Origin of the sequence: Actinokineospora cianjurensis, assembly GCF_003663795.1 — a bacterium.
GTDB classification, from domain to species: domain Bacteria; phylum Actinomycetota; class Actinomycetes; order Mycobacteriales; family Pseudonocardiaceae; genus Actinokineospora; species Actinokineospora terrae.
Genome location: NZ_RCDD01000001.1, coordinates 2,810,556 through 2,867,168 on the forward strand (window position 1 = coordinate 2,810,556; position 56,613 = coordinate 2,867,168).

The window sequence follows — 56,613 nt, forward strand, 5'->3', positions numbered from 1 at the left end:
TCGGCCTGGCCGCGCAGCGCCTCGGCCGATCCGGTGAGGTCCGCCGCGGTGTCCACCACTGCCTGCACCGAGGTGGTGAGCCCGCGCTGCATCTGCACGAGCGCGGTGCCGAGTTCGTCGTCGACACCGGCGGGCTCGATCGGGGCGGTCAGGTCACCGGAGGCGATCCGGCGCAGGTGGTCGGCGGTGCGGCGCAGGGTCGCCACCATCTCGCCGAAGGCCCCGGCCAGCTCACCCAGTTCATCGCGCCCGGAGCGGGGCAGGGTGACGTCGAGGCGACCGCGGGCGATGTCGAGCGCGGCGGTGCGCAGGACGGGCATCCGGGCGGTCAGGCGGCGGGTGGTGAACCAGACGGTCGCGAGCAGGACGAGGGCGATGACGAGCGCGAAGCCGATCAGCTTGGTCCGCAGCGCGCCGACCGGGGCGAGGACGTCGCTCATCGGGGTCACCGTCGCCAGCGTCCAGCCCGTCCCCTCGACCGGCGCCCAGGTCACCGAGGTCATCAGCGCCTTGAGGTTGGCGTCGTAGTACGGCTCGACGACGCCCTCCGCGCCGGTGCGCTTCGGCTCGGTGTACCAGGCGTAGGTGATGGCGTCGGCGTTCGCCGCGTCGTCGAGGTCCTGCCGCACGGGCTTGCCGGTCTCGTCCTTGATCCAGCGGTACTGGTGGCCGCGGGTCGCCGGGGGCGTCGAAGCACAGGTACATGTCGTAGATCTCGGGCGTGGCGGCGCGGGTCCCGCGGACCACCTCGTCGAGCAGCGGCCGGTTCGCCGTCGGCATGGCACCATCCGCGGCGACGATGGTGCGGATGCTCCCCCTGCGCGTACCGGCGGCCGATCCCCAGTCGCCGTCGCATCGGCGGGCCTGCCCCGGTTCTGAGGTCCGTCACCCGGGCGGGCGGGTCAGCGGCGCTGGCGTGGGTTCACCCGCATGATTGCGGCCGCGGCTTCGGGTCGGGTCAGGGGCGGCGGAAGAACTCGATCTCGCCGAGGGCTATGTGGGTGGTGGGGGTCTGGGGGGTGGCGGAGCGGATGGTCAGGCGGGCCTGGGTGACGTCGGAGGTGCCGAGGTCGGTGCGCTGGGGGCCGGGTTCGTCGGCGAGGGTGATGGTGGTGGTGCGGGTGGTGCCGTCGGTGCTGGTGGTGGTGAGGTCGACGGTGGTGGGGCGGGCCTGGTCGGTGAAGTGGTCCCGGTCGGTGGTGGGGCCGGTGTGGATCACCACCGACAGCAGGCGGATGGGCTCGGCGAAGGTGAAGGTGGCCTGGGCGCCTGGCGTGGGGGTGCCCCAGTAGCGGTTGGACAGGCCGTCGGCGGCGGCGCGGGCGGGGTGGTCGGGGAGTTCGGCGGTGGCGGTGACCGTTCGGGGGGCGATGGCGGCGGGGGTGGACAGGCGGTCGCGGATGTCCTGGACGGCGGGGTCGAGGTGGGGGTAGAGGGCCACGCCGAGGACGACGAGGGCGGCGACGACCAGGAGGGCGACGACCGCGCGTAGCCAGCGGGAACGGTCGCCGTGCCAGGACCACCGTCGGCGGGCGGTGGCGGCCGCCGTGGCCGTGGGGTCGAGGGGAGTGGCGCAGCGGCGGCAGAACTTCCGGCCGGGCGGGTTCGACGTCCCGCACACCGGACACGGCGGGCCCTCGACGGTGTCGGCTTGGGCAGCGGACGCGACCGGGCGTTGGGCGACCGGCCTTCCCGGGAGTACGGGAGCGGTGTCCAGCTCGGGGGGTGGTGGCGTGGCGGGATCGCGAGCAACGCGGGCAGGAGCGGGCGTGGGTTCGGCGAAGAGGGAAGCCGCCGGGTTGGTGGCGGGCTCGTCGCCCGGATGCACGGCGCCAGTGGCCTGCGTGGCAGGTTCGGTCGCGCCCGTGGTGGGGACGGTTGCCGAACCATCTGTCCGGCGGGTCGAGGCACCGGTCGTCGGGTTGTCGGCCGGTCGCGCGGTGGACCCTCCGGACCGCGGGGGAGGACCCGCGGTGGTGTGTTGGGCGGGCTTGTTCGTGCCCGTGACGGGGTCGTCGATGGTCGCGGAGTCGTCTGCGCGGTGGGCCTCGGTACCGGCGTCGACCGGTTGTGAGACGGATTTCTCGGGCTGCTGCACGGAATCCGCGCCTGGTGCAGGGGCGGCCGGGTCTGTGGTGGACCAGCCGAGGTAGGTGGCGCAGTTGCCGCAGAAGTCGTCCGTGGTCTGGACCTGGGTGCCGCAGACGGGGCAGGGGCGGGTCATGTGGGGTCCTCGGGTGGGGCTGGGAGTACCTCGATCCGCGGGGTGAGGTGCAGGGGGCAATGGGCGGCCACGACGGCGGTGACCTGGTCGTGGTCTGCCGGGGATCGGTCGGGCCAGACGCGGATCACGAGTTCCGGGGGTGTGCCGGGGAGCTCGGCGCCCGCGGCGGGGGACCAGGCCACGCCGGGGCCGTCGGTGATGGTGACGCCGACGCCCAGGGTCAGGCGGAGGCGGGTGGCCAGGCCGCGGGGGGTGCCGCGGTCCCGGTGCAGGGCGGTCGCGCGGCGGACGAGGTCGCGGCGGACCTCTGCGGGCCAGCGGGGGTCTGGGGACTCGGCGACCCAGGAGGCCAGCCAGGCCAGGAAGTCCTCGGGGGTCAGGGCGGGGTCGAGGTAGGCGGTCAGGTTGTCCAAAGTGGACAGGATGACCGAGAGCACGTCGTCGAGGCCCGCGGTGAAGCGTGCGGCGAAGTCATCGGCGGCGTACAGCGCGGGCAGCAGTTCCCCGATGGGGTGCGTGCTCGGCAGCCCGGGCACCGCGGCGCGGGTCACTGGGCACCCACCACGGTCACCTGGTGCTGGTGGGAGAACACCAGCGCGTCCGGCGTCAGCTCCAGCCGGTCCACCCGTCCACCACGGGCGCCGGTCAGCGGGTTGGCCGGGAACAACAAGATCTCCTCCACCATGCCAACCCCCGGAACCCGTTGCAGCACAGCGAAGATCTCGCCGTACTGCACCGCCCGGCCGAACGCCCACCCCGTGCCGTCCGCGCCCCCGGTCATCGGGTCGAGATACCCGTGCAGCGCGTCCTGCGCCCCTGCCCGCACCCCGTCGACGTCGGCGTCCGGCGCCACCAACCGCGCCACCACCGTGATCCCCTGGTACCGCGGCGGACTCACGATGGCCCGCGTCCCCAACAGCCGTCGCGCGTCGAGGTGCCCCGCCACGGTCGCCAGCACCTCGTCGGACGGCACCAACTGCTCGATCCGCAGCCGTTCGCCGTGGCCGACCGTCGCCGAGGGCACCACCAGCACCCGCGCGGCACCGGGCTCATCCGCCGAGGGGAGACACCGCACCCGCGCCAGCGAAGGTGCCGCCTGGTGCGCCAGGCGTTCGTAGTCGGACGCGGTCACGGCCCGGTCCTGCACGCGCAATTCCTGCGGCGCACGGGTTCGAGCCTCCGCCACCGTCTCGCCGTCGACCCCGCCGCGAGCCGCCTCCCGGTTCTCCACCGCCGAGATGTACGGGACCGAGCTGCGCAGCACCGAGATCGCCCCACGAGCGACATTCCCCGCGCGGCCGCCCCCGGTCCGGTACTGCTCCACCAGAACCGCCGACCCCTTCGGCGGAACCGCGCCGTAGTAACGCAAATCGCCGTCAGCCGTGCGCACCGCGGGCGGGAACCGCACCTCGCCGAGCGTTGCGTCCAGCACCACGTGCCGGTCGCCAGGCCCTGACTCGCCGAAGTGCTCGACCGCGGTCCACCGCTGCCACCCGTCGCCGTCGGACACCAGCACGGTGATCGGGTCGCCATCGGTCAGCACCGGCGTCCTGGGCAGGGTGAACCGTTGCCCGGGAACACCTTGCGACAACCCCAGCGGCACATCCGGCACGGCCTCGGCGTGCTCGACGGCGACCGTGCCGCCGATGGTGAACGCCTCGGCGACGCGGATCGTCGGCGACTCGGAGTAGAACGGCTGACCGGCCTCGGGTTCGCTCACCCGAGCGCGCACCCACCCAGCCCGCCTGCCCGCGATCACCGACTCCACATGCGACGCGGGCAGGTGCACGACGACCTCGCCCGGGCGGTTGAGCCCACCCGTGCTGTCCTCGTCGGTCTCGCACACGGTCCACCCACGCCCGTCCCACGCCTCCCACACCAGCGGCGGCTGACGCGGGTCGACACCGATGCCCTCCACCCGACTGTCCAGGCGCAGCACCACCACGCACTGCGGCGCCGCGGCGGACAGGCCGAACAACGTCGAGTCGTCCACGGCCGGAGTCGCTTGGAAGCACCGCACGTCCTGGCCTGCCGCGAGGTCCTTGGTGCGGTCGACGTGCTCACCGGCCGCGCTCCTGGTGACCAGCGCGTCGAGCTCGCACGGCACGATCGGCAGCGGCGAGGTCGTGGCGAACACGACCGCCTCCGTGGTCTCCGCGCGGACCGTCGCGACCTCGGTCCCCGGTGGCAGCAGCACCACCTCCACCTGCGGCGCCGAGAGCCAGAACGTGACCCGCGCCCGCGCCGCCGTCGGCGGGAACAGCCGCACACCCAGCAGGTCCAGGAACGCCAGGTAGTTGCGCTCGGGCACCCGGTTGAGCCGGTAGACGAGCTGGTCGACCATCTGCGCGAAGGTCTCGATCAGCGTGACACCGGGGTCGGAGACGTTGTGGTCGGTCCACTCGGGACACCGGTCGCGCACGTACCGCTTCGCCTCGTCGACGAGCTGCTGGAACCGGCGGTCGTCCAGGTCGGGTGCGGGCAGGGCCATCAGTCCGGCTCACCTTCGGAGGGGATGGTGTAGAAGGGGAACACCAGGTTGCGCTGGTCGTTGGTCGCGCGGATGGTGTAGTGGATCGAGATGTGCAGCGTGCCCACCTCGACCGGGTCGAAGTCGACATCGACGGCGACGGTGTCCACCCGCGGCTCCCACCGGTCCAGCGCGGTGCGCACCTCGCGCGCCAGGTGGCCCGCGGTCGCCCCGTCGGTCGCGGCGAACACGTGGTCGTGGATGCCGCAGCCGAACTCCGGCCGCATCGGCCGTTCCCCGGGCGCGGTGCCCAGGATCAGCCAGATGGCCTCCTCGATCTCCTGGTCGCGCTCGACCATGCCGATGCCGCCGGTCGGTCCGACGCGCAGCGGGAAGCCCCAGCCCCTGCCGATGAAGTCCGCCGCCACGCTCACCCTCCTATTCGGACTGTCAGCGCGCCGGTCACGACCGTGGCGCCGCAGGTGGACTTGTCGCCGACCCTGGCCGCGACCAGCCCGCCGATGAGCACCCGGCCGATGCGCGGTTGGAGCACGTTGCCGGGGCCGAGCGCGGCGTGCGGCGGGATGACGCACACGTGCGTGCTGCCGATGACCGCGGCCGGTTTGCCCTCGATCAGCACGGTCGCCACCTTGGCCGCCACGACGGGCGGTGGCGGGCCGACCGCGCCACCGTGGCTGGTCTTGTCGCCCAGGCGTGCGGCGGGGAACATCGCGGCCTCCTCTCAGTTGATCCGGACCGTCAGGCCCTTGACGACCGCTTCCGTGCCGCCGCTGACCGACGCCGAGGTCGCGGCCTCGACCGACACCGTCCGTCCCTTGAGGACGAGGGCACCGCGCTTGGCGTCGACGGTGATGCCGCGGGAATCCATGCGCATCGAGCTGAGCACCCGACCGCCGCCGCGACCACGCACCCGCACGTCGATGCGCCCGGTCTTCTCGTCCAGGACGACCTCCAGGCGCTTGTCGCCGCTGGCGATCCGCACCCCGGACTTGGCGGTCCCGTCGAGCAGCTCCAGCCGGTTGCCGGTGCGCGAGACCAGCGACCGCCGGTTGAGCTTGCCGGTCTTGCGGTCGACGAGCGGAACGTCGTGCGTGGACGGTTTGTCGACCCCGTTGTAGAGCCCGCCGAGCACGTACGGTCGGTCGAGGCTGCCCTGCTCGAACCCGACCAGCACCTCGTCGTTGACCTCCGGGCTGAACACGCCGCCGCCGCGGATGCCGCCCCACTGCACGGTTCGGACCCAGTCGGTGACGTAGTTGTCGTCCAGCCAGGGGAACCTCAACCGCACGCCGCCGCGCTCGGTCGGGTCCTTGATGTCGGTCACCACGGCGATCGCAAGCCCCGGCATCCTCGGCGAGCGGACTGGGGCGTTCGCCCCGGCCACCAGCCCCGCCAACGACCGGTCGGCCGAGGCGCTGACCGTGACCACGGTGCGGTAGCCCAACCCCGGCTCCAGGACGTGGCGCACCGCCGTCGCGGTGTACTTGCCGGAGAACGCCGCGCCCACCTTGGCCAGCGCCACCGGAACACCAGCCCGCAGCTTGGGGTTGCCGTTGGCGACCGCCTCGATCTCGCCGAACCCCGCGGCAGCCGAGGCGGCGACCCCGCGCGCCACGGCGGCCGTCTCCGCCTGCGTCCCGTATGGAGTGTCGGTCACCAGCATCCGCGCCCTGGGGCCGAACACCGCCGACGGGGTCATCCCCGGCGCGACGGTCCTGCTCTTGAGCGCGGGCTCCACGGCCACGTGCGCCTTCTTCGTCTTGACGTCCCACGACCGGACCTCCACCGCGCTGACCTGCTCGGCGCTGGTCAACGTCGCGTGCAGGGCCGTCACGTTCTCGCCGTGTTCGAGCACCAGCGGGTCGACCGCGGAGGACGTGCTCGGTGATGGCGCCTTGCTCGCCGGTTCGGGCTTCGTCAGGTGCAGGACGCCCTTGTCGTCGACCTGCAGCACGACGCCGTGGTCGTGGGCGAGCTGGGCCAGGAAGTCCCAATCGGACACACCGGCCTGGCTGAGCTGGGTGTAGGTGACCGGTGCCAGCTCGACCCTGCCGACGGTGACGCCCGCGCCCTTGGCGACCTTGCGCACGATGTCGGCCGCGGTCATGTTGCGGAACGCCTCCACCTTGCGGCCGCGGAAGAGCCGGTGCGCCCTGCTCATCGCGTGCACCACGGTGAACGTGCCGGTTGTGTCCGCGTCGAGCTCCAGCGCGGTGACCTCGCCGATGAACAGCAGTTCCTGCGCCGTGCCGCTCACCGTGGACACCGACACCCGCAGCGGTGTGCCGATGGTGATGCCGGTCGCGGCGAGCAGCTCGTGGTCGCCGTCGCGGTAGGTCAGCACCGCGGCGTCCGGCAGTCCGACGCTCTCGTCGACCACGCAGCTCACCAACTGCTTGTCCCACGGGGCGGGCAGCGGCCCCGGCGCGGCGACGATCGGATCGGCGGCGAAGGCCCGCCCGCCCTGGGTCCTCATGCGGCTCCGTCCTGCTCGGTGACCTCCGCCGCGCCGGGCAGCAGCAGCTCCCGGCCGACCGGGAGCACCATCGGGTCGTCGATGTCGTTGGCCTCGGCGATCGGCCGCCACAGCGTCGCGTCCCCGTACTCCTGCCAGGCCAGTTGCGGCAGGCTGTCCCCGGCGACGACCCGGTGCGTGCGGCGCGCCCCCGGCGACCCGGACGTCGGGTTCTGGCCGGGTGTGTCCGCCCCGGCTTCCTCAATGGACAGTGCGCAGGTGGCGCGCAGCGGCTTTCCGTCCACATCGAACAGTGCGTAGTCGACGGACAGGTTCGCCAGGATCCCGTCGAACGACGTGGTCCGCGCGGTACCCCACTCGAACCGCACCCACGGGCTGGCTGGCTTCTTGCGCGCCAGGCTCCGCTTGGTCGGCACGCACGCCACCATCAGCTTCTCGACCCGCTCCTCCACCGAGTTGTCGTGCGTGGCGGTGGCGTCGAGGAAGACCTCCACCGACAGCGTCCGCGGTCCGCTGCCGACGAACTCCGGCAACGCCGCCTGACCCGCCATCCGCGACGGTTTGCGCCGCCACTCGACGCTCTTGGCCAGCGCGAGGGTGTTGGGGTTGAACTGGAACGGCACGCTCGCCAGCCGCGCGCCCGGCTTCGCGCCCACCTTCGCGGGCGGTTCCATGATCACCAACCGGGCCCTGGCCAGGCTCTGTGCTGCCATCTCGTCCGTCCTCGTCAGCTCGGTCAGGAAGCGAGCAGGCCCTCGTGCGCGAACTCCAGGGTCTCCACCGCGGCCTGCGAGTCCGCCGGGTCGAACGACGGCCCGGTCCAGCGCACCGGCACGATCCCCTGCACCTGCCACCGGGTGATCGGCGTCAGGTCCGGCGCCAGCGCCACGATCTCGCCGCTCTTGCGCTCCACCCGCCGCACCACCTCGGTGAGCCAGCGCACCACCTTCGCCGAGTCCGCCGTCACCGGCCGGGTCATGGTGATGTTCGTCCAGGTGATCCGCGAGGGCAGTTGCCAGGTGAACCCGTTGTTGCCGCCCTCGGTGAACTGCTCCACCTCCATCTGCGCGCCGAGCCCCTGGCAGGTGTGGAACGCGCCGAGGTCGTTGCCGCCGATGGTCAACTGGAAGAACACGGTGGTGGCGAAAACGGTGCTGGTCATGGGATCCCTCTCAGCGGCGGTGGTCGTTGCGGTGCCCGGCGCGCTCCCGGCCGTGGCGCAACTCGGCGCGCAGCAGGCGCGTCAGCGGGTCGAGCAGACCACGCGCCAGGTCGTCCAGGTCCTGGTCGGCGGTCGGGTCGGTGCGGGACCGCTTCCTCGGTGCGGCCCTGCGCTGGACGGGCGCGGGGCGCGGGGGAGGAGGCGGTGGCGCCGCGCGCGGAGTGGGGGGAGTAGGTGGGGGGCTCCGCTTCGCGACCACGGTGCTCGGGCCGGATGGCTTGTCAGCCGGGGTGAGGCGCTGGACCGCGGGTGGCGTGGTGACGCCCTGGTGGGGATCCGCGCCGGGGCGATCCACGTGGAGGGCGAGTTGGAGGGGGTGGTCCCGGCCGAGCGTCGGCTTCGCGGGAGCGGGCGTCGAGCGCTGGACGTGCTGGACCCGGGGGACTCGTCCGGGTGGGGCGATCGGAGTCGGGGGTCTGTTGTCGGCGGGGGTGTCCGGCTGGGCTCGGCGCGTGAGAACCGGGCCTGCCGGACCTGCGTCGGTCTTCTTGGCGGCGTGGCGGATGCTCGACTGTCCGGAGTCGACTTGGGTCGTGTCTGACTCGGTGCCGAGGGTGGGGCGTGTTGGCTCGCTTGGCCTGGTCCCGTCGACGTGCTTCAGGGCGACCGGCGCCGGTGGGCTGGGAGGCGCCGAGGCCGACCGGCTCGGCGCTCCGACCTCCCGCACCGGAGGCCCGACCCGTCCCCGGGGTACGCCCTGACCGGACCTCGCACTGACGACCGGTGACCGGAGCGGCTCTCGCGCTGCACCGAGCCGTGGTGCGCTCGGACCATCTGAGGGGGCTGCTGGACCGGCAGGCCCACGGCCAGTGGTCTCGACCGCGGCCCGCTGGACCGCTGCGTCGGTCCGCCTGACCAGTGGCGTGCTCGGACCGGCTGAGGTGGGCGCGGGCCGCCGCGATGCGTCGCTACGACCCTGGTGAACGACGGTGTCGATCTGCCTGACCACTGGCGTGCCGGGACCGACTGAGGTGGGCCGGTCCGGTGCCTCATCGGGGCCTAGGGGCTCGCTCTGGCGAACGACCGTGTCGATCTGCCTGGCCAGAGGTGCGCCAGGACCGACTGGGGCGGGTGATCCGGTGGGCCGCTCCGGTGCCTCATTGGGGCCAAAGGGCCTGGTCTGGTGTACGACCGTGTCGATCTGCCTGACCAGAGGTGCGCCGGGGCCCGTTGAGGTGGGCTGCTGCGGTGCGTGAGTGGGGCCGAGGGGCTTGGTCTGGTGGACGACGGTGTCGATCCGCTCGGCTAGCGCCTTCGGAGCTTCGGCAGGGGGCTGTATCAAGGCGTGGTGAGCGCTGTCGGCCGTGGTCCGGTGAGTGGTCGTGTCGGCCCGTCTGACCGGCGGCGCGCTCGGATCGGCTGAGGTGGTTGGCGGTCCGGCGGGCTGTCGCGGCGCGTTGCCAGGGCCAGTGGTCTTGGTCTGGTGAACCGCGTTGACCCGCTTGACCGGTGGCGTGCTTGGACTGGCCGAGGCGGCCTGGGATCCGGCAGGCCGCTGCGGTGCGACAGCGGGGCTAGGGGGGTTGGTCTGGTGAACGACCGTGTCGACCCGCCCGGCCACAGGCGTGTCCGGACTGGTTGAGGTGGACGGGGGTCCGGCGGGCCGGTGTGGTGCTGCGCTGGGGGAAGTGGTCTTGGTCTGGTTGATCCGCTTGACCGGTGGCGTGCCTGGACCGGCTGAGGTGGGCGTCGGTTCGGCGGGCTCGGGGCCAAGGGGCTCGGGCCGGTGGATGACCGAGTCGATCGGGCCGATCAGCGGCGCGCTCGGGACTGCCGATGAGGGCGCGGGTTGTCCCGGTGTGTCGCGGGGGGCGGTTGTCCCGACTACGGCCCGCTGGACCGTTGTGTCGACTGGTCCGACCAGAGGTGCGGAAGGGGGCGGGGGTTGTTTCGGAGCAGCGGTGTCGACCGCGGCTCGGTGAATCACCGTGTCGACCCGCGTGCTCGGATCCGCGGGAGCGGGCCGTTTGTGACTGGCCTCCGAGACCGCGGACCGCTGGACGACCGGGCCGACCAGCGGTGCACCCGGGGACGCGCTGGGATGGAGCACCGAGCCGACCGGTATGCCGCCGCGGCCCGTTCTCTCTCCCGACGACACCCCGCGCTGGGCCACCGCGGTGTCGCCACCGGCCACTGACTCGTGGCGGCGAATGGGCGGTCCGAGGGCCCGAGCGCTGCGCGTCGGCATGGATTGCCGGGCCACTGCGCCGACAGGCTTGGCCGGAGCACGTGGGGGGATCTGTGGTCCACCAGGCTGAGCGGGTGTGCCGCCATGGTCGACCGTCGGCGGCGCGGCCTGCTGGACCACCGGGTCGACGAGCCTGACCAGCGGTGCGGCAAGGGCGTTGCCCTGGTCCGGTGCCGCTGCGGTGTCCGGACTGGCGCCGGGCGTCAGCGGTCGAGCAGCCGGTCCCGCGCCGTCCACGCTCGCCGTCTCCCGCCGCGACGTGGCTCGCTGAACCCTGACCCCGGCCGAGGGCACGGCCCGTTGGGCCGCGGTCCCAACCGGTGCGCGATGCGGGCCGGAGCTCACCGAGGCCCGGTGAACGACGGGCGGGCTAGGCGCCTGCTCGACCACCGGTACCGAGGGCGGTGCCTGGACCGCGCGCAGCAGCGGACCGGGCTGGGTGGCGGCCGCCGGGGCGCGGACGACGCCGTGGGCCACGCCGGACGGGGCGGTGGCCGAGATCGAGTGGGACATCTCGCCCACCAGCGACGGGTCGTGCCAGGACGCGAGGGTCGAGCGGAAGGCGAGTCCGTCCGACACCGAGACTCCGTCGCGCACCGATACCGGGGCGAGTGGCCGCACCGCGCGCCAGCCCCCGTCCCACGCTGGTCGGTCCGGTGTGGACCTCGGCTTGCGAAATCGGTCCAATATGGACATCGACGCTCACCCCCCTCCGTTGACCCTGGTGTTGATCCGGCTGATCTCGCGCACCCACCCGGCGCGTTCCCCGTGCGTCAGGTCGAGGATCTCCGCGCGCGGCCAGTGGAAGTGGTACGCCACGTAAGCGACCTCCTCGGCCAGCCGGTCGGGCGGGTACGTCACGATTCCCCCAGGCGCCCACCCGCCAGGTCGACGTCGAAGGTGGACCCGCAGGACGGGCACGCCACGGCCGCCCTCGTGTGGCCCTCGCTGTTGATCCGCCGGTAGAAGTCCTGCAGGAACGCGATGTCGGTGGCGTACATCTGCTCCACCACGCCCGCGTGCACGTCGGACACCTCACCGAGCTCGGTGATCACCTGGCTGAGCAGCACCACGCTCAGGTACGCCGGGTTCTCCTTGACCCGCACGTCGATCAGCGGCCGCAGCTCGTCGCGCGCGGTGGCCAGGCGCATCCGGCCCGCGCGGTGCTTGGTGCCGTTCTGGTCCACGTAGCCGCGCGGCAGCTCGAACTCGAACTCGGTGTGCGACGACTGCTCCGACTGCCGCTTGCTCTTCTTGGTGACCTCGACCAGCTCGTCGAGGTCACCGAGGCTGACCGTCCGGCGCCTCATTCGACCTCGATGTCCTCGAAGGTGATGGTGACCTTCTCCGTCGCCGCGGAGGACTCGCCCGCCTTGAGCGAGGGGCCCTCCCACTTGCTGGCCCACCCGTTCATCAGCTGCATCCGGCGCACCGTGGTGCCCTCGCTGTCCTTGACCTCGATGGTGATGTTCTGCCGCGCCGAGGCCACCGCGCCCTTGTTCAGGGTCTCCTTGAGCCACTTGGTGAACTCACTGCTCTGGTCGAGCCCGCGGGTCAGCACGATCTCGCCGCCCTTGCGCGCGCCGGGTTGCTTGCGCAGCAGGGGTTTGCCCTGCGGGGTCACCTGGGACACCTCCACGACGTCCTCCTCGACGACCAGGCCGCTCACCTCCTGCAGCGACTCGACCTCGTACCCGCCCAGCTGCACCCCGAAGACGTGGGTGGACAGCGCGTCGCCCTCTGCCATGGTCTACCTCCCTCTACTCGCGACTGCCTTACTCACTGACCAGGCTGGTGCTGTCGGAGAACTGCGCCAGCCGGAACACCACGAACTCGGCGGGCTTCACCGGTGCCACACCGATCTCGCACACGACCTGACCGAGGTCGATGGACTCCTGCGGGTTGTTGTCCCGGTCGCACTTGACGTAGAACGCCTCCTGCGCGGTGCGCCCGAACAGCGCGCCCCTGCGCCACTGCTCGGTGAGGAACGCGGTGATGTTGCGCCGGATGCTCGACCACAGCCGGTCGTCGTTGGGCTCGAACACCACCCACTGGGTGCCCAGCAGGATCGACTCCTCCAGGTAGTTGAACAGTCTGCGCACGTTCAGGTAGCGCCACGCCGGATCCGACGACAGCGTGCGCGCGCCCCAGATCCGGATGCCGCGGCCGGGGAAGGCCCGCACGCAGTTGACGCCCACCGGGTTGAGCAGGTCCTGCTCGCCCTTGCTCAGCGTCAGCTCCAGGTCGACCGCGCCGCGGATGACCTCGTTGGCCGGTGCTTTGTGGACACCGCGCTCGACGTCGTTGCGCGCCCACACACCCGCGACGTGACCGGACGGCGGCACGATGGAGTTGCGGCCGACGGACGGGTCGAACACCTTGATCCACGGGTAGTACAGCGTCGCGTGCTTGGAGTCGTAGCCCGCCGTGTCCTGCCGCCAGCCGCGGACCTGCTGCGCGGACAGCCCGGGCGGGGAGTCGAGCACGGCGACCCGGTCGCCCATCTGCTCGCAGTGCGAGATCACCGCGAGCTGCACCGTCTTGACGCCCTCCAGGTCGATCGCGCCGCGCTGGTAGGCGCCCATCAGATCAGGGACCGCGACCATGGTGACCTCGTCGATCGACTCCAGGCCACCGAATCCGGTCCGCTCCTCGGCGTCGCCGATGTACTCGGCGGCATCGACTGAAGTGGACTCCCTTGGCCGCTCCGCCGCGGCGAGGGTCACCGACTGCCGTTCCGGCTTGCTCAGCGCGGTCCCCGGCCGCTCGGTCACGGTGACCAATTTGGACCGTTCGCCGACCTGGGTGACGACGTAGTTCTTGACGTTCTTGCGGGTCGACACGTCGAACGTCTCGACGACCTTGGTCCCTTGCCGCACCAGCAGCTTGAACCGGTCGTCAGGCGGGTTCTCGCCGTCCGCGTCGGCGATCTCCACGGACAGGTCGGGCCCGGCATCCGGGCGGGGCGCCACCAGCAGCCCGCCCACGGTGACCGGCTCCGGTGCGGGGGCGGCGGCGTCAGCGGCCGGACCGCCCACCCGCACCACGTAGGCCGAGCCGCCGCCGTTGCTGAAGTAGCCGTAGATGGCGTGCGGCAGGTACGCGCCCTCGGTGAACCCGCCGAACAGCTGCGCGTACTGGTTCCAACTGGTCACCAGGGTCGGCCGGTGGAACGGGCCCTGCTCGGCGAACCCGACGAAGGCGGCGACCGCCGTGCCGACCCCCTCGATCGGTCGCGCCCCGGTCTGGACCTCCTCCACGTACACACCTGGGGAGAGGTACTGCGGCATGGTCGCTCCTCATCTCGGATCTCGTGCCTGGTAACAGGGTTCCGCGGATCGCCGCCCCGGCGGGAGGTCCGCTCGACTCCCCCTCGGGGCACCGCCGTTGCCCTACCGGTCAGCCGCGCGAGAGGTCGCCCGCCGCGCGGATGCCGAACGTGCGCCACAGGGCCGCCAGGACCCGTTCCAGCGCCTCGGCCTCGGTCAGTTGCTGCTGGCCGTTGGGCAAGTGGGCGTTGACGAAGTCGCGCAGCCCCTGGCGGGTGCGCGGTGTCGCGGGCAAGGTGAACGAGAACGGTCCGTTGCCGCCCTGGGTGTTGTCGCGCACCGGGGGGATGCCCCCGTGGTGCATGTAGGAGCCGCCGGGGTAGTTGGTGTCGGGTCCGAAAGCGACATTCGAGCTGACCACGCCGACCGCCCGGCCACCGGCTTCCTGGGACACGAACCCCGCCGCTGGTGGGGATCCGGACAGCAGGTAGGTGTAGGCCGTGTCCGGTTCCCGGTCGGTGTCGGGCAGTCCGATGCCGCGCGACGCACCGGGCATCAGGCCCTGGTCGTGGATGCCGGGCAGGTTGCGGCCCCTGGTCAGGTGCGCGTGGATGTCGATGCCCGGGGGCAGGTTGGCGACGGAGGCGAACCGGTCGCGCAGGCCCGCCATGTCGATGCGGCCCTCGGGGCTGCTGTCGTCACCGTCCTGGCCCGGGCGGCCCCGCGACGCGCCACCGATCGCCATCGGCCGCGTCCCGCCGGAGGACAAACCCGGCATGGCCATCGGCCGGGCGGCGCTCGCGGCGGGCTGCTGGGGCGCGCTCGCCGCCCGGATCTCGGCGCGCTCGGTGGCGATCAGCCCGACCAGCTCGGCGATGATGGCCCGCTTGTCCCTGGCCCCACCGGTGTTGAGGGTGACCGTGCCCCGCTGGTTGTCCTCCCAGGCGGTGATCGCCTCCTCCAGGGTGTTGAGGATGTCGCGGCGCTGGTCGAGCTGGGTGTTGTCGTGGACGCTGATGTACGCCCGGACCGCCTGGGTGACCGCGGGCCAGAACGAGCGCCGCAGCCCCAGGCCGCCGGGTTCCGCGGTGAGCGCCGAGCGGACGTGGTCGGAGTTGCGCCAGTCGCGCGGGCTGCGCTGGACGGCACCCGGGTGGGCGTGACCCGCGTGGTCGGCGTGCCCCGTGTGTTCGGGTGCCGGGCCGCTCATGGCGCGGGTGGCGACGTCCTCGGCTGCCCGTTCGAACCGGTCGCCCGGGTCGCTGAGGGCAACGCCGTTGCCGTGGTCGGTCGCCGAGACCGGTCCCTCGCGCTGCTGGACGACGTGCCACAGCTCGTGCGCGAGGGTGTGGTCGTCCCCGCCGCCGCGGCCGAGGACGACGTGCTCGCCGGAAGTGTAGGCGTGGGCGCCGATCTCGTCGGCCGAGCGGGCCGCGGCGGAGTCGTCGTGCACCCGCACGGAGGAGAAGTCCGCGCCCAGCCTGGCTTCCATGTCGGTCCGGACCCGGTCAGCCAGCGGTTGCCCGGATTTGCCGAGTACGTCGTGCACACCGGTCGGTTCGGTGGTCTCCACCTCGCTCGACAGGAGCCGGGCGACGGCGGCGTTGCCCAGGGATCGTTGCAGCTGCTGGATTCGCGTGGTGCTCTCCGCCTGCTCGGGGGAGCGCCGTGGTGCCGACCGCCGCCCTGCCTTGTCGACCTGCTCGTGCTCGTGCATCGGTGCCTCCTCAGGCGGGGTCGAACTCGTCGCCGTCGACGAGCCGTCCGAGCTTGCGGTACTCCTGGCGCACGGCGGCGACCAGATCGGCCATCGCCACCGGGCGGTCGTCGGCGGCCGCGGCGTAGGCGGCGCTGATGGCGCAGGCGCGGATCGACCCGCCCGCCAGCTCGAACCGGCGCGCGCAGCCCGCGAGGTCGATGTCGTCCGCCCTGGGCATCGCGGTGCCGAGGCAGCGGTCCCACAGCGCGGTCCGCTGCGCCGCGTCGGGCAGCGTGAACTCGGCGACCACGTCCAGCCGCCTGGTGAACGCGTCGTCCACATTGGACCGCAGGTTGGTGGTGAGCACCGCGACACCGCCGAAGGACTCCAGCCGCGAGAGCAGGTAGGCCGACTCCAGGTTGGCGTAGCGGTCCCGGGCGTCGGAGATCTTGGACCGCTTGCCGAACACCGCGTCGGCCTCGTCGAACAGCAGCACGCCCTGCACCCGCTCGGCCTCGGTGAAGATCCGCTCCAGGTTCTTCTCGGTCTCGCCGAGGTACTTGTCGACCACGGTGGCCAGGTCGACCACGTACAGGTCCATCCCGAGGTCCGCGGCGACGACCTCCGCCGACATCGTCTTGCCGGTACCCGACTCGCCAGCGAACAGCGCCACGACACCCCGGCCGCGGCCACCGCCCGGTCGCATCCCCCAGTCGCCGAGCACCCGGTCGCGCAGCCACGCCCGCTGGGCGAGTTCGACCAGTTGCGCGCGGGTGGCTTCCGGCAGCACCAGGTCGTCCCAGGTCACCGCCGGTGTGATCAGGCGGGCGAGTCTTCGCAAACCGGATCCGTTGGTCGCGCGCACCCCGGCCTGGATGTGGGGTACACCGAGCGGGCGCCCGTCGAGCGCGGCGTGCCGGGCCGCGACGGACGCGATCCGCGCCACTTGGTTGTGGCTGACCCGGTACGCGCCGACAGCCGCCACCACCTCGGCATCGGCGGGCTCGCCGGTCGCCGCCGTGATGGCCTCTGCCCAAGGGTTTGCGGAACTGCTGGGGGAGAAGGGGAGCGACAGTACGGTGCGAGGTGACCACCCCGCGTCCCAGTGCAGTCCACTGTGGAACACCAGTGGCACGTCGTGTTCCAGCAACGCCCGCAGTCCTTCGGGCGGGGAATCCCACGGTCCTACGACGACGCCTCCGTCCCGCAGCCGGGCCTCGCGCACCGCGGCGACGACTACCGCCTCGGTCAACTTTGTGGGTGGGACCACGACGGCCGTGCCCAGTGCTTCGACGGCGACCCGGTGCGCCTCGCCGGTTGTATCGCGTATGTGCACCGGGCCCGCGGCCACCGCCGACCGCAGTCGCTCGGCGAACGGACTCGGGTTGCCCACCGCTGTCCGCACGTCCAGCCCTGGGTCGGGGCTGTCGTCGCCGAGCAGGTGCGCCACCACCCGGTCGGGCACGCGCAGGATCCGGGAGAGAGCGGGAGCGCTGGGGTCGACGACCTCCAGCAGGCCATCCGCGATGAGCGGGCGCACCCGGAACCGCCCAGGCCCGGCCTGATCCAGCCCGCACAGCCGCAATGCCAGCCCGATCGTGGGCCTACGCCGGGTGATGTCGTCGTTGAGGTACCCGTAGAGCGCCTCGAACCGCGCATCGACCTCCGGCGCGACAGCGACCAGCAGGAAGTCCACCTCGACCTCATCGAGCCCGAACCGCTTGGCCAGCGTCCCCAACCGCCCACCCGGCTCCTCGGCGGGCCGCGACCGGGGCACCGGCTCGACCGGCGTGTCCAGGACGCGCCGCACGTCGGCCGGGGTCAGGTACAGCGCCCGACGCGGATCGGCGAACGCCGGATCGGCGGATTCGCGCTCACCGATCGCGGCGCGCACCCGGTCCTCCAGCCCGGCTAGCTTGGTCAGCAGGTCGGCGCTCACGTGGTCGGGCCTTGGTGCGTGCGGCGGGCCGGTCGTGGGCGGGTCGCGGCGAGCGCTGAGTCGGTGGACTCGTGCTCCTTGATTGCGGCGCGCACTTGGTCCTCCAGTTCCGCCAGTCTGGTCGGCGGGTCGGCGTTCACGTGGTCGAGCTCTGGCGTCTGCGGCGGTCCGGTCGAGGGCGGGTCGCGGCGAACGCTGGGTTGGCGGACTCGTGCTCCTTGATCGCGACGCGCACCTGGTTCTCCAGTTCTGCCAGCCTGGTCGGCAGATCGGCGGTCATGTAGTCGGGCCTTGGCGTCTGCGGTGGGCTGGTCGTGGGCGGGTAGCGGCGAACGTCGGGTCGGTGGATTCGCGGTTCTTGATTGCGGCGCGTGCTCGGCGCTCCAGTTTGGCTGGCGTGGTCGGGCGGGTCGGCGGTCATGTGGTGGGGCACTGGCGTCTGCGGTGGGTGGGTTGTGGGCGGGTCGCGGCGAAGGCCGGGTCGGCGGACTCGTGCTCCTCGATTGCGGCGTGTACCCGGTCCTCCGGCTCGGTTGGCCTGGTTGGCAGGTCGGCGCTCACGTGATCGGGCTTCTGTGCCTGCGGCGGACCAGTCGTGGGCGGGTCGCGGCGAACGCTGGGTCGGCGGACTCGTGCTCCTCGATTGCGGCGCGCACCTGGTCCTCCGGCTCGGTTGGCCTGGTCGGCAGGTCGGCGCTCGTGTGGTTGGGCTTGGCGCGTGTGGCGGGCTGGTCGTGGGGCGGGTCGCGGCGAGCGCTGGGTCGGTAGATTCGCGGTCCTTGATCGCGGCGCGTGCTTGGCGCTCCAGCTCGATTGGCGCGGTCGGCGGGTCGGCGGTCATGTGGTCGGGCCTGGCGTCTGCGGTGGGCGGGTAGCGGCGAACGTCGGGTCGGTGGATTCGCGGTTCTTGATCGCGGTGCGCACCTGGTCCTGCAATTCCGCCAGCCTGGTCGGCAAGTCGGCGCTCATGTGGTCGGGCCTTGGTGCGTGTGGCGGGCGGGTCGCGGCGAGCGCTGGGTCGGTGGATTCGCGGGTCTTGATCGCGGCGCGTGCTTGGCGCTCCAGTGTGGCTGGCGTGGTCGGCGGGTCGGTGGTCATGTGGTTGGGCCTTGGCGTTTGCGGTGGGCGGGTCGTGGGCGGGTCGGTGAGCGCTGGGTCGGTGGGTTCGTGGTTCTTGATTGCGGTGCGTGCTTGGCGCTCCAGTGTGGCTGGCGTGGTTGGCAGGTCGGTGGTCATGTGATCGGGCCTTGGCGCCTGCGGCGGGTCGGTCGTGGGCGGGTTGCGGCGAAGCCGTTGCCCTCGGCGGTCGTTGGGCCTTCGTAGCGCAGGCGGTGGCCATGCTCGTTCGTCTGCTCGCCGCGCAGTACGTCGCTGCTGGTGCGGAGCACGTCGCTATTGGTGCGGAGCACGTCGCTACTGGTGCGGAGCACGATGCCCTCGGTGACCGGCGGCCCCGCCGGGGTGTGGTGGCCGATGAGCGGGGCGAGGACCAGCACGTCGATGGCGGGTTTGAGCTCGCCACCCAGCGCGGACCAGATGTCGGTCGCCGCGCTGCCGGAGGACACCGGGCCCGCGGTCTCCAGGGTCACCGACAGGCCCAGTTCGGCGAGCGACCCGGTCAGCCACCGGTCCTCGACCCGCTCCCGGCGGACCAGCACGGACAGTGCCCGCGACAGCAGTCGGTGCTCGTCCTGCGGACGGTTCGTCCACGCCGTCACCAGGTACGACAGCCGGAACCAGCGCGGCGGCTCCCGCCAGCCGGTGACCCTGCCATCCCCGTCGAGCTCCTCGATGGCCCCGGAACCGCGTCGGGCGCGGTCCTCCCGGATGTCGTAGAGGAACACGTTGACCGTCGGGGCGGTGCGCCGCGCCGTCCAGTCCGTCGTGGGCGCCTCGAACGCCAGCTCGCCGTCCGCGCCCGGCACGCCGCCATCGACGAGCAGGCCGCGGATGGCCTCGTCGACCTCGTGGATCACGCCTGCCTCCCGGTCACCGTCGTCCCACCATGTCCGGTGGGCTGATCGTCCCCAGCACCACCAGGAACGGCGTCGTCGCAGGCCGGAACCCGGCCCCGGACGCCGTGATCGTGCGTGGCCCGGTCTGGTCCTTGTCCAGCACCAGCAGTTGCGCGATGAACCGGCCGTCAGCGGCGGGCAGCGTGGGTGCCGCGGCCGCGGTGATCCCGGGTGTCCAGGTGAGCGCGACCGGTGTGCCTGGCGGAAAGTCGACCCCGCGCACCGAGGTGACGAAGCCCGGCTCGCCGATGTCGGGAACGGCGACGATCTTCGGCAGCAGCACCCGCATCGGCGCGGTGGCGGCGTTGTCGGAGAGATCGTTGTCGGTGCCCGACGTCCTCAGCAGGCCGCGCACCTCCGTGGTCACCGGCTCCTGCGGGGCCAACACGACTTGCACCAACACGGCGGTGCCGGGAGTCAGGTCGGGTAGCGCGCATCCTGTTGCGGTGCACCCGGGCGGCAGCGAGGCGACCGGGATTCCCGGCGGCAGCAAGAGATCCAGGCGAAGTCCCGTGGCCAGGCTGGGACCACCGTTGCGCGCTGTGTAGGTGACCGTCGCTCGTCCGTCCACATAGGAGGGATTCGGGTTCACGGTGACCGACAGCGCTGGTCCGGCGGGTGGCGGCGGTGGGGGAGCGGGTGGTTCGGGGGAGTCGACCTCGACCAGCGTCGCCGTCGCGTTGTCCGCCGGGGTCGAGTCGAACACCGGGCCCGCCACCGACCACTGGACCTGCCACCGGCCCGCCACGACAGCCGTGAACACGGCCGTGATCCGCACGGTCGTCCCAGGCGCCAACCCCCCGAGCACGCACCGCCGCTCCACCACGTCACAGCTGCCCCGGGGAGTGCGCAGGTCATCCAGGCGCAACCCCGTGGGCACGGAAGCGGTCACGACGGCGTCCGGCGTGGGCGCGGGGCCGTGGTTCACCACGTCGACCGGCACCTCGACCGGATCACCCACGGTCGCGACGAGTCGTGGTGGCGCCAGCACCGCCAGGTCGACCGGCTGCTGCCACGTCGGTTCCTTCTGCCGCCCCGGCAGGTCCCAGTCGAGGCGCGCCAGCTCGCCGGTGTCCAGGTCGAGCACGGCGAGCGCCTCCGGCGACCGGGCGTCACCCGCGCGCCGCGTGGTCAGCACCAACCGGTCACCCTCGGCCGAGAACGCCACGTCACGCGGCTGGAACGGCCCAGTCGCGCTGGTGAGGGGGCCTTCGCAAGATGCGGCGCCTGCGGGCAGCACCACCCGGCATCCGTTGTCCGCCAGCGACACCAGCAGCACGCCGTCGTTCTCCCGGTTGAACGCCACCACGCGGCTGTCCGGGCTGAACGCCGGGCTGTCGTCGGTGACCGCGCAGTCGAACCCGCACACCGCCGCGCTCAGATCACGTTGCCCGCCAAGGGTGTCCGCCCGCGCGACCCAGATGTGGTTGTCGCGGATCTCGCCGGTCGGCCCGTCGCTGACCAGGCCCCGGGTGAACGACAGCGTCCGGCCGTCCGGTGACCACGCGGGCTGGGTGTCCTCTTGGTCGGCGACCTCCGGCGGCGGGCGCAGCAGCCCGCGCACCGCGCCGGACTCCGCGTCGATCACCACCACCCGACTGGGACCGCCGTTGGGCCGCACCCCACCGGGGGAGCGGCGGGCGAACACCAGCGACCGGCCATCAGGCGACCAGGCCGGGTCGAACTCCCAGTCCGTCGGCTGACGGTCCGCTACGGGCACCCGGCGCGGGTTCGCGCCGTCGGCGTCGACCAGCCACAGCCGCTGCACCCGCCTGCCCGCCTCGTCCTCGAACCGGGTCAGCACGATCCGCCGCCCGTCCGGGGAGTACGACTGCCGTTGCGTCCACGGGTCGAACCCCGGGCGCGGGTGGAACAGCAGGTTCGGGTCGTTGCCCACCTCCGGGTCCTCCCGCAGCACCGGCACGCCGAGGTCACGTGGGTCCGTCCCGTCGGGCTGGATGTCTTGCAGCGTGGCGGTGTTGGCCGTCGGCGCGCTCGTCCTGGCGACCAGTAGGTGCTGGACGCCGCCGGTCGCCAGCCAGGTCGGCGACGACACGGCGCGGTCCTCGGCCAGGAGCAGGTCGGGCAACGCGGGAGAGGGCAGGGTAGTGGTGTCGACGCAGTACACCTTCAGCACCGCCGGATCAGCCGTGCAGGTGCAGTCCTGGTCCTTGGTCAGGAACAACAGGTTGACGCCATCGGGCTTCCACCGCGGGGAGTGGACGCTCCAGTCCGCCTGCCCGCCGCTGAGCAGCGGTGTGCCGGTTGTCGCGCCACCGCTGAGAACGCGGATCCGGGTGCCTGCCGCGCCCAGGTCCACTGTGTACGCCAGGCGGCCGTCGCGCGGGTTCCACGCGGGCTGGCTCGCCGCGCCGACCGGCTCCTCGGTCAGGCGGCGCGACGGCCCGCCCGCGAGGGGCTGGGCGACGATCTGGCCCGATCGGGCAAAGGCGACGTCCTCGCCGTCCGGTGAGAACGTCGGCGACGTCTCGTCCTGCGGAGTCCTGGTGAGCCTGCGTTCCCCGGTGCCGTCGACCCCCACCGCCCACAGGTCGCGTTGCCCGCCCTCGACCGACTCGAACACGACCGTGCGCAGGTCCGGCGACAGCGCAGGCCGCGCCGCGTCCCGACCGGTGGTGAGCCTGCGCACCTCGCCTTCCGGGGAGGCGAGGTAGACCTGCGGCCGCGGGCTGTCGCGTCTACTGGTGAAGACGATCAACTCGCCCCGCGCGGACACGTCGTCGTCGTGGTGCGCCGCCCCGGCTCCCAGCAGCGGGCGGGTCGACCGCGGCTGGTCGGGCACAGGGCTGTCGAGCACGCCGATGCTGCGGTGCCCGGTGCCCGCGAAGGCGATCCTGGTCGGCACCGGGTCCGGCGCGGCCTGGGCCACCGTGGGCGCCGCCGCGGTGACGACGCCGCCCAGCGACGCCACCACCACCAGTACGACGGGCAAACGGGACATGGGTGTCCTTCCGCGGTCATCGGCCACGTCGTGATCGTCGCCCGGGTGGGCGCCGGTTCCGAGGGCCTGCCGGGCACGGTCGGGGCGTCCCCGCTGCCCGGCCGTGCTGTCGTCGGTGCCCGCTCAGATCAGGCCGTGCCGCATGACGTAGCCGACCGCGTGCGCGCGGTTGCGCAGGTTCAGCCGGGTGGACACCTCGTGCAGCACGTTCTTCACCGTCCGCTCCGAGTACGACATCTTCAGCGCGATCTCGGCGGTGTCGAGCCCGTCGGCGACCAGCCGCAGGATGTCGGTCTCCCGAGTGGTCAAAGTGGACAGTGTGGGGGTGTTCGGGTCGAGCACGCCGCGTTGCAGCCGCCCGACGTGCGCGAGCAGCGTGTCGAGCAGGTCACCCGGCAGCACCGCCTCGCCGTCCGCGATCGCGGTGATCGCGGTGACCAACCGGTCCTGGGTCGCCTCGGAGCGGCGGACCACCGCGGCGACACCGCATTCGATGGTGGTGCGCAACGAGTTCTGGTCGAAGCGGCCCACCACGAGACCGGTCCTGGTCGCGCCGCCGCGGCGCAGGCCGCGCAGCAACCGGGCGATCTCGTCGTCCACGGCGTCGACCACCACCAGCGACACCACCGCCCTGCCGTCGTCCTCCGGTGCGAGCAACTCGACCTCGGGGCGGGATCGGAGCAGGTGGACGGTGCCGCCGCGCAGGATCGGGTCGTCCGCGTACACCGCTACCGGGATTCTGTTCACGCTGTCCTCCTGACGCGAAGTGCCTGCCCCGATCCTGCGCCGCGCCACCGGTCCCGGGCAGCCGCCGCGGCCGCGCTGTGCACCCGGGGTGCCCGTCGACTGCCCTTTTCCCCCTGCCGCCCGCCGATCCGCCGTGGCTAGCGTGACCGGCGTGAGCACATCGACCGACTTCGAGCGGCGCACGGTGCAGGTCGTCCCCGGCGCGGAGACCACCACGACGCTGCGGGTGCGCAACGACAGCGACATCGTCGAGGCATACGGGTTCCAGGTGGTGGGGGAGTGCGCCCCCTGGACCGAGGTCGAACCCGCCCGGCTGTCGCTGTACCCGGGCACCTCCCAGGACGTGCTGGTCCGCCTGCGGCCGCCGCGCTCGTCGGCGGTCCGCGCCGGTGAGACACCGCTCGGTGTGCGCGTGCTGCCGGTGGAGCGCCCCGACTCGGCCGCGGTGGCCGAGACGGTGGTGACCATCGCCCCGTTCGCCGAGCAGCGCTTGGAGCTGGTGCCCGAACGCCGCCGGGCCTGGCGGTCAGCGCGCTACCGGGTGCTGGCGCACAACGACGGCAACACCCCCGTCGAGCTGGCGCTGGCCACCGCCGAGGTCGACGACCGGATCCGCTACACCACAACGGATCTCCCGACCGCGGTCGAACCCGGGACCGACACCGAGATCCCCGTGCGCGTGCGGGTCGGCAAGATCCAGTGGTTCGGCAAACCCGTCACCTGGCCGATCCGGCTCAGCGCCACCGCGGCGGAACCCGAACCGCGCGAGCACGAGCTGGTTGGCGAGTTCATCCAGCTGCCGATCTTCCCGCGGTGGCTGCTGGCGTTGCTCGCCGCGCTACTGGCCCTGCTGCTGGCGTGGTTCCTGCTCGTGCGCCCCGCGGTGCGCAGTGCGGCAAGGGAAGCCGCTGATGACCGGGCCGAGGAGATCCAGCAGGCCGGGCAGACTCAGGCTCCCGCACCGCCTCCGCCGCCCCCGACCACCACTTCGTCGCCACAGCCGGGCCAGAGCGGTGATGGTCAGACCGGCGACGGACAACCGGGCAACGGTGGTCCGGGCGGTGCGGGGACGCAGAGTTCGAGCACCATCGAGGTCCGCACCAACACCGGCGGGCTCGGCACCGGCACCTATGTGGTCCCCGAGGGCAAGGTCTTCCGCATCACCGACATCCTCGTCGCCAACCACCAAGGCGACGAGGGCGTGCTGACCATCATCTTCGGCGAGCGCACGGTCACCACGATCGCCCTGGAGACTTTCCGCAACCAGGACTACCACTGGGTGACCCCGATCGACATCACAGCGGGCGCCGCGGTCACGGTCAACGTCTCCTGCGCCAAGCCGGGTACCCCCGCGACCGGACGGCAGGCCCGCAACTGCCTGGAACTGCTCAACGTCAGCGGTCAGCTCGCCGACCTGGAGTGACGGGGTTGCCTGGAGTGAACGAGTGGCCTCCGGCGGGCACGGCGTTGCGGGTGGCGACCTCGGCGAGGAACCGCCCGCTGTCCTTGACGATCCGCCGCTGGCTGGTGAAGTCCACGTGCACCAACCCGAACCGGGGGCCGTAGCCCCAGGCCCACTCGAAGTTGTCCAGCAGCGACCAGGCCAGGTAGCCGCGGACATCGGCACCGGCCTCGATCGCGGCGTGCACCGCCCGCAGGTGCTCGGCGAAGTAGCGGACCCGGTCGTCGTCGCGCACCCGGCCGTCTTCGTCGACGACATCAGGGAAGGCGGCCCCGTTCTCGGCGACCACCAAGGGTGTCCGGGCGTACTCGCTGAGGTGCACCAGCAGGTCGGTCAGCGAGGCGGGGTGCTGTTCCCAGCCGGTCACGGTGAGGGGAGCGCGCGGCGGCAGCACGGACATGCCGCGTAGGCCGGGTAGCGGGCAGTTGCTGGGTTCGGTCGGGTCGGCCAGCGAGACGACCCTGGTCGGCGCGTAGTAGTTGACGCCGATCCAGTCGAGCGGCTCGGCGATCACGTCCAGGTCGCCGTCGCGGATGGCCGGTTCGAGCCCGTCGAGGTGGGCCAGGTCGGCGCGCAGGTCGGCCGGGTAGCCCCGGCCCAGCACGGGGTCGAGGAAGAACCTGTTGTGCACGGCGTCGAACCGGCGGACCGCGTCGTGGTCGGCGGGGCCGTCGGCCAACGCGGGGGAGAAGTTCAGTGCGATGGACAGGCTGGTCGCGCCACCGGCGCGTAACGCCCGCGCGGCTTGGCCGTGGGCGAGCAGGTGGTGGTGGGCGGCGCGGAGGGCGGTTTGCGGGTCTTTCACGCCCGGTGCGTGGACGCCGTTGCCGTAGCCGAGGAACGCCGAGCAGAACGGCTCGTTGAGCGTGGTCCAGTGCGTCACGCGGTCGCTTAGTCTGGTGTGGACTGTGCTGGCGTACTCGGCGAACCAGGAGGCGATGTCGCGCTCGACCCAGCCGCCGCGCTCCTGCAACGCCTGCGGCAGGTCCCAGTGGTAGAGGGTGAGCACGGGGGTGATGTCGCGATCGAGCAGAGCGTCGACGAGCCGGTCGTAGAACGCCAGACCTGCTGGGTTGGGGGTTCGGCCATCGGGCATGATTCTCGGCCACGCGGTGGAGAAGCGGTAGGTGGGCATGCCCAGGGTGGACAGGATGTCGACGTCCTCGCGGTAGCGGCGGTAGTGCTCGCAAGCGGTTGCGCCGCTCGCACCTCCCTCGACCGCGCCGGGTACCGCGGCGAAGACGTCCCAGATGGACGGTCCGCGTCCGCCCTCGGCTGTCGCGCCCTCGATCTGGTAGGCCGCTGTCGCGGCGCCCCACAGGAACCCCGACGGGAAAGCCAGCTCTCCGGTCACGGCACATCACCTCCCGGTTTCCGCCGCCCCGCGCAGCAGCACGGCGACGACCTTCCTGGCGAACAGGACGAACAGCAGCAGGACCGGCACGATGCTCACCAGCACCCCGGTCAGCACCAGCGGGTAGTCGGTGTAGTAGCCACCCGCCAACCGCGACAGCACGACCTGCGCGGTGGGGGTGTCGTTCGGGTCGAGCGCCACCAGCGGCCACCCGAACTCGTTCCACGACGTGGCGAACGACAACATGCCCAGCACCGCGGCGGGCCCGCGCAGGGCGGGCAGGGCGACGTGCCAGTAGACGCGCGCCAGCGAGCAGCCGTCGACCCTGGCCGCGTCCACCAGCTCCGTCGACACCGCCTCCAGACACGCCTGCCGCATCCAGAACACCCCGAACGCGCTGACCAGCCCCGGCGCGATCGCGGCCGCGAGCGTGTCGTACCACCCGAGCGCGTCGACCACCATGAACACCGGCACGATCCCCAGCTGCGTCGGCACCATCGCCGAGGCGAGAACCACAGCGAACAGCGCTTCCCTCGCCCGGAACCGCAACCTGGCGAACGCGAACCCGGCAACCGAGCACAGCAACGCGTTCGCCACCGCGACCACCCCCGCGATCACCGCGGAGTTCACCATCGCCTGCCCGAGGTCCACGCGCTCGACCAGCTCGCCGAGGTGGTCGAGCAACCGCCCGCCGGGCACCAGCGGCGGTGTCGCCCGGGCCAGGTCCGCGTTGTCACGGGAGGCTACGACTAGCGCCGAGTACAGCGGTGCCAGCGAGAACAGTGCAAGTACCAGCAGTGCAAACGCTTGCGGCAACCGTCTGATGTGGAGACTCATCGCCGCACGACCCGCCGCGTGGCGGTGATGGGGAACGCGTCGCACAGCCGGGACAGGATCCAGTCGCCCGACGGTAGTGGTGGCGTGGCCCTGGTCATCATCGTAAGACCCGTCGCACGAGCGCGGTGGCGGTGATGGCGAATGTGGCGCATAGGAGGAACAGGAGCCAGGTCATCGCGGCGGCGTAGCCTGCGTTGAAGTGGCTGAAGCCGACTTCGTACAGGTACATCGCCACGGTCTGGAACTGGCGGTCGCTGCCGCCCGCGCCCGCGAGGCCGGAGCCGTCGAACAGTTGGGGTTCGGTGAACAGTTGTACGCCGCCGATGGCTGAGGCGATGACGGTGAACAGCAACGTCGGTCGGATGCCGGGGAGGGTGACCGCGCGGAATCGCTGCCAGCCGCTCGCGCCGTCCAGTGCGGCAGCCTCGTACAATTCGCGCGGTACGGCTCGCATCGCGGCCAGGTAGAGCAATGCCGTGTACCCGGTCCACCGCCACATCACCATGGTCGCGACCCCCAGGTGCGCCGCCCAGGTGTCCGCCTGCCAGGCCACCGGGCCGACCCCGACCTGCCCGAGCAGGAAGTTGACCATCCCGTAGTCGCGGCCGAGGAGTTGGCCGAACACCAGCGCCACCGCGACCACCGGCACCACGTTGGGGACCAGCACCAACACCTGCCACGCCGCCCCGCGTCGCCGCAACAGCGACGCGATACCCAACGCCAGTGCCAACTGCGGGACCGTCGCCAGTAGGAAGATGCTCAGCGTGTTGCCCAACGCGTTGTAGAACAACGGGTCCGCGAGCAGGTCCCGGTAGTTCGCCGGACCCGTGAAACCCCCGTCGCCCGCGATGAGGTGCCAGCGGTGCGCCGACACCCACGCGGTGTAGAGCAGCGGGAACACCCCGAAAGCGCCGAAGACCAGGAAGAACGGTGCGACGAGCAGGTACGGGGTGTACCGGCTCACCGCAGCACCGTGCGCGCCTCGTCGACCGCCTGCCGCCACGCCTGGTCGACGGTCTGCTTGCCGTCCTCGACCCGGCCGAGCGCCCGCCCGAACACCGGCCGGACATCGGCGTCGCGCACCCCGCGGTGGTTGGGTCGCACGGCGTCCGAGGACGCGGCGAAGATCCGGCCGATCGGCGCGTCGCGGAAGTACGGGTCGGTGTGCGCCAGTACGGCCGGGTCGCGGTAGACCTCGGGCTGGCTGGGCAGGATGTTGTCGGACTCGAACAGCCGCTTCTGCTGCGCGGGCGCGGTGAGCCACTTCGCCGCGGCGTAGGCGGCCTCGGTGTGCGCGCCCTGTGCGGGTACCACCAGGTACGACCCGCCCCAGTTGCCCGCCCGGCCCGGGACCGTCGTCACGTCCCACACCCCGGCCCCGCCGGGCCCGCCCGCCTGCTTGATCTGCGCCAACATCCACGCCGGGCAGGTCATCGTGGCGAACGCGCCCTGGTTGATGCCGACGTTCCAGGGCTGGGTGAACGTGGTGAGCGCCGCGGTCTGGTGCCTGGCGCCGATCGCGCCCGCCAGCTCGAAAGCCCTTGCCACAGCAGGGTTCGTGTCGCCGATGAACGCGTCGTCGGCGGTCCGGAAGTAGTTCTCCTCGGCCTGGTTGAGCATCGCGGTGTAGACGGTGCCCGCCGAGTCGGTGAACCTCGCGTCGGGCACCCGGGCGCTGAACCGGTCGGCGACCTCGGCGTACGCCTGCCACGTCGGCCACAGCGCGGCGAGGGCGTCGCGGTCGGTGGGCAGCCCGGCCCGCTCGATGAGGTCGCGGCGATAGCACATCGCCAGCCCGCCCATGTCCGTGCCGAGCCCGAGGACCGCGTCACCGACGACGCCCTGCTCCCACTTCCACGCCGACCACCGCCCCCGCAGGTCCCGCGCCCCGAACCGGGACAGGTCCACCAGCTTGTCCCGCGACCGGCGCAGCGCGGGCAGGTACTGCTCCTCGACGGCGACCACGTCCGCCGCGCCCCTGCCCGCCGCCAGCGCGGTGATCAGTCCTTTGTGGTGGGAGTCGAAGTCGGTGACCCGGCCGACCAGGTCGACGCCGGGGTTGAGCCGCTCGTACTCGGCGAAGAGCGGTTCGTAGCCGAACTCGCCGAAGGTGGCCACCGTGATCCGCACCCGCTGGTCCGCGTTCGCCGAACACCCGCCGACCAGCACCACCAGCACCGCGACCAACGCCCACACCCGCCGCATACCGTTCCTCCCCGCCGCCGATCCCCCCTCTCACCGTGCTCGCCCCGACCACCACGGCACACCGCCCGAACATCCCGTTGCCCGTTCTGCCCAACCCTGACTGCCCTAACGGGCAGCGCTGCGGTTACGGCGCGGGCGGTGCCAAGTCGGGGACGGTGCCGGGCGGGGACGAGGGGGCGGGTGGTGGGAGGGATCAATCCAGCGGCGGGTGGTGGGAGGGAATGTCTCAGATCACTCCGGCTCGGAGGGCGTAGGCCACCGCGTGCGAGCGGTTGCGGAGGTTGAGGCGGCGGGTGAGGCCGTGGATGACGTTCTTGATCATGCGTTCCGAGTAGCTGAGCTCGACGGCGATCTCGGCGGTGTCCAGGCCGTCGGCCATCAGCCGCAGCACGTGGATCTCCCGGGCGGTGAGGCCGGAGGCGGTGAGGCCGCGCGGGGCGAGCAGGTCGCGCTGGATGCGGTCGAGGTGCTTGAGCAGGCCGCCGACCAGGTCCGGGCCGAGCACCCCGCCGCCGTCCGCCGCGGCGAGCACCGCGTGCGCCAGCCTGCTCCCCGTGGCGGCGGCCCGCGGCAGCACCGCGACCACCCGGCACTCCACCGCGGTCAGCAGCTCCGCCTCGGTGACCCCGTCGGCGACCAGCACCACCGGTGTGCCGAACTCGGCCGCCGCCTCGCGCAGTTGCGCGACCACGTCCGGGGTGAACCGGTCCGCGCCGACGACCAGCACCGCGGTCGCCGCCGTGTGCCTGCCCGCGACCTCGACCCGCGGTTGCGCCGCCAGCTGCCCGCTCAGCCCCGCCAACGTGAGCGGGTCCGCAGACCGCACGGCGACCTGGACTCCTGCCATCGTGTTCCCCTCCCCGACGCCTGTGTGGCACCAGCCTGTCGGGGCTGACTCAACGAAACCTTCACGCCTGTTCCGGCAGGCCCGCCGCCCGCCGGAACGCCTCGATGTACTTGGGCAGCTCGACCAGCGCCTGCTCCCAGCGACCCGCGGTGATCTGCTCGGCGAACACCGAGTCGACCACCGCCTGGTCCACCTCGGGCACCAGCCGGTCGCCCGCGGTCTCGCGGAGCCTGCGCGACATCTCCGCCAGCCGGACCCGGCCGCGCACCGCCTCCAGCGTCGCCAGCAGCTCGGCGATCACCCGCCTGCCCACCTCGGGCTCGACCACCAGCCAGCCGCGTTCGGCGAGTTGGAGGAACAACTCGCCCGCGAACCCCTCGGCCCCGGCGCCGTCGTCGTCTTCCCCGGACCAGATGTCCATCCCACCTCCGCAGACCGGTCCAGCCCACCACGGGCGGCCGCGGTCGTGGAAGCACCCGCGGCCCGCTCTGCCCGGGCACACCGGCCGAAGTGCCCGCCGAGACCGTGACCACGGGTTGTTGCGGGCGTGCGGGAATCCGCCCTACCGTCGTGGTGACCGGGGTGTGGCGGAGGGTGATGGCGGCCGAGGCTGGGCGGGGCGGGGGCGGGCTGTGGGCTGGGCTGCTCGGACCGGTCGAGGCGCGCCGCGGCGGTGCCGCGCTCCCGCTGGGGTCGGCTGGCAGGCAGGCGGTGTTCGCGGTCCTCGCGCTGGGCGCCGGTCAGGTCGTGCCCAGGGACCGGCTGGTCGATGGGCTGTGGGAGCGCCCACCGGCCAGCGCGGCGCGGATCATCCAGACCTACGTCGGCGACCTGCGGCGGGTGCTGGAGCCCGATCGGGCCAGGTGGACCTCCGGGCGGCTGCTGCGCACGACCGACGCCGGGTACGTCCTCGACCTGCCCGACGACGGCGTGGACGTGCGGGTCCTCGACCGGCTCCGGACGCGGTCCGACCTGGCCGCCGTGGACGCGGCGCTGGCGCTGTGGCGCGGTGAGCCGCTCTCCGGGGTGTCCGGCCCGTTCGCCGACGGCCAGCGCGTCCGGCTCGGCGAGACCCGGCTGTCGCTGGTGGAGACCAGGATGCGGCTGCTGGTCGACGCGGGCCGGGCCGAGGACGCGGCGGCCGAGTTGGCGGTGCTGACCGAGGAGCACCCCGAGCGCGACGGCCTGCGGGCGCTGCTGATGACGGCGCTGGCGGCGGGTGGTCGGCCCGCGCAGGCCATCGAGGTGTTCCACCGCGGCCGGGCCGGTCCCGACCTGCTCGCCCTGCACGAACGCATCCTCACCGGCACCCAGCCCGGTCGGGTCGACAGCGGCTTCGTCGGCAGGCGGGCCGAGGTGGCGGCACTGCGCGCGGTCGCGGCCCGGCCCGGCGGTCTCGTGCTGGTCGAGGGGGTGGCGGGCGCGGGCAAGTCCGCGTTGCTGCGCGCGGCCCTCGCCGACACCGACGTCACCTGGTTCACGCCCGGCCTGCCCGAGCCGCGGTCCGGTCTTGTGGTCGTCGACGGCCCGGACCCGGCTGCCCTGGGTTGGAGCGTTCCGCTGGTCGTCGCAGCTCGGCCGGGGCACGCCTTGCGCGCGCGGGCGACCAGGGTGATCACCCTCGGGCCGCTCGCCGACTCGGACATCGCCGCGCTGACCACCGCCCTCGGTGCCCCCGAACTCGCCGCGGCGGCCGTCCGGGAGTCCGGGGGGAGCCCGGGCTTCGCCGCTGCCCTGGTCGACGCCGGTGGTGACGCCGAGCAGGTCGCCCGCGCCACGACCGCCGCGTTGGCACCGGAACTGCTGGAGCCGCTGCGCCGCGTGGCCCTGCTCGGCGAGTACGGACCCCGCGCCCAGGTCGTGGCCGCGCACCCGGGCGACCGGTGGCTGGGCGCCGCTGTGGCGGCCGGTGTCCTGTGCGAGTCGGGCGACCAGGTGGGGTTCGCCCAGCCGTCGCTGCGCAGGGCCCTGCTCGCGGGCCTGCCGCGCGCCGTGCGGGTCGTCCTGCACCGTGAACTGGCCAGGGACCTCGCCGCCGCGGGGGCGCCCGCCGACCGGGTCGCCCACCACCTGCTCGACGGCGCCGCCACCATCCACGGCTGGGCGTCCGACTGGATCGCGGGCAACGTCGACGCCATGTCCCCGGGTCTCGCGGTCCGGGTGCTGCGACACGCCGTGGGCCAGGACGCGCTGCCGTCGTCGGCCCGCACCGGTTTCACCGCGGCACTGGTCCGGTTGCTCCTGACGGGCGAACCAGCCGCCACCGAACAGGGGACGAACGGGAAGTGAACCTCCCGCCGCCCCCGCCCGTGACGGGATGGTGGACCTGATGCGAGAGGAACCGGTACGGGTGCGCGTGCTCGGGCCGATGCGGGCCTGGCGCGGCGACACCGAGCTGGAGCTGGGGCCTGCCAGGCAGCGCGCCGTGCTCGGCATGCTCGCCGCCAAGGCCGGGTTCGCCGTGCCCGCCGCGGACCTGGTCGACGGCGTGTGGGGCGAGTCCCCGCCTGCCAGCGCCCGCGGCAGCCTGCACACCTACGTGTCCGGCCTGCGCCGCGCGCTCGGCCCCGCGCGCACCCTCCTGGAGTCGACCACCGCCGGGTACCGGCTGCACCTCGACCCCGCCGCCGTCGACGCCACCGCGTTCGACCACGCCCGCGCGGTCGCGGCCCGCCAGGGTGCGGACGGCGACTGGCAGGGGGCGCGCAGCCGTCTCGACGACGCCCTGACCCTCTGGCACGGCGACGCCTACGCGGGGGTGCCCGGACCGTCCGCCGAACTGGAGCGGCACCGGCTGGCCGAGTCCCTGGCCCGCGTGCTGGAGCTGCGGGTGCGCGCGGCGATGGAACTGGGCGCGCACACCGAGGTCGTCGCCGAGCTGACCGAGTTGGTCGCCCGCGACCCACGGCACGAGTTGCTGCGCGAACACCTGATGCTCGCCCTGCACCGCGCGGGTCGGCGCGGCGAGGCCCTCGTCGTCTATGACGACACCCGGCGTGTCCTCGCCGAACTCGGCATCGAGCCCGGACCGGCCCTGCGGTCGCTGCGTGAGCGGATCGTGGCGCGTGACCCCGCGCTGCACCACCAGGCCGACCGGTTGCTGGTCGCGCCGGTCACCGTCACCCGGTCCGCGCGGCTGCTCGGCCGTGAGCGCGAGGTGGGAGCGCTGCGCGGGCTGGTCGCCGAGGCTGCCGCGGGTCGTGGGCGCGCGGTGTGGGTGGAGGGCGAGCCGGGGCTCGGGAAGTCCGCGCTGCTGGCCGAGGCGCTCGCCGACGCGGGTGAGCTGGGTTGTCAGCTGGCGTGGGCGACCGCGGGGGACCAGGCGCCGCTCGGGGTGATCCTGCGCTGCCTCGCGGTGGACGTCGACTCACCGGACCCGCACCGCGCGGACCTCGCCGCCCAACTCACCCAGGACCCGGCGCACCACGGCTGGGGGCCTGCCGACCCGACCCCGGCCGCGGTCGACCGGCTGCTCGACCTCGTCGACCGGGTGTGCGCGGCGGCGCCCTTGGTGCTGGTCGTTGATGACCTGCACCGCGCCGACCCGGCCAGTGTGCTGGTCTGGCACCGGTTGGCCGCGGCGACCCGCCAGCTCCCGCTGCTGCTCGTCGCCGCCACCCGACCCGCGCCCGGCAACGCCGAGGTGAGCCGGGCACGGCGCGGTGTGCTGACCAGAGGCGGGCACCTGCTCACGTTGTCCCCGTTGGCAACCGCCGATGCCGAGTCGCTGCTCGGTGGTCTCGTCGGCGCCGAACCGGGACCCCGGCTGCGGGAGATGGCGGCGCGGGCCGCGGGCAATCCGTTGTACCTGCGGGAGATGGCGCACGGATTGCTGCGTACGGACGCGGTCGAGGTGACTGGCGGGGTCGCCGAGGTCGCCCTGAGCACCGTGGCGCTCGCGCCGCAGTCGTTGCTGTCGGCGGTGCACCAGACCGTCGAACTGCTCTCGCCTGACACCCGCGCTTTGCTGCGCTCGGCGGCGTTGCTGGGTGCGGAGTTCGGCGTCGAGGAACTCGCCGAGGTAGCGGGCCTGGGCGTGGCCGAGCTGGTCGGGCGGTTGGACGAGGCGCTGACCGCGTCGGTCGTGGTGGAGGCGGGCGACCGGTTGGCGTTCCGGCATTCCCTGCTGCACCAAGCGGTGTACGAGAGCATCCCGGCGGCGGACCGGGTCACCGCGCACCGGGCCGCCGCCGAGGCGTTGACCAGGGTCGGGGCGACGGTCGAGCGGGTCGCCGAACACCTTGCGGCGGGGGAGGTCCCGGCCGATCCGTGGGTGGTCAGGTGGCTAGGCGCGCACCACGCCGTGATCGTCAACCGCGCGCCGCTGGTCGCCGTCGCGGTGCTGCAGCGGGTGGTCGACACCGGTGCGGGCGCAGCTGATCTTGAGGCCGCCCTCGCTCGTGCCTTGTTCCGGCTGGGCCGCGACCCGTCCCGCGCGGCGGCCGCTTCCCTTGCGGGGACAGGTGATCCGGCGGTGGCGGCGGAGATGCGGCACGTGCTGGCCGCCGCGCGGCACCGGTCGGGCCAGGTCACTGAGGCGATCGCCAGACTGCGGGCCGCGCTTGACGTCGCCGACGCGCCCGAGTTGTGGCGGGTCCGGCACCAGTCGCTGCTGGCCAACTTCCGGCGCGGGGACCTCACCGACCTGGCCGCCGCGGAACGGGCAGCGCTGGTGGCCCACGCCGAGGCGGACGCGGCGTACCCGAGGGCACACGCCGCGCAGACGCTGTGGTTGGTGCACTCCATGCGCCGGGACCACCCGCGGGCCCTCGCCTGGGTCGACCGCGCGCTCGCCGAGGTGGGCGCGCACGCCGAACTGCGGTTCGACCTGCTGGACAACCGGATGTTCACCCTGCAGAACCTCGACCGGCTGGCCGAGGCCGAGCAGTCGCTGCGCACCGCCCGCGAGGTCGCCGCCCGCGACGACCTGCCAGCCGGGATGCAGGTGTCGGCCGCGGTGCACCACTTCTGGACCGGCCGCTGGGACGAGGCGCTCGCCGAACTCGAGACCGTCACCGAGGACGGCCCGGCGATCACCTTCTACGGCATGCGCGAACCCGGCTCCGCTGCCCTGCTGCTGCACGGCGTCGCCGCCCTCATCGCCGGTCGCCGCGGTGACCGGGCCCAGGCCGCCGCCCACCTCGACGCGGCGCGGGCGTTCGAACCGAGCACCGCGTCCGAAAGGGAGAGTTGCGACTTCCACCTGGCCGCAATGGCTTTGGCCGCCGAGCAACGCGGCGACCTCGCGGAAGCACTGCGGTTGCTCGATCCCGTGCTACGCCCCGACTACGCCCGCATGATGCTGCGCCACCAGTGGCTGCCCCAGGTCGTCCGCCTGGCCATGGCGGCGGGTCGGGAATCCGTGGCCTCGGCGGCGGTGCGGGTGTGCGCGGAGGAAGCCGCCAACGAGGTGACCCCGGCCCGTGCGGCGGCCGCCCTGGCCCACTGCCGCACCCTGCTCACCGGCGACCCCGAACCCGCCCTGACCGCCGCCACCCACTACCGCGCCGTCGGCCGCCCGGTCGAACTCGCCGCCACGTTGGCCGACGCCACCACCGCCCTCGCCACCGCGGGCCGCACGACCGAGGCCCGGGCGACCCGAGCAGAGGCCACCTCCCTGTTCACCACCACCTCGTCCCACTGGGACCTGCACCGCCTCGACACCCACATGCTCACCCTCGGCCACCCCCCGGACCCCTCCACCACCCCCGCCCGCGACGCACTGTCCCCTGTGGAGCAACGCATCGCCGACCTGGTGGCCCAGGGCATGCCCAACCCCGACATCGGCCTGCTCCTGCGCCTGCCCCGGCGCACCGTCCAGTCCCACGTCGCCACGATCCTGACCAAGCTCGGCTCGTCCTCCCGCGCCACCATCACCGCCCACATCGCCTGAGGTCTCAACCAAGACCCGCCCCGATGGCGAGGAGCACCAGGTGCACCCGGTCGCGGGCGGCCAGCTTCATCAGCAGGCTGCGCAGGTGCGCCTTCACCGTGCCCGGGCTGATGTGCAGGTGCTCGGCGATCTCCCGGTTGGTCATGCCGCGCGCCACCAGGACCAGGACCTCCCGTTCCCGTTCGGTGATCGGCAACCTGGCCGGGACCGGGGGCGGCACGGGGCGGGCGGTGAACTCGGCGATGAGCCGTCGGGTGGTGGTGGGAGCCAGCAACGCCTCGCCCGCGGCGATCACCCGGAGCGCGGCGAGCAGATCCCGCGGCGGGGTGTCCTTGAGCAGGAACCCACTGGCCCCGGCCCGCAGGGCGGCGTGAACGTGCTCGTCGAGGTCGAAGGTGGTCAACACCAGCACCCGCGCCGCGGTCGACGCGGTGACCCTGGCGGTCGCGGCCACCCCGTCCAACCCCGGCATCCGGATGTCCATCAGCACCACGTCCGGCCGCAGGTCACGGGCCAACTCGACCGCCCGCAACCCGTCCTCGGCCGCACCGACGACGGTGAGATCCTCGGCCGAGTCGACGATCCCACACAACCCCGCCCGCATCAGATCCTGGTCGTCGGCGACCAGCACGCGCGTGCTCATGCGGGCACCTCGGCGAGTGGGAGTCGGGCCAGCACCGAGAACCCGCCGTCGGGCACCGGCCCTGCTTCGACTGTGTCGTCGTGCGCTGTTGCCTGCTCCGGCATCGGGTCTTGGTGGTCGGCGACCAGCACGCGTGTGCTCATGCGGGCACCTCGGCGAGTGGGAGTCGGGCGCGTACCGTGAACCCGTCGTCGGGCACCGGCCCTGCTTCGATTGTGTCGTCGTGCGCTGTTGCCTGCTCCGGCATCAGGTCTTGGTCGTCGGTGACCAGTGCGCGTGTGGTGTTCATGCGGGTTCCTCGGCGTGTGGGAGTCGGGCCCGCACGACGAACCCGCCGTCGGGTACCGGGTCCCGCCTCGATTGTGTCGTCGTGCGCTGTTGCCTGCTTCTGCATCGGGTCTTGGTCGTCGGTGACCAGTGCGTGTGTGGTGTTCATGCGGGCACCTCGCCGTGTGGGAGTCGGGCCTGTACCGCGAATCCGCCGTCGGGGGCTGGTCCTGCTTCGACTGTCTCGTCGTGCGACGGCGTCCGCTCCGGCATCAGGTCTTGGTCGTCGGTGACCAGTGCGCGTGTGGTGTTCACGCGGGCACCTCGGCGAGCGGGAGTCGGGCGCGTACCGCGATCCGCCGTCGGGGGCTGGTCCTGTCTCGACTGTCTCGCCGTGTGACGGCGCCCGCTCCGGCATCGGGTCCTGGTCGTCGGCGACCGGCACGCGTGTGGTGTTCATGCGGGTTCCTCGGCGTGTGGGGGTCGGGCCTGTACCGGCGAATCTGCTGTCGGACGCTGGTCCTGCTTCGATTGTGTCGCTGCGTGCTGTTGCCTGCTTCTGCATCGGGTCTTGGTCGTCGGCCACCAGCACGCGCGCGGCGCTCATGCGGGCACCTCGCCGTGCGGGAGTCGGGCGCGTATCGCGAACCCGCCGTCGGGCACCGGCCCTGCCTCGGTCGTGCGGCCGTGTGCTGCTGCCCGTTCCTGCATCGGGTCTTGGTGGTCGGTGACCAGTGCGTGTGTGGTGTTCATGCGGGTACCTCGACCAGCGGGAGTCGGGCGTGTACAGCGAACCCACCGTCGGGGGCTGGTCCTGCTTCGACTGTGTCGTCGTGCGACGGCGCCTGCTTCCGGATCGGGTCTTGGTGGTCGGTGACCAGTGCGTGTGTGGTGTTCGCGCGGTCACCTCGGCGAGCGGGAGTCGGGCGCGTACCGCGAATCTGCCGTCGAGGCGCTAGTCCTGCTGCGATTGTGTCGCTGTGCGCTGTTGCCTGCTTCCGGATCGGGTCTTGGTCGTCGGCGACCAGCACGTGCGTGCTCACGCGGGCACCTCGACCAGCGGGAGCCGGGCCCGTACCGCGAATCCACCACCGGGCACCGGCCCTGCCTCGACCGTCCCGCCGTGCGCCGCTGCCCGCTCTCGCATCCCGGCGAGCCCGTGCCCGGTCCCGGCCGGGCCGCCGCGGCCGTGGTCGACGACGGCTACGCACAGTGCGTCGTCGGTGGTCTCGATGGTGAGCACGCAGGAGTCGGTCGCCGCGTGCTTGACCACGTTGGTCAGCGCCTCCTGCGCGATCCGGTACGCGGACACGTCGACGCCCGCGGGGATGTCGCGGCCCCCGCCGCGGGTCACGACCTCGACCGCGACGCCCGCTGCTCGGGTTCTGGCCACCAGTTCGCCCAAGTTGGCCAGGCCCGGCGGCCCGGTGCCGTCGTTGGGTTCGGCGCGCAGGATGCCGAGCAGGCGGCGCATCTCCACCAGGGTCGCGCGGCCGGTGGTCTCGATCGCGTCGAGGGCGGCGCGCGCCTGGTGCGGTCGGTTGTCGACCACCAGGCCCGCGTACCCCGCCTGCACGGTGATCACGCTCATGCCGTGGGCGATCACGTCGTGCAGGTCGCGGGCGATGCGCAGCCGCTCGGCCACGACGCCCTGCCTGGCCAGCGCCGCCTCCGCCTCGGCGCGGCGGATCCGTTCGGCGACGGCGGCGCGGTGTCCGCCCACCACCAGCCCGACCAACCACGCGATCACCAGCACCAACCCCGGGAGGATGACGTCGTGCCGGTGAGCGAGAACCGTCGCCAGCGCGGCGAGCAGGACCACGGCGCCGACTCGCCTGCCCGCGCCCGCCGCCGAGTACAGCACCAGCACCCACGGCAGCACGACCAGCCACGTGGACGACAGCGGCAGCGCGGCCACCACCAGCAGGCAGGCGCCGATCAACGGCCACCGGTCGCGCACGACCACCGCCGCGCACGAGAGCAGCAGGCAGAGCACGCCGAGCAACCCGATCCGCGCGGGCAGGGCGGCGATCCCGTCCGGACTGAGCCGGAATGTCGCGTGTGGACTGTTCTGGACGAACAGGACAGAACCGAGCACCGCGCCGTGGACCACCACGGCCACGGCGTCGACCCACCGACCGAACCTGTGGCGCATGCCCCGACGCTAGGGGAAGTCCGCGGCCGTGACGTCAGCCCACGGTCGTACGCCCAGGGGCGGGGGCGCCGGTCGCGGAACCACCTCGCGGGCTGATGAAACCCCTGCCGGGACCGGAAACCCTGAGCGGGCAACACCCGACTCCACAGGGAGGTCCCATGCGATTCAGCCGTCTGGCAGCGGTGGTCCCGCTCGCCGCGAGCCTGCTACTGGGCACCGGCGCCGCCGCGAGCCCACTCGTCCTCACCCTGCCGCCGCCGACCGGTCCCCACCCGGTCGGCACCACGGCACTGCACCTGGTCGACCACCAGCGCACCGACCCGTGGGGAGGGTCGGTCAGGGAACTGATGATCAGCCTCTGGTACCCGGCCCGCGACACCGGGCGCTACCCCGTCGCGCCCTGGTTGCCACCCGCCGCCGCGGCCCGGTACGCGATCGACAACGGTGTCGCGCCGGGCGACCTGCGCGTCCCCGACACCCACGGTCACGACGGTGCGCCGGTCGACCGGTGTGGCAGGTTGCCCGTGGTGCTGTACTCGCCGGGCAACGACTCCTTCCGATCGGCCAACACCGTGGTGGTCGAGGAGTTGGCGAGCCGCGGGTACCTCGTGGTCACCATCGACCACACCCACGACGGTCTCGTCGAGTTCCCCGGCGGGCGGGTGAGCGTGCCGGTGCCTGACGGCCCGGTGACTGGCGAGGCGATGGCCGCGGCCAGGGTCGCCGACGTCCGGTTCGTGCTCGACCAGCTCACCGCCCTCGACGCGGGCGCCAACCCGGACGTCGACGGGCACCCGCTGCCCCGCGGCCTGCGCGGCGGCGTCGACCTGACCCGGATCGGCATGTTCGGCTACTCGGCCGGGGCGACGACCACCGCGGCCACCCTGTACGCCGACTCGCGGGTACGGGCCGGGATCGGCGTGGACGGCGCGGTCACCGGCCCGGTCGTCACCGCGGGCCTGGACCGCCCGTACCTGCTGATGAACGCCCGCGCGTCCCGGCAGACCCTCCCGGACCTGGCGACGTTCTGGTCCAACCTGCGGGCCTGGAAGCGCGACATCACCCTCACCGGCGCCGCCCACGCCACCTACGGCGACCTGGCCGTCCTGCTCCCGCAGGCGGCAGCACTGCTGGGCCTGAACCAGGCAGAGGTCGAGGCCGAGATCGGCACAGTGGCCCCGGCCCGCTCGATCGCCGTGCAACGGGCCTACCCGACAGCCTTCTTCGACCAGCACCTACGACACACCGGCCACCTCCTGGACGGCCCATCCCCCCGATTCCCCGAGGTCGTCTTCACCCCGTGACCGTCGCTCAGCCGAGCGCGCCGAGCAGGGTCCGCAGGGCAGCCTGCTCCGCGCCCTGGTCGGGGCTGCCCGCGCGGAGCTCTCCCAGCACGGCGTCGACCTTGCCGTCGAGATCGGTCCAGGCGGCGCTGTCGCGGGGCTTGAGGCGGCCTTGCGCCTGGTCCCACGCGGTCTCGAGGTCACCGACGCGGGTGGTGGCGCCCGCCTGGTCGCCGGTGTCCAGGCGGTCGAGGGTGTCCTGGGTGATGACGCGGAAGGAGGACAGGTCACCCAGGCGGGCCGACGGTGGCGCGCCCACGGCTGCTGCCGCGGCGGCGTCGCGAAGCGCTGACGTGCGCAGGTAGTAGCCGGTCGTGCCGAGAGCCAGCACGATGGCGACCACGGCCACCGCCTGCCAGAGCCCGCCGCGGGTCTCGGGTTCCCGCGCGCGGGGCGTGCTGTCGGCCTTGGTGACAGACAGTCCGACAAGGATGCCCACGATGCCCACACCGAAGATCGCGCTGGTCACGGTCGCCCCGAGACCGAGGCCGCCCAGCTCGACCGGCTGGGACAGGTAGTCGCCGAGGGAGGCGCCCAGCGGGCGGGTCAGCACGTAGACGAGCCAGAACGCCAGAACCGGGTGCAGACCCGCCCGCCAGCCGACCGCGATGACAGCGATCAGCCCGGCGACGATCGGACCGGCCGTCAGGTAGCCCAGGCCGAGGACCTCCGCCATGAGGTCACCGGTCGCGGTGCCGAGGGCGAAGGTGACCAGGATCGCTAACCAGTAGAACGCCTCCCGCCGCGGGGTGCGGACGGAGTGGATCGACAGCGTCCGCTCGACCGCGTACCAGGCCACGAACGTGGCGGCGAGCAGCCCGGCGAAGACCACGGTGCTCGTCTCCAGCGGGACACCCGCGCGGTCGGTCAGGTTGTCGGTCACCAGGGTGCCGAAGACGCTGACCAGCGCCACGGTCGACCAGTACAGCGCCGGGAGGTACCGGGTCGCCCGGAACTGCCACGCCAGCACGACCAGCAGCAGGATCCCGGTGACGGCCGAGGTGCCGCCGAGCCCGAACCCCAGGTTCACGGTGAGGAAGTCCGCGGCCGACTCCCCGACCGTCGTGCACAGCACCTTGACGACCCAGAAGCAGGCGGTGACTTCCGGGACCTTGCTGAGCAGCGCGCGGCCGCGGTCCAGGCGATCTGGGTTCACAGGTGTTCCTTCGGTGTGCAGGGACGAGGAGTCAGTTCCGGAAGGTGAGGAGCCTGCGGGGGATCCGGTCGACGAGGAAGCGGTGGGCCCATAGGCCGGTCGCGCCGATCGCGGCGCCGATGAGGAATCCGATGAGGACGTCGTGCGGGTAGTGGGCGCCGAGGTAGACGCGGGAGACGCCCACCAAGACGGTGATGGCGGTGGCGATCAGGCCGAGGGCGCGGTGGGTGAGCAGGATGGCGACCGCGGCCGCCGCGGCGACGGTGGCGTGGTTGCTGGGCAGGGAGAAGTCCGTGGCGTAGTCGCACGGTGCGATGGTGGGCAGGTGCAGTACCTGGCACGGTCGGGGTTCGCGCACCAGTACCTTCACCACGTTGCTCACCCCGTACGCCAGCAGGACCGCCACCGGCGCCCACACCGCCGTCGCCGCGGCGGCCGGGGTGCGGTGCCGGGCCCGCCGCCACGCCACGACCATCAGCAGGGCCAGCAGCACCAGCGCCCCGTTCGTGTAGACCGACGCGATCGTGTGCAGCCAGGGGGTGCGTTCGGCGAACCCGGTCATGCCCGGCTCCTCGACCGGATCAGCCGGGCGGCGATCGGGAGCACCGACACCACCACGATGACCGCGATGATCGGCAGCAGGTAGGCGTCGACGTTCGGGATCGCGCTGCCGAGCAGGTACCCCGCGACTGTGACGCCGACCGTCCACAGCAGTCCGCCCAGGACCTGCCACAGCGCGAACACCCCGGCCGGTACCCCGGTGAGCCCGGCGAGCGGGTTCAGCACCGTCCGCACCACCGGGATGAACCGGGCCAGCACGATCGCCTTCCGGTGCCCGTAGGACTCCAGGACCCGCTTGCTGTGCGCGACACCGCTGTGCAGGTGCCGGTTGCGCGAGCGTTCCAGCAGGGCGGTCCCACCCCGGCGGCCGATCACGTACCCGGTCTGCGCGCCGAGCAGGGCGCCCGCCGCCGCTGCCGCGATCGTCAGTGGCAACGGCAGGTGCAGCGACGTGCTCGCGGGTGTCGCCGCCAGGACTCCGGCGGTGAACAGCAGCGAGTCCCCGGGCAGGAAGAACCCGATGAGCAAGCCGGTCTCGGCGAACATCACCAGGAACACGCCGAGCGCGCCGAAACCGCTCAGCAGAGAGTGTGGATCGAGCACGGACATAGGGGTCCTTCGCAGCCGGTGGTGTGTGCCATCGACGTTAAGGACCACCGGGTGCGCCCGCGGCGAGCGCAAGGTAAGCGGAAGGCAAAGCGCGGCAACGTTTGCCTTCCGCTTGCCCCCGGCACCCGTCGGCCGACCTAACGTCAAGGGAGATGGAGAGGGGCGAAGATGGAGGTCCTGGTGCTGGTACTCGTGTTCGCGACCTCGGTCGCGGCGGGCATGGGCCTGCACGGCCTGGTGGAGCGGTACCGGTGACGAGCCCATCAGGAGAAACCGCGACGGGCGCACTAAGGTCCCCGGGTATGGCCCGCGTGCTCCTGGTCGAGGACGACGAGACGATCGGGGCCGTGCTGAGCGACAGCCTGCGCAGGCACGGTCACGACGTGCGGTGGGCGCGCACCGCGGCGGCCGCGCTCGCCGACGGCAACGCCTTCGACCTGGCCCTGCTCGACCTCGGCCTGCCCGACCTCGACGGCATCGAGGTGTGCCGCAGGCTGCGCGAGCGGCAGCCGCAGTGCGTGCAGGTGATCCTGACCGCCCGCACCGCCGAGGTCGACGTCGTCCTCGGGCTGGAGGCTGGCGCCGACGACTACCTGACCAAGCCGGTGCGCCTGGCCGAGTTGCACGCGCGGATCCGGGCGCACCTGCGCCGGGAGTCGGCTGGCGCGGGCGCCCAGGTGCTGGAGTTCGGCGCGCTGCGGGTGGACCCGGGCACCCGGCGGGTCACTGTGGACGGTCGGGAGGTCGCGTTGCGGGCCAAGGAGTTCGAGCTGCTGCTGCGGCTGGCCAGGGAGCCGGGCATCGCGGTGCGCCGGGAGGACCTGATGGCCGACGTGTGGGACGCGCACTGGTACGGCTCGACCAAGACGCTGGACGTGCACGTCGCCGCACTGCGCCGGAAACTGGCCGCCGCGGGCGCCACCCCGGAGATCACCACGTTGCGCGGCTACGGCTACCGGCTGGAGTCCCCCGCGGATGCGTAGGCGGATCGTCGTCCTCGTTGTGGTGGCCGCGGCCCTGGCCATCGCGCTGTTCGGCGTGCCGCTGGCCTACGCCGCCGCCCGCTACTACCTGGCCGATGAACGCGTCGAGCTGGAACGCCTGGCCGACGACACGGCGCTGCGGGTGGTCGACGACCTGTTCGCGGGGCGGGCGCCGGACTCGGTGCCCACCGGGGAGAGCGGGTCGGACGTCGCCGTCTACAGCCCAGCCGGGACCAGGGTCGTCGGTACCGGACCGGACGCGCTGGACCCGGCCGGGCCGCGGATCGAGGTGGGCGAGGTCGTCGAGGCCGACACCGCCGCCGAGTTCGTCGTCGTGATCGCCATCGCCAGGGGCGACGAGGTGGTGGGGATCATCCGCGCGGCGAGCCCGACGATCGAGTACTACCAGCGGACCGGGCTCACCTGGGCGGCCATGGTGCTGCTCGGCGGGGTCGCGCTGGCGGGCACCTGGCTGGTCGCGCGCGGCCAGGCGCGCAGGCTCGCCGAGCCGCTGGAACGGTTGGCGGGCACCGCGGCCAGGCTCGGCGACGCGGACTTCACGGCGCGCGCCCGCGACAGCGGCATCCCCGAGGTGGACTCCGTCGGCTCGGCGCTGACGCTCACCGCGCAACGGCTCGACGCCCTGCTGGAGCGGGAGCGCGCGTTCACCGCGGACGCCTCGCACCAGCTGCGCACCCCGCTCGCCGGGCTGCGGCTGCAACTGGAGTCGGCGCTGGAGAACCCCGACGCCGACCCGCGGCGGGCCATCGCCGACGGGATCGACACGACCGACGTGCTGGAACGGACCATCGACGACCTGCTGGCGCTGGCCAGGGACGTGCCGTCGGCGGCGAGCACCGGCCAGGTCGGGGAGATCCTCGACGGGCTGGCCGGGCAGTGGCGGCGGGTGCTGGCCGAGCGGGGACTCGCGGTCGAGGTGACCGGGGAGGCCGCGGCGGCGCTGGTGGCTGGTCCGGTGCTGCGCCAGGTCGTGGCCGTGCTGTTGGACAACGCGGTCGGGCACGGTGCGGGGGAAGTCCGGCTGGCGGCACGGGTGTTGGGCGACACGGTCGCCGTCGACGTCACCGACCAGGGCGTCGGACCGGCGGCGGGCACCGACGTGTTCCGGCGGCGGGCGCACGACAGCGGCGGCCACGGCATCGGTCTCGCGCTGGCCCGCAGGCTCGCCGAGGCCGAGGGAGGACGGCTGCGGTTGCTGCGGACCGACCCGACCCAGTTCACCCTGGTGCTGCCGACCCGCTGATTTGCCCTCGGCTAACCCCGAGCTGACCCGGCGGGCACCGAGCGGTTCCTACCGTTGGCGGCATGACTCCCCAGCGAACGAAACCGTTGCGGCGCAAGCGCCGTCGCCTCATCGCCTTGGTATTGGCCGCTTCGCTCGTGTACCCGACGGTGACCTACGTCCAGGTGCTGGTGTACCCCGGACACGCGAGCTTCGCCGCGCGCACCGTCGACTGGTTGCGGCAGATGGGGCTCGACGCCCCGGTCAACGCGATCGAGAACTGGTGGTACACGCGCAAACAGCCCGGCACCGACGCCCCGGCAGCCGATGCCCTGCCCTCGGCGCGCGCCCCTGGGGTGGCAGCCCCGGGATCCCGCCCCGTCGACCTCACTGTCCATTCGGGACTAGCGGGCGAGGGCAAGTGGGTTCCCGGTGCGCGGGCGGCCGACGGCGGTGCGGCGTTGTACACGACGTTCGTCCGACCGGATCCGGGACACGGCAGCGTGGTCGCCGGGGTGGCGTGGCTCAACCAGGACCTGACAGCGGCCACGCTCGTTCCCGGTACCCGCGAGCCCGGTGGTGCCTCAGGTTCCGGTTACGCCGTCCCGCCCGGGATGCGGTCGAGCCTGCTGGCCACGTTCAACTCCGGGTTCAAGATGCGCGACGCCAACGGTGGCTGGTACCTCGACGGCACCACCGTGGGGACGTTGCGCGACGGCGCCGCCGCGGTGGTGCTCACCCGCGACGGGCGAGTCGGTGTCGGACAGTGGGGCCGGGACTACACCATGGGCCCGAACGTGGTCGCGGTCCGGCAGAACCTCGACCTGGTGATCGACGGCGGTCAGCCCGTGCCGGGACTGGACCAGAACGCGGCGCAGCGCTGGGGCAACGCCCGCAACCAGTTCCAGTACACCTGGCGCTCCGGCCTCGGCCTCGACACCCACGGCAACCTGATCTACGTCGGCGGCGACCACCTCACCCTCCGCACCCTCGCCGACGCCATGCTCCAGTCAGGCATCACCCGCGGCCTGGAACTCGACATCCACACCGGCATGGTCGTCTTCACCGCCTACCACCCCGACTCACCCACCACCGCCCCGACCCGCCTCCTCCCCACCATGGCCAGCCCACCCGACCGCTACCTCGTCCCCGACCAACGCGACTTCTTCGCCATCTCGTTGCGCACACCCGAGTCCCACCAGGCGCTCCAGGGTGTTCCAGGCCGCTGACAGCGTCCACCTCAGATCGGACTGCGACGAAGGGGTGAATATCCGGCTGGGTTCCTCGCCGCTCGGTGTGCGGGTGGATGACCGCCGTGGTGCTACCGAGAGGCGTGTTGGGCCGCGATCCCCGCGTCAGCCACCGCCGCGGCTCCGGCCAGTGTGCTGGAGAACCGCCAGCAGTGCCGTGCCGACACGGTTCGCGTCTACAGCGCGCCGGACGGGAACGGCTACTGGACGGGTGCCGTCATCCACAACGGGATCTACGTCAACGTCGACAACCACTACAACGGCGTCTGGTGGCACATCAACGCTCCTTACGGCGGCTGGGTTCTCGCCGAGTACTTCTACTGAGTCTCCGCCGTGTGATCAGGGCGTCGCGGACTCCGTGATGAGTTGGCGGTGTCTGCTGATCAGGCGGTGGATGAGGGACGCGGTGGTGAGTTGGGCTAGACCGGAGATCAGGAATGTGGTGGGCACGCTGGTATGCGCGGCCAGTGTGCCGCCGGCCAGGGCGCCCAAGGGGATGCCACCCCAGAGGGCTACGCGGTGGGTGGCGAGGACTCGGCCCAGCAGGTCGGTGGGGATCATCGCCTGGCGTAGGGACATCGACAGGACGTTCCAGGCTGTGATGCCGACCGCGATGCCGAAGAAGCAGGCGCAGGCGGACCAGGTGTTGGTGGTTGTGCCGAGTAGGACGCACATGACGGGTGCGACCGCCGCGGCGGCGGTGATCGCTCGGGGTCTGCCGATCCGGGCGGTCACCGGGCCGACCGCCGCGGAACCGGCCAGGCCGCCGATGCCCATCGCGATGAAGAGGACCCCGTACATCGACGGGCTGAGTCGCAGGGTTTCCACCGCGTACAGGACAGTCAGGGCGGTGGCCATGGACAGGAGCGCGGCCATCAGTCCACTGAGGATGGTGAATCCGCGCAGCACCGGGTGCCGCCACAACCAGCGCAGCCCCTCGGCGATGTCCGCGCGCACGGTCGTTGGCTCGGCTCGCACGGCCCGGTACCGACCGGGAACGGCGGTCACGAGGACCGCCGCCAGCGCGAACCCGAGGGAGGTGCCGACGAACGGGGCGGCCCGGAACCAGCCGAACAGCGCCGCGCCCACCGGTGGTCCGACGAAGTTCTGACCTACCGTCTCCTCGACCGTCAGCCAACTGTTGGCGGCGTCCAGCCGTCGCCGGTCGACGATCTGCGGCAGGATCGCGCGGGCCGCCGAGTCGTACACGACCTGGCAACCACCGAGCGCGAACGCGGCGGCGTACAGCACCCAGATGTGCGCCACGCCAACGACCACCAGCAGCCCGAGCAGCACGGCACGGATCACGTTGACGGTCGCCATCGCCCGCCGCCGGTCTACCCGGTCGACCAGCGCTCCGCCCGGCAGGCCGAACAGCAACCACGGCAGGAAAGCGAACGCGGTCAGGCCGGAGATGAGCACGGGGCTACTGGTCAGCGACGCGGCGAGCAGGGGCAGCGAGACCTTGCCGATCCCATCGGCGCAGGTCGTCGTGGCGGACGCGGTGAACAGCTTCCAGAACGAGCGATCAAGAGCATATGCACGTCGGGACAAGGACTTCCACCTTCGGAAACGGAGCGCCGCTTCCGCTCAGGCGGTGATCGTCCTCCCGGAGAGGCGGAAGCGCGGGACAGTGTCACTGCTCACCGCTACCGCCTCCCATCACTTTCTCCTTGACGCTGAACCATAGCAGCGCGGCCCGCTGGACGTCAGTAGGCGAATCGGTGGATGGTCTCCGGGTGGAGAACCAGGCGGACCTGGTCTTCGGCCAAGAGGGCGGCGAGGTCCGTGGCGCGGGTGGGGTCGTCGAGGTCCCAGTAGCGGGCGGCCAAGCGGGCGGCGAGGTCGTGGGCTCCGTCGGGGTCGATGGTGACGGTGCCCGCGATCGAGATCCAGCGTTCGCGTTCGCCCACCGGGGCGGCGACGACGAGGGAGGCGCGGGGGTCGCGGCGCAGGCGGCGGACCTTGAGGGTTTCCGGGCCGGTGAAGAGTTGGATGGTGCTGTCGGTGGTGGCCTCGAACCACACGGGGCGGGGTTGGGCCGGGACCGGGCCTGCGGCCACGGACAGCAGCCCGTGCAGCGGGCGCTGGAGGAACTCCAGGTCGTCGGCGGTCAGCGAACTGGCGTCGGTGCTCATCACGGTCTTCCCGGTGGGTGCTCGGTTCACACCCAGTCAACACGAACGCCGCGGGCAAGCCCACGTGGTGAGAAGTCCACTCAGCCGCGGTAGGCCAGTGCGCGGTCGAGCGCTGCCCGGCCCGCCGGTTCCCAGGTGGGTTTGCCGCCGGGGCGACCCAACCTGCCGTTGCGCCCGATGCTGAGCAGGTGTAGTGCGCGCAGGACGGCCCACCCGCGAGCTCGGGCGATGGTGGCCTCGTCCGCGTGCTGGTAGGCGTCGAAGAACCGGGTGACGGCGCCCGCGGGCAACAGGATCCAGGCCGCGGACAGGTCGGTGGCAGGATCGCCCGCGCAGAGCTCACCGAAGTCGATCACACCGGCCAGCCCGCCATCCCGCACGACCACGTTCGCAGGATGCAGGTCACCGTGCAACCACCTCGGCGCACCCTCCCAAACCGGCGCGGCGACAGCTTCCTCCCACACCTCCCTGACGGCGTCGACGAGTATCGTTGGCGCGTCGGTGAACCGGTCGTGTGGCAGCGTTCCTTCCCGCACTTCGCTATCGGACTTGGCGGCGAGGATCGTCGACGCGCTGGTGAACGCGTCCTGCGTCTTGGCCAGCGCGACGCCGCGCAAGGGATTGCGCGGAGCGTGTGCGGGCGCGGGCTGGTGCAGGGCCCGGAGAAAGCCTGCGAGGGCCTCGGCCGAGTCGGCGCGGGTGATGGGTGCGTGATCTGCCGGATCGCCGTGGACCCAGCGGGTGATTGTCCAGGTGCGGTCGAACAGGACCGATGGCTCACCGACGCGCACCGGTACCGGGGTCGGCAGCGGCAGCCGCTCAGCGAGCACGGGCAGCCACTTCTGCTCGACACGCAGCAGATCCGGTCCGCGCTCGGTCCGCGGCAGCCGCACGGCCAACTCCGCCCCGAGGCGCCACATCTGGTTGTCCCACCCACCGGCCACGTCCCGGAGTTCGAGGTCCGCCAGGTCCGGGTGCTGTTCCCGCAGCAGCGCCCGCACCAGTTCCTGCTCGAACCCGAACTCGACCATGCGCGCAAGCTAGCACCACAGGGCCGCACACCTCGTCAGGTGAAGTCCAGCACCAACCCGACCACGCCTTCCAGGCGTCGTTCACCGGTCGGGCGGGTGTGGAGCAGTGGGTGGAGCTGACCAAGCGCGCCATCACGCCGCTCCACGCCACCGTCCACACAGCCTTCCGCTCGGGCGACCAGGTCGGTCTCCCCGCGGGCCCGTTCACCCTCCCGGCCAGGGCTGACTCAGCTGACTACCTCCAGCACCGGTCGGGTCGCCGCGGTGTCACGGCTGTCGAACTCCAGGGCGAACGCGCTGCCCGACAGGCCGAACGACACGCTGGCGGGATTGGCCGCCACCGCCGCCGTCACGTCCAGGCCGATCCAGTCGGTGGTCTTGCTGATCGGCACGGTCGAGAGCGCGAAACCCAGTGCGGGCTGGTTGTTCCAGGTCACGCCGGTTTCGGTCCACGATCCGGTCACCGCGCGTGCTGTCACGGTGGAATGCGTGTTCTCGCCGTCGTTTACCCTGCCGCGCAACCACAACACTGCTCGCTTCGGTGGCGCGGCCAGCCCTGGGGTGAATCGCAGATAGGCTCGTCGTGAGTAACCGGGGGCTGTCGCCGCCTTGACGATGAGGCGGCCGGTGCTGAAGTTCTGATCCGCGTAGGTGCCGTCGCGCACGTAAGCGTCGGCCACGGGGGCGAAGGTCAGCGCGGTGCCTGGCACCACGGGTGAGCCCGTGCCGAGACGCACTGTGCGGCTGGCGCCGAGGGTTCCGCCCAGCTCGACCAGGAGCGTTGTCGCGGGCGAGGTTCGCAGGACGGTGACGCCGGTGTCCGCGTCGGCCGTGGTGAAGCCGTTGTCCGACAGGGTGATCGTCACGGTGGTCGCGGTGCGGGTCGGGTCTGACACCGCCACGTTCAGTACCGGCCCCACTTGGCGCAGGAGCACCGAGCACGGGCCGTCCGCGATGATCGACCCGCATGTGCCTGCGGCGAAGAAGTTGGCCGCCCGCACCGTGCCTGCCGCGATTCCCTGCACGGCGGACGTATTCGCTACGACGGTCACGCCAGGTGCCGCGCTGCGTGCCGCTGTTGTGGTGTCCGATGCGCCGGGGAGCACCATGTAGGCGTAGGAAGCGTTGACGGGATCTGTGCCGTGGTCGTGCCACAGGGTGAGGAAGCGGCGGGTGATCGCGGTGGTCGGGCCGCCGGAATCGATGGTCCGCCACGAGCCGGTGCGCGCGGCCCGGGACGCGGATACCGGTGCACCGCCGAGGAACAGGTACCCGCCGAAGCCGCCGACGTGCGCCCAGTTCGCGCTGGGGAACGCCTTCGACCAGCCGAGGGTGGTCGGCTGGCTCACGCCGTCGACGATCAGGGCGTTCGTCCCGGAGGCGCCGAGGTTGCGGTTGTCCACCACGGACTCCACGGGCACGCCGTCGGTGGCGGTGATGCCCGCGCCGAGGCACACCACGGCGTCATCCAGGCAGAACCACGACTTGCGGCCGGTCAGGCTCGACTGCAACCCCGTGACGTGCTGGCCGATCGCCGCCGCGACGCCGTCGGAAGCGCCGCCCGCCCAGGAGTTGGTTGGCACGGTCGCGTTCCACGGCCCTCCTGCCTCGTCCGCCAGGACCTTGCGGGACACGGTCACCCCGGGCAGTCGGTAGGGGTCCACGGTCGGCCAGAACGCGTCGGAGTAGTGCCCGTCGTCCTGGCCCCACCAGTAGGTCATGCCGCTGCCGGTGTGCCAGCCACGCAGGTTCTCGCCGTTGCCGGTCTCGTAGAACGTGCTGCGGAGCGAGTGCATCGACACCATGAACGTCCACAACGGACGTCGATGGACCGCGCGGTCCATCGCGCCGAACACATGGCTCGACGGTGGGTGCGCGGCAGCGGGAACACCCGCGTTCGCCAGGAGTGCCAGCGCGCGTGCCAGGTCGGGTACCGCCAGGTGGTCGGTGTAAGGCGCGTAGGTGCCGCGAGTGATCCATCCCTTCGCCATCGCGCGCCAGCGGTCCGACTCGGTGGACGTGGCCAACCCGGTCGAGGCCAGCAGCACGATGGCGCCGAGGATGTTGTGCCCGCGCTGGTGGTCGTCCTGGTCGGAGCGGGCGATGCCGCGCCCGGACACGGCGTCGCCGACGAGTCCGTTGTGGATGAACGGCGCGAAGGTCGACTCCACCGAGTCGAACAGCACCTGCCGGTTCGGGTCGGTCACCGCCCACGGCGATCCGGCGAGCAGGTGCATCACCTTGGTCAACCCGCTGAGCAGCACCGCACCGTACCCGCCCGCGTAGGGCACCCGGGTGTGCTGCACGAACGAGCCGTCCGCGTACAGACCGTCCCCGGTCAGCACAGTCGGCAGCACGGGTGACAACCCGTCCCGCGCCGCGGTGATCTTGGCGGAGTCCTCGCCGAGGACCCCGCGCAACGCGATCACCTGGCAGAGGTCCACGCGGTTCGCACCGGTGCTCTTGTCCGTGTACAGCGCCAGTTCGGAGACGGGGACGTGGTAGTCGATCGCCGCGAGTTGCGCCGCCAGGAGAACTGGCGGCACCGGCACGAGGCAGCCGATGTCCAACAGCTTCTGCGGAGCGCCGATCCGCCAGTCCCACCAGTTGTCGTAGGGGGAGCTGCCCGCGGTGTAAGCGTTGTCGACCATCCATTGCAGACCGGTGATGATCGAGGCGGCCATGTCCGGCGAACCCGTCTGGCCCGTGCCCGGTTGCGCGTGGGCGAGTGCCATCACGCGCAACCGGGCACAGGTGTTGGTGACGTTCGCCGACTTCGTCCCGATCGGGTACTCGGGCCACAGACCCGAGCTGGTGACGACCATGGTGTTGCGGTAGGTGGTGGCCGCGTTGCCGGTGCTGATGAGAGCACTGTGGAATGGTTCAGCGGCCGGGTCGTAGCCGACACCGACCAGTAGGTCGCGCCATCGAGCTCGCAACGCGTCGTAGGGAGCGGCGGCGAACGCGGGGACTTTTACGCCGAGGACGATCGCCGCCGCCGACCCCGCTACGAGGAAACCCCTTCGGGACAAAGACATCTGCGTGGCCGCCGATTCAGGAGATGACGAAGGGGGTCAGCGGGTGCGCGGCGAAGAAGTCCCAGATCACCAGGTGCGCCTGGATCTGGCTGGTCGTCTTGCCCGGTCCGCTGAACACGACCGCGCCCGGCCACGTGTGGTCGCCGGTGAGGATCTTGTAGTGCGCGACGGCGGTGTTGCGCACGCAGGAACCCCAGGTGTACCGCACGACCTCGCTGCTGAGCTGCGTCGAGGTGGGCGTCGGCAGGCAGGTGTCGCGGTTGGCCCAGGTCTGCGCCCAGGTCATGATCGACGGAACCGGCTTGTTGCTGTCACCGGTGTAGGCGATGACCGAGTCGGCGGTGCCGTGGAACTCGATGATCGGCACCTCGACCGGCGTCGCGCAGTCCGTGCCCGGGTAGAACGCGCCTGCGACCGCGCCGAACGCCGCGATCCGCAACGGCAGCCTGCACGCCAGCAGCGCCGCGAACCCGCCACCGTTGGACTTGCCGACGGCGAAGATCCGCACCGGGTCCACGCACAGCGTCGCCTGCAGGTGGTCGAGCAGGTCGGCGACGAACTGGACGTCGTCGACCGCCGCCGCGTAGGGCGCGCCCTGCCACGCCCGCTCCCCGCCCTGGCCCTCGACCCCGTCCGGGTACACCGCGATGGTGTCGAGGCTGTCGATCTTCGAGAAGCCCTCGATGTCGGCGCCGTCGCCCTTGCGGCCGTGGAAGGCCAGCACCAGCGGCTTCTGCTGGCCGGGCAGGTAGGTCGTGGGCAGGTGGATCAGGTAGGTCCGGGTCCGACCGCCCGAGGTGATGCTCTGCGCCACCGACTGCCCGAGCGGGAGCGTGGTCGTCGTGTTCGTGCACCCGGCCGAGTGCACGGGATAGTTGTGCGCTGGCGGATCCGCCTGCGCCACCTGTGGAACTGCCACCCCCGCGAGGAGGGAGAGCGCTACTACACCGAGCTTGCTGAACCTCATGGACACCCCTGGTTGATTCGGCACAACGCCTCCGGACCGGGTCGACCGGTCCGGCCGCACACCCAGTCCACGCTCGGTCTCGTCCGTGGGGTTGCACCATTCTCGATCTTCGTGGACCGGGCTCGTCGAGATGGGACATACCGGACGGATTCGCTTGTCTGTCAAGGGATCTGGGCGCTGCGGCGGACCGTGGTCCGGGTGGTGGCGCTGGACCGGTGGTCGGGTTTGTCCCTATGGTCTGGACATGATCGGACGGCGGTGGGTGGTCGGTGCGGTGGTGCTGGCCGTGGCATTCGGCGGCATCGTGCCCGGGGTGGCGGTAGCGGAGTCGGCGTGGGGGGAGTGCCCGCCCGACCCGGCCGGGAGCGATCCGCGGTTGCGGTGCGCGGTGCTGGAGGTGCCGCTGGACTACCGGGCGCCGGGCGGACGCAAGATCGAGATCCGGGTGTCCCGGTTGGCCACCGCGAAACCCGGACTCCGGCGCGGGGTGTTGCTGCACAACGGAGGCGGCCCGGGTCAGGCCAGCCTGCACCTGCCGAGCCGGTACGCGCAGGCGTACTCGCGGGAGGTGCTCGACCGGTATGACCTGATCGGGTTCGACCCGCGGGGAGTCGGCTACAGCACGCCGATCACGTGCGGCCGCTCGCCCGCCGAACTGCCCAACGAGTGGGTCATGCCGTTCCCGGCCGCCGATGGCTCGATCACCGGGAATGTCGACTACGCAAGGGATCTGGCCCGCGACTGCCTCAAGCACGGCGGCGACATCGTCCGACACGTGACGACGGCGAACACGGCCCGCGACATGGACCGGATCCGGGTTGCCTTGGGGGAGCGGAGGATCTCCTACTCCAGCGGGTCCTATGGCAGCTACCTCGGCGCGGTGTACGCGACCTTGTTCCCGGAGCGGACCGACCGGATCGTGCTGGACGGCAACGTCGATCCCAACCGGGTGTGGCACCGGCAGTGGGCCCTCTGGGACAGCGGCGCCGAGCTGCGGTTCCCGGACTTCGCGGCGTGGGCCGTGCGGGAGGGCGGGTTCGGTGCGACGCCGGACCAGGTGCGGGCGGGGTTTCTCGCGCTCGCCAAGAAGCTGGACCGGACTCCGGTCGTTCACCCGAAAGCCGGGCCGGTCAACGGGAATCTCCTCCGCGCGATCTTCCGGGCGTACTCGTACCACAGCCTGTACTTCCCGGAGATCGGCGCGTGGTGGCGGTTCCTGGCCGATGGCGGCCCGGCTCCCGCCTGGGGCGATCCGGAGCTGGTGCCCGGGGTGCCGCAGGACAACTCGGTCGCGGTCCTGATGGCGGTCACCTGCGGCGACACGTACTGGCCGCACGACATCGACCAGTACCGGCGCGAGGTGCGGGTGAACCGGGCGAGGTACCCGATCCTGGGCGGGATGGGCGCGAACATCTGGCCGTGCGCGTTCTGGCCCAAACCACTCGAGCCCACCGTCCGCGTCACCACCAACGGACCGACCAACATCCTGCTGCTCCAGACCCTCCGCGACCCGGCCACCCCGTACGCGGGCGCTCTGGGAATGCGCGACTCCCTGGGCCACCGAGCCCGCATGATCACCGTCAACACCGGCAACCACGGCGCCTACGACCCCACCACCCCGTCGTGCGCGATCACCGAGACCCACCGGTTCCTCACCACCGGCACCCTGCCCCGCCACGACCGGACGTGCGAGCCCGACCCGGGCGGTCCTCGGCAGGCCGGGTTGACCGGGTTCACGCCACTGCTGCGGTGAACGGCGTCGCTCGGCCCGGTCCGTTCAGTCGTGGTCGGGTAGGCCAGCGGCGTGGTGGTGGGCGGTGTGGAGGGCTTCGGCCAGCAGGTGGCGGACGTGGGTGCTGGTGGCTCGGTAGAGGGCTCGGCGGCCGTCTCGGCGGAGGGTGACCAGGCCGGTGCGGCGGAGTTTGGCCAGGTGCTGGGACACGGCGGGGCGGGCGGTGCCCACGGCGGTGGCGAGGGTGGTGACGTCGTACTCGGCGCCGCAGAGTAGCCAGAGCAGGCGCAGGCGGGTGGGGTCGGCGAGCATCCGCAGTGCGTCGACGGCGACCGCCACGTGTTCCTCGGGTGGCAGCTGCCGCCAGTCGGGCTCGGGGTGGCGGGGGGCGTGCATGGTGGGACATCCTCGCAGCTCTTACCGGGGTGCGACCGGCCAACGGCGGTGCACGCGGTCTATGACGTAGTGGTGCGTGTGCCGCCACCCACCGGAGCACCGCACAGCGTCACCCAGGTGCGGGTCGCCTGCGGGCAGGTCCGCGTGCACGTGCTCCACCGAGTCCGCGCCCCGCCACACCCGCGCGCCGAACACCAGGCCCGCGGCGGCGACCACGGTCAGCAGCCCCAGGGTCGCGGCCGGGCCGACCACGCCGCCCAGCAGACCGGCGAGCAGGTACGTCACCAGCCACTCGGCGTGCGACAGGGCGTACTGGGCGGCGAAGAGCGCGGGCAGGTCGTCCGGGTGCGCCGACGCCCGGATCAGCCGTCCGACCGGGGTCAGCATCGCCGAGTACGCCACCCCGAGCACCAGCCACAACCCCAGCAGTGGCCCTCACCGCACGCCGGACCAGAACACCGCCGTGCCCGCCGCCATCAGCGCAACCAACACCCCGCCCGCGCCGACCATGACCTGCCGCTGCGGCCACCGTTCGAGCAACCGGGGCAACGCGAGCGCCGCGCCCATAGGCCCGCCGCGAACACCCCTAGCGCTACCGCGACCGCCGTCGGCCCCATGCCAAGCTCGCCGCGCACCAGCACGACCGTGTTGACCAACACCATCGCGCCCCCAGCCGCGGCAGCCAGGTTGATCCCCAGTTGTGCGCGTAGGCGCGGTGTGTGGCGGTACGCGCGGATGCCCTTGATCGTGCGCTCCGCCAACGAGGTCGAGGCGTCCGCATGGGCAGGCAGCGTAAGAGTGGCGATCAGGCCAGCGGAGACAAGGAACCCGGCAGCGGTACCGACGAACAGCCAGGAGAAGGTGATCGCCGTGAGCAGCGCCGCCGCCAGGACAGGACTGACCACGCGCTCGACGTCGTACGCCAAGCGGGACAGCGACAGCGCGCGGGTGTAGTCGCGTTCGTCGGTCAGGACCCGGGGGATGACCGCCTGGAACGCCGGGGTGAACGTCGCCGCCGCGACCTGCAGCACGGCGACCAGGACGACCACCTGCCACACCGCGTCGACCCAGGGCAGCGCCAGCGCGACCCCGCACCGGACCAGGTCCGCGGACACCAGCAGCGCCCGCCTGCCCACCCGCTCCGCCACCGCGGCGGCCACCGGCGCGACCAGCACGTTGGCGACCATCTTCACCGCCAGCACCCCGCCGAGGACCACGCCTGCCCCGGCCCCCGCGAGGTCGTACGCCAGCAGCCCCAGCGCCACCGTGGT

Annotated in this window: 53 protein-coding genes and 1 pseudogene (1 of these 54 cut by a window edge); 10 read left to right on the top strand and 44 right to left on the bottom strand. The window is 72.3% G+C overall.

Annotation, left to right across the window (positions count from 1 at the left end; all coding sequences use genetic code 11):
- Positions 1–116: 116 nt before the first annotated feature.
- The 10 genes and pseudogenes from CLV68_RS35865 to CLV68_RS12630 form a co-directional block, all read right to left on the bottom strand.
- Positions 117–788 (bottom strand): annotated as a pseudogene (locus CLV68_RS35865) (HAMP domain-containing protein); the annotation flags it as partial.
- A 170-nt stretch (positions 789–958) separates the two neighbouring features.
- Positions 959–2,224, bottom strand: coding sequence for an NADase-type glycan-binding domain-containing protein (locus tag CLV68_RS12590; protein ID WP_121390515.1), 1,266 nt, complete (start codon positions 2,222–2,224; stop codon positions 959–961).
- Positions 2,221–2,775 (bottom strand): phage tail protein, encoded by a 555-nt coding sequence (locus CLV68_RS12595; protein ID WP_121390516.1) that lies wholly within the window; start codon positions 2,773–2,775, stop codon positions 2,221–2,223. Before CLV68_RS12595 ends, CLV68_RS12590 begins: the two co-directional genes overlap by 4 nt.
- Positions 2,772–4,715: a putative baseplate assembly protein gene (locus tag CLV68_RS12600; protein WP_121390517.1), complete on the bottom strand. Its 1,944-nt coding sequence runs from the start codon at positions 4,713–4,715 to the stop codon at positions 2,772–2,774. Before CLV68_RS12600 ends, CLV68_RS12595 begins: the two co-directional genes overlap by 4 nt.
- Complete coding sequence (locus tag CLV68_RS12605) at positions 4,715–5,122, bottom strand: GPW/gp25 family protein (RefSeq protein ID WP_170224253.1); 408 nt, start codon at positions 5,120–5,122, stop codon at positions 4,715–4,717. Before CLV68_RS12605 ends, CLV68_RS12600 begins: the two co-directional genes overlap by 1 nt.
- Positions 5,123–5,124: 2 nt before the next feature.
- Complete coding sequence (locus CLV68_RS12610) at positions 5,125–5,424, bottom strand: PAAR domain-containing protein (RefSeq protein WP_121390518.1); 300 nt, start codon at positions 5,422–5,424, stop codon at positions 5,125–5,127.
- 12 nt (positions 5,425–5,436) lie between these two features.
- Positions 5,437–7,191 carry a VgrG-related protein gene (locus CLV68_RS12615; protein ID WP_121390519.1) on the bottom strand — a complete coding sequence of 585 codons (1,755 nt, stop codon included), beginning with the start codon at positions 7,189–7,191 and terminating at the stop codon, positions 5,437–5,439.
- Entirely contained in the window at positions 7,188–7,904 is a 717-nt protein-coding gene (locus CLV68_RS12620; protein WP_121390520.1) for a CIS tube protein, read from the bottom strand. Before CLV68_RS12620 ends, CLV68_RS12615 begins: the two co-directional genes overlap by 4 nt.
- Before the next feature lie 23 nt (positions 7,905–7,927).
- Positions 7,928–8,353, bottom strand: a complete 426-nt coding sequence (locus tag CLV68_RS12625) for a phage tail protein (protein WP_121390521.1) — start codon at positions 8,351–8,353, stop codon at positions 7,928–7,930.
- A 10-nt stretch (positions 8,354–8,363) separates the two neighbouring features.
- Entirely contained in the window at positions 8,364–8,708 is a 345-nt protein-coding gene (locus CLV68_RS12630) for a hypothetical protein (RefSeq protein WP_121390522.1), read from the bottom strand.
- Between the two features lie 1,969 nt (positions 8,709–10,677).
- On the opposite strand from CLV68_RS12630, the gene CLV68_RS33355 reads away from it, so the two are divergent.
- Positions 10,678–10,872 (top strand): hypothetical protein, encoded by a 195-nt coding sequence (locus CLV68_RS33355; RefSeq protein WP_147459965.1) that lies wholly within the window; start codon positions 10,678–10,680, stop codon positions 10,870–10,872.
- Between the two features lie 431 nt (positions 10,873–11,303).
- Here the strand turns inward: CLV68_RS33355 and CLV68_RS33840 are convergent, their stop codons facing one another.
- From CLV68_RS33840 to CLV68_RS12675, 11 genes are all read right to left on the bottom strand, one after another.
- A complete protein-coding gene (locus tag CLV68_RS33840; RefSeq protein ID WP_170224254.1) occupies positions 11,304–11,462 on the bottom strand; it encodes a DUF6760 family protein in 159 nt (52 codons plus the stop codon).
- Positions 11,459–11,911 (bottom strand): hypothetical protein, encoded by a 453-nt coding sequence (locus CLV68_RS12635; RefSeq protein WP_121390523.1) that lies wholly within the window; start codon positions 11,909–11,911, stop codon positions 11,459–11,461. Before CLV68_RS12635 ends, CLV68_RS33840 begins: the two co-directional genes overlap by 4 nt.
- Positions 11,908–12,348 carry a phage tail protein gene (locus CLV68_RS12640; protein ID WP_092778576.1) on the bottom strand — a complete coding sequence of 147 codons (441 nt, stop codon included), beginning with the start codon at positions 12,346–12,348 and terminating at the stop codon, positions 11,908–11,910. The genes CLV68_RS12635 and CLV68_RS12640 overlap by 4 nt, the downstream gene beginning before the upstream one ends.
- Before the next feature lie 28 nt (positions 12,349–12,376).
- On the bottom strand, positions 12,377–13,891 hold the full coding sequence (locus CLV68_RS12645) for a phage tail sheath family protein (RefSeq protein ID WP_121390524.1): 1,515 nt from the start codon (positions 13,889–13,891) through the stop codon (positions 12,377–12,379).
- A 109-nt stretch (positions 13,892–14,000) separates the two neighbouring features.
- On the bottom strand, positions 14,001–15,587 hold the full coding sequence (locus CLV68_RS12650) for an eCIS core domain-containing protein (protein ID WP_121390525.1): 1,587 nt from the start codon (positions 15,585–15,587) through the stop codon (positions 14,001–14,003).
- A gap of 10 nt (positions 15,588–15,597) precedes the next feature.
- On the bottom strand, positions 15,598–17,508 hold the full coding sequence (locus tag CLV68_RS12655) for an ATP-binding protein (RefSeq protein ID WP_121390526.1): 1,911 nt from the start codon (positions 17,506–17,508) through the stop codon (positions 15,598–15,600).
- Positions 17,509–17,644: 136 nt separating this feature from the next.
- Positions 17,645–17,788, bottom strand: coding sequence for a hypothetical protein (locus CLV68_RS33845; RefSeq protein WP_170224255.1), 144 nt, complete (start codon positions 17,786–17,788; stop codon positions 17,645–17,647).
- Positions 17,789–18,345: 557 nt separating this feature from the next.
- A complete protein-coding gene (locus CLV68_RS12660; RefSeq protein ID WP_147459966.1) occupies positions 18,346–18,606 on the bottom strand; it encodes a hypothetical protein in 261 nt (86 codons plus the stop codon).
- A 134-nt stretch (positions 18,607–18,740) separates the two neighbouring features.
- Positions 18,741–19,484 (bottom strand): Pvc16 family protein, encoded by a 744-nt coding sequence (locus CLV68_RS12665; protein WP_121390528.1) that lies wholly within the window; start codon positions 19,482–19,484, stop codon positions 18,741–18,743.
- Between the two features lie 13 nt (positions 19,485–19,497).
- Positions 19,498–22,485, bottom strand: a complete 2,988-nt coding sequence (locus CLV68_RS12670) for a DUF11 domain-containing protein (protein ID WP_121390529.1) — start codon at positions 22,483–22,485, stop codon at positions 19,498–19,500.
- Positions 22,486–22,608: 123 nt separating this feature from the next.
- Positions 22,609–23,232: a helix-turn-helix transcriptional regulator gene (locus CLV68_RS12675; RefSeq protein ID WP_246009783.1), complete on the bottom strand. Its 624-nt coding sequence runs from the start codon at positions 23,230–23,232 to the stop codon at positions 22,609–22,611.
- A gap of 151 nt (positions 23,233–23,383) precedes the next feature.
- Between CLV68_RS12675 and CLV68_RS12680 the strand changes: the two genes are divergently transcribed.
- Positions 23,384–24,655, top strand: a complete 1,272-nt coding sequence (locus tag CLV68_RS12680; protein ID WP_121391152.1) for a COG1470 family protein — start codon at positions 23,384–23,386, stop codon at positions 24,653–24,655.
- Here CLV68_RS12680 and CLV68_RS12685 read toward each other — a convergent pair.
- The 6 genes from CLV68_RS12685 to CLV68_RS12710 form a co-directional block, all read right to left on the bottom strand.
- Positions 24,627–26,036, bottom strand: a complete 1,410-nt coding sequence (locus CLV68_RS12685; RefSeq protein WP_121391153.1) for a GH1 family beta-glucosidase — start codon at positions 26,034–26,036, stop codon at positions 24,627–24,629. The genes CLV68_RS12680 and CLV68_RS12685 overlap by 29 nt on opposite strands.
- A gap of 18 nt (positions 26,037–26,054) precedes the next feature.
- Positions 26,055–26,885 carry a carbohydrate ABC transporter permease gene (locus CLV68_RS12690; RefSeq protein WP_121390531.1) on the bottom strand — a complete coding sequence of 277 codons (831 nt, stop codon included), beginning with the start codon at positions 26,883–26,885 and terminating at the stop codon, positions 26,055–26,057.
- A 97-nt stretch (positions 26,886–26,982) separates the two neighbouring features.
- Positions 26,983–27,849 (bottom strand): carbohydrate ABC transporter permease, encoded by an 867-nt coding sequence (locus CLV68_RS12695; protein ID WP_121390532.1) that lies wholly within the window; start codon positions 27,847–27,849, stop codon positions 26,983–26,985.
- Entirely contained in the window at positions 27,846–29,090 is a 1,245-nt protein-coding gene (locus CLV68_RS12700) for an extracellular solute-binding protein (RefSeq protein WP_121390533.1), read from the bottom strand. The genes CLV68_RS12695 and CLV68_RS12700 overlap by 4 nt, the downstream gene beginning before the upstream one ends.
- Before the next feature lie 226 nt (positions 29,091–29,316).
- On the bottom strand, positions 29,317–29,937 hold the full coding sequence (locus tag CLV68_RS12705; protein ID WP_121390534.1) for a helix-turn-helix transcriptional regulator: 621 nt from the start codon (positions 29,935–29,937) through the stop codon (positions 29,317–29,319).
- Positions 29,938–29,998: 61 nt separating this feature from the next.
- The gene (locus CLV68_RS12710) at positions 29,999–30,358 is read right to left on the bottom strand and encodes a hypothetical protein (RefSeq protein WP_121390535.1); all 360 of its coding nucleotides are present in this window, start codon (positions 30,356–30,358) and stop codon (positions 29,999–30,001) included.
- 176 nt (positions 30,359–30,534) lie between these two features.
- Here CLV68_RS12710 and CLV68_RS12715 point away from each other — a divergent pair, with 176 nt between their 5' ends.
- Both CLV68_RS12715 and CLV68_RS12720 read left to right on the top strand, forming a co-directional pair.
- Entirely contained in the window at positions 30,535–32,226 is a 1,692-nt protein-coding gene (locus tag CLV68_RS12715; protein ID WP_147459967.1) for a BTAD domain-containing putative transcriptional regulator, read from the top strand.
- A gap of 40 nt (positions 32,227–32,266) precedes the next feature.
- On the top strand, positions 32,267–35,830 hold the full coding sequence (locus tag CLV68_RS12720; RefSeq protein ID WP_121391154.1) for a BTAD domain-containing putative transcriptional regulator: 3,564 nt from the start codon (positions 32,267–32,269) through the stop codon (positions 35,828–35,830).
- Between the two features lie 4 nt (positions 35,831–35,834).
- Here CLV68_RS12720 and CLV68_RS12725 read toward each other — a convergent pair whose 3' ends face one another.
- The 6 genes from CLV68_RS12725 to CLV68_RS12730 form a co-directional block, all read right to left on the bottom strand.
- Positions 35,835–36,473 (bottom strand): response regulator, encoded by a 639-nt coding sequence (locus CLV68_RS12725; RefSeq protein ID WP_121390537.1) that lies wholly within the window; start codon positions 36,471–36,473, stop codon positions 35,835–35,837.
- Positions 36,470–36,616: a hypothetical protein gene (locus CLV68_RS33850; protein WP_170224259.1), complete on the bottom strand. Its 147-nt coding sequence runs from the start codon at positions 36,614–36,616 to the stop codon at positions 36,470–36,472. The genes CLV68_RS12725 and CLV68_RS33850 overlap by 4 nt, the downstream gene beginning before the upstream one ends.
- Positions 36,613–36,762: a hypothetical protein gene (locus CLV68_RS33855; RefSeq protein WP_170224260.1), complete on the bottom strand. Its 150-nt coding sequence runs from the start codon at positions 36,760–36,762 to the stop codon at positions 36,613–36,615. Before CLV68_RS33855 ends, CLV68_RS33850 begins: the two co-directional genes overlap by 4 nt.
- 143 nt (positions 36,763–36,905) lie before the next feature.
- Entirely contained in the window at positions 36,906–37,055 is a 150-nt protein-coding gene (locus CLV68_RS33860) for a hypothetical protein (protein ID WP_170224261.1), read from the bottom strand.
- A gap of 288 nt (positions 37,056–37,343) precedes the next feature.
- A complete protein-coding gene (locus CLV68_RS33865) occupies positions 37,344–37,493 on the bottom strand; it encodes an ATP-binding protein (protein WP_170224002.1) in 150 nt (49 codons plus the stop codon).
- Positions 37,494–37,779: 286 nt separating this feature from the next.
- A complete protein-coding gene (locus CLV68_RS12730; RefSeq protein ID WP_121390538.1) occupies positions 37,780–38,895 on the bottom strand; it encodes a sensor histidine kinase in 1,116 nt (371 codons plus the stop codon).
- 158 nt (positions 38,896–39,053) lie between these two features.
- On the opposite strand from CLV68_RS12730, the gene CLV68_RS12735 reads away from it, so the two are divergent.
- Complete coding sequence (locus tag CLV68_RS12735; protein WP_170224262.1) at positions 39,054–40,199, top strand: alpha/beta hydrolase family protein; 1,146 nt, start codon at positions 39,054–39,056, stop codon at positions 40,197–40,199.
- Positions 40,200–40,206: 7 nt separating this feature from the next.
- Here CLV68_RS12735 and CLV68_RS12740 read toward each other — a convergent pair whose 3' ends face one another.
- Genes CLV68_RS12740 through CLV68_RS12750 form a run of 3 tightly spaced genes read right to left on the bottom strand, consistent with a single transcriptional unit; the run spans position 40,207 to position 42,564 of the window.
- Positions 40,207–41,394 carry a COG4705 family protein gene (locus CLV68_RS12740; protein ID WP_121390540.1) on the bottom strand — a complete coding sequence of 396 codons (1,188 nt, stop codon included), beginning with the start codon at positions 41,392–41,394 and terminating at the stop codon, positions 40,207–40,209.
- A 31-nt stretch (positions 41,395–41,425) separates the two neighbouring features.
- The gene (locus CLV68_RS12745) at positions 41,426–41,956 is read right to left on the bottom strand and encodes a phosphatase PAP2 family protein (RefSeq protein WP_121390541.1); all 531 of its coding nucleotides are present in this window, start codon (positions 41,954–41,956) and stop codon (positions 41,426–41,428) included.
- Positions 41,953–42,564 (bottom strand): DedA family protein, encoded by a 612-nt coding sequence (locus tag CLV68_RS12750; protein ID WP_121390542.1) that lies wholly within the window; start codon positions 42,562–42,564, stop codon positions 41,953–41,955. The genes CLV68_RS12745 and CLV68_RS12750 overlap by 4 nt, the downstream gene beginning before the upstream one ends.
- Positions 42,565–42,866: 302 nt before the next feature.
- On the opposite strand from CLV68_RS12750, the gene CLV68_RS12755 reads away from it, so the two are divergent.
- The 4 genes from CLV68_RS12755 to CLV68_RS12770 all read left to right on the top strand — a co-directional run bounded on the left by CLV68_RS12755 (position 42,867) and on the right by CLV68_RS12770 (position 46,364).
- Positions 42,867–43,547 carry a response regulator transcription factor gene (locus tag CLV68_RS12755; protein ID WP_121390543.1) on the top strand — a complete coding sequence of 227 codons (681 nt, stop codon included), beginning with the start codon at positions 42,867–42,869 and terminating at the stop codon, positions 43,545–43,547.
- A complete protein-coding gene (locus CLV68_RS12760) occupies positions 43,540–44,811 on the top strand; it encodes a sensor histidine kinase (RefSeq protein ID WP_121390544.1) in 1,272 nt (423 codons plus the stop codon). The genes CLV68_RS12755 and CLV68_RS12760 overlap by 8 nt, the downstream gene beginning before the upstream one ends.
- A 62-nt stretch (positions 44,812–44,873) precedes the next feature.
- Positions 44,874–46,019 (top strand): hypothetical protein, encoded by a 1,146-nt coding sequence (locus tag CLV68_RS34710; RefSeq protein WP_211346482.1) that lies wholly within the window; start codon positions 44,874–44,876, stop codon positions 46,017–46,019.
- Between the two features lie 153 nt (positions 46,020–46,172).
- Positions 46,173–46,364, top strand: coding sequence for a hypothetical protein (locus CLV68_RS12770; protein WP_121390545.1), 192 nt, complete (start codon positions 46,173–46,175; stop codon positions 46,362–46,364).
- Between the two features lie 15 nt (positions 46,365–46,379).
- On the opposite strand, the gene CLV68_RS12775 is transcribed toward CLV68_RS12770, so the two are convergent.
- The 5 genes from CLV68_RS12775 to CLV68_RS12795 all read right to left on the bottom strand — a co-directional run bounded on the left by CLV68_RS12775 (position 46,380) and on the right by CLV68_RS12795 (position 53,214).
- On the bottom strand, positions 46,380–47,594 hold the full coding sequence (locus CLV68_RS12775; RefSeq protein ID WP_121390546.1) for an MFS transporter: 1,215 nt from the start codon (positions 47,592–47,594) through the stop codon (positions 46,380–46,382).
- 155 nt (positions 47,595–47,749) lie between these two features.
- Positions 47,750–48,178 carry a pyridoxamine 5'-phosphate oxidase family protein gene (locus tag CLV68_RS12780; protein WP_121391155.1) on the bottom strand — a complete coding sequence of 143 codons (429 nt, stop codon included), beginning with the start codon at positions 48,176–48,178 and terminating at the stop codon, positions 47,750–47,752.
- 80 nt (positions 48,179–48,258) lie between these two features.
- The gene (locus CLV68_RS12785; protein ID WP_121390547.1) at positions 48,259–49,209 is read right to left on the bottom strand and encodes an aminoglycoside phosphotransferase family protein; all 951 of its coding nucleotides are present in this window, start codon (positions 49,207–49,209) and stop codon (positions 48,259–48,261) included.
- Between the two features lie 227 nt (positions 49,210–49,436).
- A complete protein-coding gene (locus CLV68_RS12790; protein WP_211346483.1) occupies positions 49,437–52,241 on the bottom strand; it encodes a polysaccharide lyase family 8 super-sandwich domain-containing protein in 2,805 nt (934 codons plus the stop codon).
- 22 nt (positions 52,242–52,263) lie between these two features.
- The gene (locus CLV68_RS12795; protein WP_147459968.1) at positions 52,264–53,214 is read right to left on the bottom strand and encodes a CE1 family esterase; all 951 of its coding nucleotides are present in this window, start codon (positions 53,212–53,214) and stop codon (positions 52,264–52,266) included.
- 244 nt (positions 53,215–53,458) lie between these two features.
- Here CLV68_RS12795 and CLV68_RS12800 point away from each other — a divergent pair, with 244 nt between their 5' ends.
- Positions 53,459–54,967 (top strand): alpha/beta hydrolase, encoded by a 1,509-nt coding sequence (locus tag CLV68_RS12800; protein WP_121390550.1) that lies wholly within the window; start codon positions 53,459–53,461, stop codon positions 54,965–54,967.
- Between the two features lie 24 nt (positions 54,968–54,991).
- Here CLV68_RS12800 and CLV68_RS12805 read toward each other — a convergent pair whose 3' ends face one another.
- From CLV68_RS12805 to CLV68_RS12810, 3 genes are all read right to left on the bottom strand, one after another.
- Positions 54,992–55,342, bottom strand: a complete 351-nt coding sequence (locus CLV68_RS12805; protein WP_121390551.1) for an ArsR/SmtB family transcription factor — start codon at positions 55,340–55,342, stop codon at positions 54,992–54,994.
- 21 nt (positions 55,343–55,363) lie between these two features.
- Positions 55,364–55,753 (bottom strand): hypothetical protein, encoded by a 390-nt coding sequence (locus tag CLV68_RS35090; protein ID WP_246009785.1) that lies wholly within the window; start codon positions 55,751–55,753, stop codon positions 55,364–55,366.
- A 65-nt stretch (positions 55,754–55,818) separates the two neighbouring features.
- Positions 55,819–56,613 carry the 3' portion of an MFS transporter gene (locus CLV68_RS12810; RefSeq protein ID WP_246009786.1) on the bottom strand. The gene runs 75 nt beyond the window's last position, so 795 of the gene's 870 nt are visible here — the last part of the coding sequence; its start codon lies off the right edge, out of view; its stop codon occupies positions 55,819–55,821.

Bases quoted from the DNA above. Each gene is read 5' to 3' on its own strand.
- CLV68_RS12590 (WP_121390515.1), bottom strand. From the start codon at position 2,224: ATGACCCGCCCCTGCCCCGTCTGCGGCACCCAGGTCCAGACCACGGAC.
- CLV68_RS12600 (WP_121390517.1), bottom strand. From the start codon at position 4,715: ATGGCCCTGCCCGCACCCGACCTGGACGACCGCCGGTTCCAGCAGCTC.
- CLV68_RS12610 (WP_121390518.1), bottom strand. From the start codon at position 5,424: ATGTTCCCCGCCGCACGCCTGGGCGACAAGACCAGCCACGGTGGCGCG.
- CLV68_RS12615 (WP_121390519.1), bottom strand. From the start codon at position 7,191: ATGAGGACCCAGGGCGGGCGGGCCTTCGCCGCCGATCCGATCGTCGCC.
- CLV68_RS12620 (WP_121390520.1), bottom strand. From the start codon at position 7,904: ATGGCAGCACAGAGCCTGGCCAGGGCCCGGTTGGTGATCATGGAACCG.
- CLV68_RS12625 (WP_121390521.1), bottom strand. From the start codon at position 8,353: ATGACCAGCACCGTTTTCGCCACCACCGTGTTCTTCCAGTTGACCATC.
- CLV68_RS12635 (WP_121390523.1), bottom strand. From the start codon at position 11,911: ATGAGGCGCCGGACGGTCAGCCTCGGTGACCTCGACGAGCTGGTCGAG.
- CLV68_RS12640 (WP_092778576.1), bottom strand. From the start codon at position 12,348: ATGGCAGAGGGCGACGCGCTGTCCACCCACGTCTTCGGGGTGCAGCTG.
- CLV68_RS12645 (WP_121390524.1), bottom strand. From the start codon at position 13,891: ATGCCGCAGTACCTCTCCCCAGGTGTGTACGTGGAGGAGGTCCAGACC.
- CLV68_RS12650 (WP_121390525.1), bottom strand. From the start codon at position 15,587: ATGCACGAGCACGAGCAGGTCGACAAGGCAGGGCGGCGGTCGGCACCA.
- CLV68_RS33845 (WP_170224255.1), bottom strand. From the start codon at position 17,788: ATGACCGCCGATCTGCCGACCAGGCTGGCAGAACTGGAGAACCAGGTG.
- CLV68_RS12660 (WP_147459966.1), bottom strand. From the start codon at position 18,606: ATGACCACCGACCCGCCGACCACGCCAGCCACACTGGAGCGCCAAGCA.
- CLV68_RS12670 (WP_121390529.1), bottom strand. From the start codon at position 22,485: ATGTCCCGTTTGCCCGTCGTACTGGTGGTGGTGGCGTCGCTGGGCGGC.
- CLV68_RS12690 (WP_121390531.1), bottom strand. From the start codon at position 26,885: ATGAGTCTCCACATCAGACGGTTGCCGCAAGCGTTTGCACTGCTGGTA.
- CLV68_RS12700 (WP_121390533.1), bottom strand. From the start codon at position 29,090: ATGCGGCGGGTGTGGGCGTTGGTCGCGGTGCTGGTGGTGCTGGTCGGC.
- CLV68_RS12705 (WP_121390534.1), bottom strand. From the start codon at position 29,937: ATGGCAGGAGTCCAGGTCGCCGTGCGGTCTGCGGACCCGCTCACGTTG.
- CLV68_RS12710 (WP_121390535.1), bottom strand. From the start codon at position 30,358: ATGGACATCTGGTCCGGGGAAGACGACGACGGCGCCGGGGCCGAGGGG.
- CLV68_RS12715 (WP_147459967.1), top strand. From the start codon at position 30,535: ATGGCGGCCGAGGCTGGGCGGGGCGGGGGCGGGCTGTGGGCTGGGCTG.
- CLV68_RS12720 (WP_121391154.1), top strand. From the start codon at position 32,267: ATGCGAGAGGAACCGGTACGGGTGCGCGTGCTCGGGCCGATGCGGGCC.
- CLV68_RS12725 (WP_121390537.1), bottom strand. From the start codon at position 36,473: ATGAGCACGCGCGTGCTGGTCGCCGACGACCAGGATCTGATGCGGGCG.
- CLV68_RS33850 (WP_170224259.1), bottom strand. From the start codon at position 36,616: ATGAGCACACGCGTGCTGGTCGCCGACCACCAAGACCCGATGCCGGAG.
- CLV68_RS33855 (WP_170224260.1), bottom strand. From the start codon at position 36,762: ATGAACACCACACGCGCACTGGTCACCGACGACCAAGACCTGATGCCG.
- CLV68_RS33865 (WP_170224002.1), bottom strand. From the start codon at position 37,493: ATGAACACCACACACGCACTGGTCACCGACCACCAAGACCCGATGCAG.
- CLV68_RS12730 (WP_121390538.1), bottom strand. From the start codon at position 38,895: ATGCGCCACAGGTTCGGTCGGTGGGTCGACGCCGTGGCCGTGGTGGTC.
- CLV68_RS12735 (WP_170224262.1), top strand. From the start codon at position 39,054: ATGCGATTCAGCCGTCTGGCAGCGGTGGTCCCGCTCGCCGCGAGCCTG.
- CLV68_RS12745 (WP_121390541.1), bottom strand. From the start codon at position 41,956: ATGACCGGGTTCGCCGAACGCACCCCCTGGCTGCACACGATCGCGTCG.
- CLV68_RS12750 (WP_121390542.1), bottom strand. From the start codon at position 42,564: ATGTCCGTGCTCGATCCACACTCTCTGCTGAGCGGTTTCGGCGCGCTC.
- CLV68_RS12755 (WP_121390543.1), top strand. From the start codon at position 42,867: ATGGCCCGCGTGCTCCTGGTCGAGGACGACGAGACGATCGGGGCCGTG.
- CLV68_RS12760 (WP_121390544.1), top strand. From the start codon at position 43,540: ATGCGTAGGCGGATCGTCGTCCTCGTTGTGGTGGCCGCGGCCCTGGCC.
- CLV68_RS34710 (WP_211346482.1), top strand. From the start codon at position 44,874: ATGACTCCCCAGCGAACGAAACCGTTGCGGCGCAAGCGCCGTCGCCTC.
- CLV68_RS12780 (WP_121391155.1), bottom strand. From the start codon at position 48,178: ATGAGCACCGACGCCAGTTCGCTGACCGCCGACGACCTGGAGTTCCTC.
- CLV68_RS12785 (WP_121390547.1), bottom strand. From the start codon at position 49,209: ATGGTCGAGTTCGGGTTCGAGCAGGAACTGGTGCGGGCGCTGCTGCGG.
- CLV68_RS12795 (WP_147459968.1), bottom strand. From the start codon at position 53,214: ATGAGGTTCAGCAAGCTCGGTGTAGTAGCGCTCTCCCTCCTCGCGGGG.
- CLV68_RS12800 (WP_121390550.1), top strand. From the start codon at position 53,459: ATGATCGGACGGCGGTGGGTGGTCGGTGCGGTGGTGCTGGCCGTGGCA.
- CLV68_RS12805 (WP_121390551.1), bottom strand. From the start codon at position 55,342: ATGCACGCCCCCCGCCACCCCGAGCCCGACTGGCGGCAGCTGCCACCC.